The organism is Streptacidiphilus sp. PAMC 29251 (assembly GCF_054208735.2).
Genome location: NZ_CM135725.2, coordinates 54727 through 111157 on the forward strand (window position 1 = coordinate 54727; position 56431 = coordinate 111157).

Sequence of the window (56431 nt, forward strand, 5' to 3'; positions counted from 1 at the left end):
TGGGCGATCTTGACGTCGGCGTCGCTGAGCGGTGCGGGGTCGGTCTGGAACAGGCCCATCACCCCGATGATCCGCCCGCGCAGCCGCATCGGGAGGGCGCTTGCGGCCACGAAGCCCGTTGCCTGGGCGGCCTGGGCGAACTTGGGCCAGTGGGCCGTGGCCACCGGGTCGTGCAGGTCGATGTTGGTGGCGGGGGCGCCGCTGCGGTAGGAGTCCACGCAGGGGCCCTGGTCGTGCTGCAGGGCGAAGAGCTCCAGGACCCGGGTGTGCTCATCGGATGCGGCCAGGACCTGCAGGTGCTCGTGCTGGTCGGCCAGCAGGACCCCGACGGCGGCCACGTCCAGGAGCTCCATGCAGCGCACGGACAGCTGCTGGAGGAAGTCGATGAGGTCGAAGTCGTCGATCAGGGAGTCGGCGACCTCCACGAAGATCTCGGTGAGCTGCTGTTCGCGGGTCATGGCGAATCAGTCCTTGTCCGCGAGGGGCAGCGGTGTGCCCCGCCGTTGCCGGGGTGGTCCAGGCGAAGCCGCCTGTCCACGACGTCCTTGGAAATGCTGGTGATGGTGCGTCCGCTGCTGTAAGCATGCGCGCGCAGCCGCAGGAGAGCGGTGGGCAGGGGCACGGAGAGTTGGATGCTGAGCATCCCGGTGGCCTGGTGGACCACCGCGTCCTGCAGGTCGCACAGCGGATCCATCAGGGCGCCAGCGTCCGGTTCCTCGCTGTTCAGGCATCGGGCGGTCAGCGCGGCTGCCAGGACCAGGGCGTCGTCGGCCTGCCTATGGGTGAGCGGGCCCGGGGTGTCGCGGACCGCGGTCAGGACCCCGACCTTGATCGCGCCGATCGCCATCGGGAAGCAGAACACCGCCCGCGCCGTAAGGCCCGGGGCCTCCAGGGCGAGCGCGGGCCAGCGCCGGGCACTGATCTGGGTCAGGTCCGGCACCCAGACCATGGCGCCGGTCCGCACCGCCTCGGGCCCGGGGCCCTCCCCGAGGGTGAGTTGCAGGTCCTGGAACTGGCGGGCGGCGCCCTCGGCGCACCACAGGAGTTCGGTGAGGTCGCCGCTGGTGACCAGGGATACCGCCAGGCCGTCCACACCCAGCGCGCCGCCCGCGGCGGCGGTGGTGTCGGCCAGCGCCCCACGATGGTCCTTTGCCTGCAGCCGGCCCAGGACTTTGGCCATGGCGTCGCTGATCACCCGCTCACCCTGACCGTTGGGCACCGGGTAGGAGCAGCCCGTTGATGCTGTCGTCGACCACGGTGGTGAGCAGGGGCCAGGTGCCGGTCCGGGTAAGCAGGCGCACGAGCACGGGACACAGGTTCTCCAGGCGTAAGCGTCCTGCGGCGGCGGCGGTGAGCCAGTTCGCGTCCAGGAGGGCGTGCAGGCCTGCGACATCGCAGAAGGTGAGGTTGGCCAGGTCCAGGTCGATGGTGCGGTGGGCCGCGCCCAGGCACTGCCGCACGGCCAGGTCCAGCAGCGGGGCAGTGGCCAGGTCGAGCTCACCGGCCAGCGTCAGAGTTGTCCCGAACCTGCGGTCGCGCCGGCGGATACCCAAGCCCTGGACCACGTGATGCTGGACTGCACGTTGCGCGTGCGGCGCCACTGCTGGGGCCTGCTGTGTGAGGGACACGTGGACTCCCTGGACCTCTCGTGCGCGACGCGGCCGGGGTCCGGGGCAGCAGGAACAGACACCGCCGAAGCGGTCACTCGGTCCTCCGCGCGATGCCGGGGTCACGATCGCCCCGGCACCCGATCAGATCCCGGCCACCGGCATGACGTCTGGTGGGCGGAGCTGAAAAAGGAGTCCTCTGTCCTGCACACAGTAGCGCTGAATGACACCGTCGGCGACGATCGCCGGATATGCGCAGAAGAAGCACTCACCCGTTCGACCCAGGCATTGGGCCCGCCCCCCGCGCGGCCCGGGTCAGTGGTGCGCCGCGCCGTTGGGGCGTTGCCAGGCGTGGTGTTCGCGGCGGGCGAATTGGAGCAGGTCGATCGGCTCGCGGCCAAGGACGCCCTGGACGTCGGTGGTGACCGCCGAGGCAAGGCCCAGGCGGCAGGCGCTGTAGAGGGCGAACATCACCGCCGCCTGCCCCCCGGGCAGGCCGGAGGCACGGGTGTGCTGCCAGTAGGCCCACGGCTCCAACGCGCGGTACCGGATGGGCCGCCCCAGGACGGCGGACAGCACACAGGCCACGTCGTCGTAGCTCAGCGCCAGGGCACCGGTGGGGGTCAGCGCCTGCCCCGCCAGGGTCTCACCGGTCAGGGCCCGGGCGCAGATCGCGGCCACGTCCACGATGTCGACGAACGAGGTGCTCCCGTGCCCGGCGGGCAGGCTGAGCGTGTCCGTCTCGCGGATCTCGGCGTGGGTGGTGGACAGGTTCTGCATGAAGAACCCGGAGCGCACGAACGTCCACTGCAGGCCCGAGGCGCGCAGCCACCGCTCCAGGCGGTAGTGCGGCACCAGCGGGTTGCGCTGCGCGCCCTGCACGGACAACACCATGCGGCGCACCCCGGCCCCCTTGGCCGCCTCCAGCGCCGGCAGCATGTCACGGGCCACGTTCGCGATCTGCGGGGGCCGCATCACGAACATGGCCTCCACACCCTCGAACGCCCCGGTCCAGGTCTTGGGGTCGGCGAAGGAGAACACCACCGCCTCCTGCCACGGCTCCCCTTCCCCCCGCTCCTCGCGGACGGCGGCGCGCACCGTGTGCCCGCCCGCGACCAGGTCCCTGGCCACCGCGCCCCCCACCCTGCCGGTAGCACCCGTCACCAGGATCGGCGTCATCCGATCCCCCCGTCACCAGCGGGGCTCGGCTGCGGCAGCCAGGTCCGGGTGGCCACCAGGTCCTGGCAGGGCTCGAACAGCAGGCGCAGTTCATGGAGCAGACGCAACGTCAGGTCTTCCTCGGGCACCGGCGGCCCCGCGGACACAGTGTCCGCGCTGTGGTCGCCCAGCAGGACCATGGCCAGGTGCACCCGGTCCACGCCACTGATCGAGGGCGGGCACCGGGTCCCGGCACCGGTCTCCAGGTCCTGGTCCTGCGGCAGGGGCTCGCGGGCCCGGGAATAGGTGCCAACGTCCACATCGTGTCCCACGACCGCGCCCAGGCGAACCACGGCGAACAGGTGACAGTCGCACCACAGCATCGCGGTCGGCCGCAGCACCAGCACCGCACGGCCACCCGCGGAAGGTGCACCCTTGAACTGCCGCACCAAGGGGTCCTGTAACGAGCCCGGTCGTGCTGGCAACTCGGGGTCTGAGACCTGCGGCCGGATGGTCGCGTCCACTGGAGCCTCCCTGTCTGCGCTCGACAGCGGCACAAGGCCGCACAGGCAGCCACATCGGGTCCAGGATGCAGAACCACCAGCGTAGCCCCGCCCGACCCCGCCCCGACAGGCCAAAAGCAGCCGTGCCCCACCCCGCCGACCGCCCGCGATTGGCCAGATGCGACGACGGATGCGGACGGTCGAGCCTCTGCGATTCAGATCTGAATCGGCGCTCATGGGTGCCCTGACCTGGTCAGTAGCCGACGCTTGTGACCGGTTCGCCGTGATGGACCTCGCCGCTGGCCTCGCCGGTGCGCGGGTCCGGCGAGGCCGTAGAGGGTGACCGCCTACGGCCACATCGCTTCCACGGGTCCGGGCACGCGAGCGATCGTCATGCGTTGATGCGCAGGTTCGGGGTCTCGCGGGCGAGGCTGCCGACGGCGAACAGCGCGTCGGCCCGGGTGTCGCCCACGCAGACCGGGGCGGTGACGGCGGTGACGGTGACGTCGGCGGCCGGGCTGCCGGCGGCGTCCAGGTATCTGACGGCCGCTGCGGTCTCGGTGATGGTGCGCACCAGGTCCTGGCCCATTGCGGGCGGCCCCTGGATCCGTGCCGGCAGCACGTCGGATGCGGCCTGGGTGAGTGCAGGCAGCGCCTGCCCCCGCGCACCACGTCGGCGGAGCAGGCCTGCACGAACCGGACGGCACCCGCCAAAGTGTCACGGTCCGTGAGCGCCAATGACCCCATCCCGCGTTCGGCCGCGCGCTGCACGGCTGCGGGCAGGGCTGCGCCATAGCGGGCGGAGTACCCGGAGGCGACCTGCTGTTCTCGTCTCCGATCCACTGTAACCTTTAATCGAACACATGCTCGAACAGATGGCAGACGGAGGCTAGCAGCGCCCCCGGCGAAAGCACAGAAGGCCGCCCGATCCGCCGCCGGTCCCCACCGGCCCACCGGCTCCCCCGGTCACGCCAAGTCACAAGCCCTGCCAGAGGGCTGACGCCCGGCACCCGCCGTGCGCGCCGCGGCGGCCGGGCGCACATTGGGTCCCATGGACCACCTCACCTCGCCGCGCGTCGTCGTGTTTCCGATGGAGTCCGGGCCGCAGGGCCCCGGGCGCCCCGTGCAGATCGGCAGCGAAGACGTCGGCATCGCCGAATCGTGGGAGGACCTGGACCGGCTGCTGCAGCAGCACGGGGTCTCCCCCGAAGCGCCGGTGGTGTGGCGCGGCGGTGGCGCCGATACCTGGGAGTAGCCCAGGCTGCGGCTACCGCAACGCCTTCGAGACCGAATCGTGCACAGGTAGCTGCTCCCCGCGCCTGGCCGACCCCGAGGTGGCTTCACCCAGCGAATCGGGTTGTGTGGGCGCGGCCCGCAGGCCCGTCTTCGGGCGCGGTGTCGGCAGCGCGCAGGACGGCCGGGTCCTGCGCTGGCCCAACGGGGTGAACTGGTCGCGTGGCGCCCGTCGCGGGCCCTACTGGGGGCGAATCATCGGCAGGACGACACCCGCGGCCGGCTCTGCTCGCACGCGGACCGCCCGGTGTTCCACCCTCTCGAAGGAGATCCATGATCAACCGCTCGATCCGCACCGCCGCTGTCCTCACCGGTGCCGCCGGCGCCCTGGTCCTGGCCGCGGCCGGAACCTCCAGCGCCGACAGCAACGCCTACGGCCTGGCCTACGGCTCCCCGGGCGTCCTGTCCGGCAACCTCATCCAGATCCCCGTCGACGTACCCGTCAACGTCTGCGGCAACTCCCTGAACCTCGTCGGCGCGCTCAACCCCGCCTTCGGCAACCACTGCAGCAACGGCGACAGCCAGGACGGCTACCAGGACGGCGGCTACCAGCAGCACAACACCGGCGGCTGGCACGCCACCGGCTGGCAGCACACCTGGCAGCACGGCGACACCATGAAGAGCGACAACCCCTGCGACACGCAGGACTGAGAAACCCTCAGCACAGCTGTCCCGGCGCCGGACCGCGCCGGGAGCACACCGCGGCGGGCAGGCACCTCAGACGCGCTGCCCGCCGCGGGCCGGCAGCCGTGACTGCGCCACGTGGCATGGACCGAGATCATCGCACCGCTGCCTGACGGCCGGGACTTCCCTCATCGAAGCGCAGCAGAAGTAGCTGCGGCCAGGACCACATCGGTACCCGTCGCGGACAGCTGCCCCAACAGGTGGCTCACCCCGCCTGCACAAGCCGGTCGCCGACGCTCGCTGAACGGGTGAATGTCGCCAACGCACGGCGAGTCCCGCCTACCGCATCACATGACGATCCTATGGTCAGGTTGTTGCCCGGTGGAGTGGCCGAGTGGTCAGGCAGCGGCCCGCAAGGCCGTACAGATGGGTTCGATTCCTATCTCCACCTCAATGACAGACGAGGCACCCGCCCAGGTCCCGACCGCCCCACGGAGCCTCCTTGCGGCAGGTTGACGGCACGGCGCTGGTATTCATTGGCTGGTGGTCCCGCAGTGGATCACAACGGGGATGACTGCCTACTCCCCCAGTGAGCCACGCAACCCCTTCCAGACGGGGTGCCTGAGCAGGTGGCTGTTCTCCGTGTACTCGAGATACTCCACCTCGCCCCGGACCAACGGCTTCACCCACCGCACAGGCTGCCTGCGATCGGGAGCCGGACCGGACGTCAGTGGCGAGACCGGTGCGGCCAAGCGCTCCAGCAGTGCGGCCAAGGCCCAAAGCCGCGAAGTTTGCTGATCTGCGGTGCTGTCCAGGCGGGTTCTGGGCAGGTGGGTGGCCTGAACGTACGACGGGACCCCTGGTAGAACTCGGTGATCTGCCAAGATCGGTCCGAGTTCGGGGTCCCGTTGCGCCTTCAGTCTGCCATCACCACGTTCACGCGTTCCATCACGGTCGCCGCAGGGGTCTTCGCCCCGGGCCATCTGGGCGAGTTGACCCGGTATCTTCCGTTCGAGTTGGTCGACGCGGTACTGGAGGAGACCGGGACGGTGCAGCGGCGGCTGCGCTGTCTGCCCTCGCGGGCCGGCGTGTACTTCCTGTTCGCGCTGGCCCTGTTCCCGCAGTTGGGCTATGCGGGGGTGTGGGGCAAACTGGTTGCCGGCCTGAGCGGCCTGCCGCTGCCGGCTCCCTCCGAGACAGCCCTGCGTCACTTGCGCCGACGCCTGGGCGCGGCACCGATGAAAGCCCTGTTCGAGGTGGTCGCAGGGCCTCTGGCCCAGCCGCACACCCCGGGCGTGCGCTACCGCCACTACCGAACCGTCGCGTTCGACGGCTGCAGTTCGATCAAGGTCCCCGACTCGGAGCGCAATCGAGGCTGGCTGGGGAAGGTCAAGTACCGCCTGGCGTGGGCCGGTTACCCCACGGTGATGCTCATGGCCCTGGTCGAGACCGGAACCCGGGGCCTGCTCGGCGCGACCTTCGGCCCCTCCGCCGGTCCGGACACCGGCGAAAGGGCCTACGCGACACGGCTGCTGCCGCTCCTGAACCGGGACATGCTGCTGCTGGCCGACCGCGGCTTCGACGGCAACGACTTCCTGACCGCTGCCGCCAAGACGGGGGCCCGACTCCTGGTCCGCGCCAGATCCACCCGCCGCCCACCGATGCTCACCCCCTTGCCGGACGGCTCCTTCCTGTCGCGGATCGCCGGACTGCGGGTGCGGATCATCGACGCCGACATCGTCCTGACCATCGCCGACGGCACCGTGCACACCAATCGCTACCGGCTGGTCACCACCCTGCTCGACCACCGCACCGACCCCGCAGGGCAGTTGATCCGCCTCTACCACGAGAGGTGGGAGGTCGAGTCGGCGTTCTACTCCCTGCGCCACACGATGCTCACCGGCCACATCCTGCGCTCAGGCGACCAGTTCGGCATCGAACAGGAACTGTGGGCCCAGCTCACCGTCTACCAGGTCCTGCGCACCGCGATGGTCGCCGCCGCAGAGTCCCGTCCGGGCACCGACCCCGACCGGACGGGCTTCACCACCGCATTGGAGAGCGCTCGCGAGGAGCTGACGCTCGCCCGCGGCATCGTCGAGACCGGTGAGGTAGACCTGGTCGGCGCCATCGGTCGCGCTGTCCTGGCCAACCTCCTCGACGAGCGCCGCCCCCGATTCAACGCCCGCAAGGTCAAGTCCCCGGTATCCCGCTACCACGCCCGCCCCAAAGCCGATGATCGGCCGCTGACCAGCATCGACATCACCCAGATCAGTGTCCTCGTCCACGCGGGGACCTCCACCCCGCCTCCCGCCTGCGCGGCCGATGCCGACCCGATCGCGAACGATGCGGCCAAGGAAGTGGAACCGCCCCGCATCCTGCCCGCGCATTCACAGGGCACGCCACCGCAGGGCAGCCGTAAGGAACGCGTCCTCGCCCTCCTCCTCACCGATCCGCAACGGGCCTGGCGAGGCCGGGAAGTCGCACATGCGCTGGGCGTCACCAACCTCAACAGCTTTTGCGTTCAATTGTCCCAATGGGCGCACCGTGGACTACTCAACAAGACCGGCCCCGCCACCTACACGCTCGCCGCCTGATACCCCCTTGCAACTGCCTCCGATCAGCAAACTTCGCGGCTTTGGGCCAAGGCCCGGCGCTCAGCGTCGGAGAAGCCGGTGCCGACGGCGCCGACGTACCGCAGCCCGCCGCCGTCCGGCACACCCAGCAATAGGGCCTTGACGGTGCTGCCGGTCGGCACCCATCCACAGACCACCACATCAAGGGAGCGGACGTGCTTCAGTTTCCGCCAGTCCGCGGACCTGCCGCTGGTGTAGGTGGAGGACAGGCGCTTGGCGATACAGCCCTCCAGTCCCTGGGCGCGGGTCCACTCCAGGGCCTGGTCCGCGGCTGTGCCCGGCCAGGCCGGCGGGACCACGACCCGGGCCCCGCCCAGCGGCAGGGACTCCAGCAGCTCCCTGCGCCCCCGGTAGGTCAGCCCCGTGGTGGAGCGGGTGTCCAACCAGAGGCAGTCGAACAGCATCAGCGTCACCGGCACCCTGGCCACGCCGGTGCGGATCACGGCGGGGCGGGTCAGCATCATCCGCTGCTGCAGCCGCGAGAACGGGGGCCGCCCGGCCGCGTCGGTCGCGATGACCTCACCGTCCAGGATCGCCGCCCGCCCGCCCGCCCAGCAGCTCCTTCAGCTCGTCCAGCTCCGGGTACCGGGCGGTGACGTCGTTCCCGTTGCGGGTCAGCAGCCGCAGCCCGGACCCGTCCAGGTAGGACACGATCCGGCTGCCGTCGTACTTGATCTCATACGCCCACTGCTCCGGCCGGTCCGGCGGATTCCCGGCGCTGGCCAGCATCGGCTGCACCAGGGGAGGCGAATCGCGGTGTCACGGGCCATAGGACCATCGTCGGCGGCGCCGGGCGGTCGGGCATGTCGGGCGGTGCCTGCGCGTGCCGGGCGACCAAGCGGACCTAGCCGCTGCACCGTGAGCCCCGATACGTCCGCGCAGGCCCCGCCCCTCCACGCTACGAGCAGCCCGCCACCGGCGCATCTTCACCAGCCGCTTCCCGTGGCGCAGCAGCGGGCGCCCTCCATGGGGGCGTGCACGACCCGTCGCGCGCCGCTGATCTACCGGGAACTGGGCCAAGTCCCTCCCGCCGCCGACCGGTGAGGTCCACGATGGTCCTCCCCTTGTACTGGGAGGCTGCCGTGGTCACCGTTGTCACCTTCGTGGTCCTGGGCGTGCTCTGCGCCGCGGCCGGGGAGCTGGTGCTGATGCATTCCTCCCGCAGCCTGGTGGAGAGGTACCGCCAGCAGAGCGATGAGTACCGCAGGCGGGCGACGGAGGCTGACGCGTTCGTCACCGACATGCAGCAGAGCTACACCGCGCACCGCGCCTCCTATGGGCGAGGAGCCCGCGCTTCGCGCTGAGTACGGACGGCCCTCGGGGGCGAGCGAACAGCGCGTGCCCCTGAGGTGGCGTTCACACATCGCGTCGGCGTACGACGACCAGCGCGAGGAGGATGGCAACCAGTGGCCAGAGCGCGAGCACGATCCAGGATCCGGGGACCGTGGCCGTGTATCCCAGGCTGTCGTGCCCCGGCTGCCAGTATTCGAGCAGGCGCTTCCAGGCGGTGACGACCATCGTGTGGTTGACGTCGGCCGACCAGCGCTGGGAGTCCGAGAACATCGGTTGCAGCATGACCAGGGTGAAGGCGGTGATGATCATGGTGGCCGCGCCGTGTCGGACCAGGACACCCAGGCCCACGCCGATCAGTGCGCAGACCGGGGCCAGCAGCGCCGACACCACCACGGCCCGCAGCACCCCGGGGTGGCTGGACGAGACTGCGGCGTGACGCCCGTTCAGGATCACCTGGGAGACCGTGAACGAGCTGATCGAGATGACCGTGCCCACCACCGTCCAGACCGCGGCAACGACGGCCGCCTTGGCCAGCACCACCGAACCGCGGGCGGGCACGGCGATCGTGGTGGTGCGGATCAGCCCGCTGCTGTACTCGCTGACGACAGCGAGCGCGCCGATACTGCCGGCGACGAGCATCAGGGTCAGGTAGCCGGCGGGCGGGTACGCGTCGAACACCAGGAATCCCTGGTCGGCTCCCGGACTGGCGTTCCCCAGATTGTTGTACTCCGCCAGCGCCGCCGCCGCGGAGGAGCCGATGACGAAAAGGGTGATGAGGGCCAGCGTCCACGGCGTGGAGCGCAGCGACCGCAGTTTGATCCACTCGGCGGCGAGCAGGTCGCCGAAGCGGCCCGGCGGTTCGGCGGGGGGCCCGTGCGAGGTGAGGGGGGGAATGGTGTGGAGCGTGGTCATCGGGGCCGTCCTGCGAGGTATTCGATGCTGTCGGCGGTCAGTTCCATGAAGGCCTCCTCCAAGGAGTTGCTGCGGGTGGTCAGTTCGTGCAGCATGATTCGGTGTTCGAAGGCGAGCGCCCCGATCCGGTCGGCCGACAGGCCGGTCACCGCGAGCCGCTCGGCTTCTGCCGATCCCTCTGGCTGGACCGAGCCGCCGGCCGCGAGCAGGACCGCGGTCAGCTCGGCGGCCTGCGGGGTGACCGCCACGACGCTGAGCCGGGTGCTGCGAGCCGCGAAGCCGCGCACCGACTCGGCGGCGATCAGACGGCCCTGGCCGATGACCACGAGCTGGTCGGCGGTCTGCTCCATTTCCGACATCAGGTGGCTGGAGAGGAAGACAGTGCGGCCCTCGGCGGCGAGGCTGCGGAACAGGTGGCGCACCCAGAGCACGCCTTCGGGGTCCATGCCGTTGATCGGCTCGTCGAACATCAACACCGGCGGATCGCCTAGGAGCGCCGTCGCGATCCCGAGCCGTTGTTTCATGCCGAGCGAGAAGCCGCCGATCCGGCGCCGTGCCGCCTGGGCGAGCCCGACCTCGTGGAGCACCTTGTTTACCCTGGTCAGCGGGATGCCGTTGCTGCGTGCCAGCGCCGACAGATGGGCGGCGGCGGTCCGTCCACCGTGCACGTGCCCGGCGTCGAGCAGTGCGCCGACGTGGCGCAGCCCGCGCTGGTGACTGCGGAACTGGATCCCGCTGACGGTGGCGGTACCGCTGGTGGGTGTGTCCAGGCCGAGGATCATCCGCAGTGTGGTGGTCTTGCCCGCGCCGTTGGGTCCAAGGAACCCTGTGACCTGCCCGGGCCGGACGGTGAAGGAGAGGTGGTCGACGGCGGTCTTGCCGCCGTAGGTCTTGGTGAGTTCGTTGACTTCGATCACGAGGGCAATTCTGCCGGGGAGGACCTGCTAGGGATATTGAGCCGTGGGCGGCAATCGAGCGGTCGGGTTAGCCCGCGGGCGTACGTCCCGGGGCTGATGCCGCGCGGGCAGTGGCTGGCTAGGGTGTCAGCATGGATGCCACATGGACCAGCTCGTTGCCTGCGCGCGTTGTGCATCGCCTCCTCCTACTCGGAATTGCACACCGCTGATGACGAGAACGACGGGCACAGCCTGGGTGGGGGGTGTCCTCTACCTGTTCATGGTGGGTCTGCTGGTGGGGGGTGCTTGGGGCACGGTCAGCGCTGTCGGGTCGCTGCTGGCTTTGAGCCTGCTCGTCGGTGTGCTGCGACGGGTGCCGCTGCTGGCTCTGGCCTTGGCGCTCTTCGGGTCCACTGCCGTGGTGGTGGGCACCCCGAGCTCCGTCCATACGCGGCTGTCGGTGTCGTACCAGACTCCGTTTCTGTCGTATCTGGCGGTGGACCTCGTCCTGGGCTTCATAGTCGCCACCTGCACACGGCGGGCCTCGATCATCGCGGTGGCCGGATCTTTCGCCGTGCAACTTCCGGTTGTCGGCGCCTTCGCGCACGGGGACAGCTTGACCGTCAACGTCGTGATCGCCCTCTTGGCGATGGCGGCATCCTGCACGGTCGGTCTGCTGAGCCGTGAGCGCCGCGAGCACGCGGTGGCGCTGCGTTCGCGGGAGGTGGCTGAGGCGGTAACGGCCGAACGCCTGCTGATCGCCCGTGAGCTGCACGACATGGTCGCGCACAGCATCGGCATCATCGCCATCCAGGCTGGGATGGGCAGCCGCGTCATAGAGACGCAACCGGTCGAGGCCCGCGAGGCGCTGCGGGCTATCGAGGCCACCAGCCGGGAGACCCTGTCAGGCCTTCGGCGCACGCTGGTGGCACTTCGTCAGGCTGATCCGCACGCCGGCTCGGCGCTGGCACCGCTCACCCCCGCGCCGGGCCTCGCGGACATCGAGCGGCTGGCGACGGCGACTGCGGACGCCGGCGTCAGGGTCGAGGTGCGCTGGGTCGGCCAGCGGCGTCAGCTACCGGCCGACATCGACCTGTCGGCCTACCGTATCGTCCAGGAGGCGGTGACCAACGTGGTCCGCCACGCGGGCACCGGGCACTGCCGGGTGACCATCGACTACGGGGTGGAGGAGCTGTCCGTGGAGGTCCTCGACGACGGGCCCGGGATACCGGGCGCGGCGGGACCCGGTTTCGGCATCACCGGCATGCGGGAGCGCGTCAGCCTGCTGCACGGCCGGTTCAGCGCCGGGCCGCACCCCAAGGGCGGCTTCCGGGTAGCGGCCCGGCTGCCGCTGCCCGAGCCCGCCCGGGCCCGGGCGGACGTCCGATGAGCATCCGCGTCGTCCTCGTTGACGACCAGCCGCTCGTCCGGTCCGGCCTGCGCGTGATCATGGCCGACCATCCCGACCTTGACGTCGTCGGCGAGGCCGCATCAGGGGCTGAGGCCGTCCGACTGGCCCGGGAGGTGAGCCCCGACGTGGTGGTGATGGACATCCGGATGCCCGGCATGGACGGCATCGAGGCCACCCGCCTGATCACCGCCTCCCCCGGCACCACCCGTGTCCTGGTCCTGACCACCTTCGACGAGGACGACCACGTCTACGGCGCACTGCGCGCCGGCGCGAGCGGATTCGTCGTCAAGGACATGGCGGTGGACGACATCCTCACAGCGATCCGCGTGGTCGCCGCCGGAGACGCCCTGATCGCCCCAGGCGTCACCCGCCGACTGATCGCCACCTTCCTCGACCGCCCCGAACCCCCCACAGAGCGCTCCCCCCAAACGATCGAGGGCATCACCGAGCGCGAACGGCAGGTCCTCACCCTGATCGGCCGGGGCCGCTCAAACACCGAGATCGCCGACGAACTCGTCATCTCGGTAGCCACCGCCAAATCCCACGTGGCCCGGCTGCTCTCCAAGCTCAACGCCCGCGACCGAGTCCAACTCGTGATCACCGCCTACGAGAGGGGCCTGACCACACCACTGCGGTGACCCGGTGACGGGGGGATGTCCCTGAAAGACCCCTGATCAGGTCCTGAGCCGCGATCCGGCACGAGAACAACAGCCCGCACCGCTGAGCGGCCGTCTCGCGTGGCTGCCCGGGAAGGCTCTTGGATGCTCAGGTGGCGTGGCGCCGGATCCAGGCGGCTGCACTGATCGCGATGATGACGGCCAGGATGAGGTAGCTGCTGGTTTCGAGGATCTGCAGTTGCCAGAAGCGGGAAGCCGGCTGGTAGGTGGCCCACTGGGTGTAGTGGTGTGTGCCGAGCCATGCGGTGAAGTCGTCGCCGGTAGTCACGCCGTGGCCGTGGGCCTGCTGGAAGAGGGTGATGAATTCCTGGCTCTTGTTGCCGAAGGTGCGGCCGTCGGGTGCTCGGACCCAGGTGTCGACGACCCAGCCTTGGGAGGTGAGCTGTGGCGAGTCAACGGGCAGGGTTTGGAGGCTGGCCAGGTGCTGGCGGATCTGGGTCATGAAGGCCCAGGACAGGGCGAGCCATACCGCTGCGGTGGCGGCCATGGCTGGGACGGTCCGGCGTAGCAGTGCGCCGGCCAGGGCGCCGAGGGCGAACGCCAGGAGCGTGCGGGCGGTGAAGACGGTGCCGGTCACTTCGTAGGCCTGGCCGATGCTCATGCGTCCGATGAGGCTCACCTGCTCCCGCCCCACCTGCCCCGAGCAGCGCTTCCCCCAGGGCGCGGGCGCCGGGCGCCAGGCCGCGGTAAGCCACGTCAAGGAGCACCTGTCCCGGATCCGCGCAAGCGGCGGCCCCAACGGCGAGGCGTGGTGCGCGTGCCGCGCCGCCGGCTGCTCCTGGCACACCCCGGACCCCACCGCCCGCGCGGGAAGGCCTGCAGCGGCAACATCGGCCGGCAAGTGCGGGGGCGCGGTCGTGCTGACCGTGCACGCGGACCGGGCGGGCCGGCTGTGGCGGATCGCGGAAACGTGCGCGCGCTGCGCGGCCGCCACCGCCGACTGCCAAGTCCTGGACACCGCACCGCCCCCGCCGCGCCCCAACCCCGCCAGCACCGAGCCGGCGCCGGTGCCGGTGGAGATGTCAGAGCACGCGGGTGGATCGGCCCGGGCAGCGGCCTTCTCCGACCACGCCACCAGCGCCAGCCAGGCCACCGCCGCACCGGCCCCCGTCCCGCAGCCGCGCACTGCGTCCCGCAGGGTGGGGCACCGGCAGTGGGGGAAGATCGGGCAGTGGACCGTTCCGGCCGACCTGCAGCCCACGGTCCTGCGCGACGAGCTGATCGACCTCGGGGACGCGTTCCGCGCCTACCAGGCCGGCCGTCCCGACCTCGCGGTCCTCGCAGACCTCCATGAGCGCAAGGCCCGCGCGTTCGACTCCTGGGCCGACATGGCCGGTGACGACAGCCTGCGCCGGGAAGCACGTCGCGCGGAATCGGCAGCCCACGCCACGCACCACCAGCGCACCGGCCAACCCGCCCCTGTGACCGGTACCGCCGACGCGGCCGGTGCCGTCCTTAAGGACGGGCCGGTGGTGGAGCACCTGCTGACCGCGGGCCAGGGCGCCCACGCCCGCGAGGTCCTGGACTACGCCGCCGCCCACGCCCCCGACCCGAGGGCCGAGGTGCGCCTGGCGGTCCTCATGCTCGCGCTGCGCGCGGCCCGCGCCGGCACCGGGAACATCACCGGCCAGGACCTGACCGGCTGGCTCGGCGACGACGCCGAACAGGTCCTGGAGCACCTGGTCGACGCCGGTTGGCTACGGCTGGCCGGTACCGCGGCTGAGGCAATGGCCTCGAGCTCGGAGGATCCGACCGCGTTCACCGTCCCCTCCCTGCTGCCCGACCAGCCCCGGCTGCTCGACTTCGGCAAGACCACACGCTCCAGGATCTCCGGCTGGGCCCAGAAGGTGATCGGCGACCGGAAGCTGCGCAAGAAGAAGGCCACCGCGCCCACCAGACTCCTCGCCCTCTACACCGCCGCCCACACCCGCCCGAGCGGACACCTCGGACACCCCAGGGACGCAGGAATCGACCTCGCCCGGGCCGCCGCGTTCTGCTCCCTGACCCTCGACCAGGTCCCCGAACACCTCGACGTGCTGGTCGCCGCCGACTGGCTCACCGACACCGCCGTCAGCGAGGGCCGACTGTCCGGACAGTTGGCCGAACGCGTCCAACCGCTGGGCGGCCTGCTGTAACCGCACCGGCGCGCCAACCGGTCACACCACCGGCGAACACCCGCCGGCCTGGGCCTGGAGGCCCAGGCCGGCTGTCCGGGGTCCCGGCAGACGACGTCCTGGACCTCACCCCCACCACCCCCGGCACACCCGACTGAGACTCGACCGCGGCGTACCGCACCGCACCGGTGGATATGGCAAGAGTGCCGGTGTCAGCTGGTACACGCGGGACCAGTCTGGCAAGGCCGCAGCATCGGACACTCCTGGTTCTTTAATGGTCACTCTGCGGCGTTCGGGTGCTGCGTTGTCCAGGCGCGATCACGGTGGGCGTCTGACGACATGAGAGGAGCGCGTGCGTGGTCGCGATCAACGACCGACGGCTGAACAACGCGACCGGGAACGAGGTCTGTTCCGGCTCTACGCCCATGGGTCAGCGCTCTGTCTCTGGCTCCTGGCCTGCGGCCTGTCTGCGCGGCTGCCTTGCCAGGCGGCGCGCGGAACACCCTGGATCCCGGCCCTGTTCTCGCATGGGATGCCCCATACCGAAGCGCCCCGCACCCTGATCCGCGGTGACCCCCGTGCGGGCCGTCTGCCGGGGAATCGGCAATCCCAGCCGCTTGTGGGGCTCAGTCGTTCGTCAGAGGCGGCCTTGTGCCGCAAGGAAGGCAGGGGACAGTGTTGAGGAGTCCACGTCACGGTAAGCAAGGGTTCATCGGGGTAGTCGTGGTGAGTTGGCTCAGCTCTGCAGCCGAGGCGCGTCTGGAACAGGTCTCGCGGGACACGTCCAGCATGCGGGACGAAATGGTCGGAGCAGTCCAGGGAGGGCTCGAAAAACTTCGGGAGACCGACACCGTCCTGCGGCAGGAACTCCGTGCCGGGCTGGGTGAGTTACGCGAGGAACTGCGCGCGCTGCACGCCGAGCTGCGCGCTCTGCATAGCGATTTGAACGATGCCAGTCGGGACGTCGCCGATTCCCATCGTCAGATGGAGGCCCTGCGGCTGGCGCTCAAGAGCAGCGGGTCGCGGGTGCCCCAGGGTGGTGTGTCCGGGTCCGAAGAAGCAGCGGCCGTGCCAGCCCAGCGCGCTGCTCCAACCTCAGGGGGGCCCTTACTCCCTTCTTCCGGCACCGCGAGCCCGGAGCCCGAGGTCCTGCCATCTGCGGCCTCGCACCAGGCACGGCTGGAGAAGGTGGCCGGTATCAGTGCTGCCGACCTGGTCTGCCATCGCGACACCTGGGCATTCCTGGTCGAACAGGCGGCGCATGACGTCCATTTCCGGGTTCCTGGCGAAGTCAGTGCCGGGGAGGACGGTGGGGTGCGTGTCACCTTGTCCGGCCGCAGCCTCATCGCGGTCCTTACCGCCCTGCACGCCGCTTCCCATCCCGCTCCCGGCGGTGACCTGGGGGACTGGGCCTTGTCGAAGCGTTTCTACCAGCGCATCGCTGACGCCGTCGACACGGTCAGCCCGAACTTCAGCAGGCCCGTGCTGCCCACGTCCCAGCCTCACGGGACGGCACCCGCACGCACGCTGATCGTCATCGATGACCGCCCCGCATCACCGTCCACGCACGAAGGGCCGTCCACGCCGGGAATCGGCAGTGATGACATCGAGGGGGAATCCCATGAGTGACGAGGCCACCGAGCTCTCCGAGGCGATCAAGGCAGTTCGGGCCGGCCTGCTGGCCGCCCAGCGGGAAGGCGCCGATTCTTCGGTCCGGTTCATTGAGCTGTCGCCAACTTGAAGTTGCTGGTCAGAGTGCTGGCGTGATGTCTCCTTGGGGTGCTCGGGCTGGTGGTGGGCGGTTGTCTGTCGTGTAGATCGTTTGTCAGCGGTTCACTTCGAGGTTGGTCAGGACGAGCAGGGCGCGTAGGAGGCCGGTGGCCTTGGCGAGGTCGGTTCGGAGTTTGGTGAGCACGCGCCAGTTCTTCAGGTGGGCGAAGCCGTGTTCGACGGGGGCGCGTCCGGCCGCCAGGACCCGGTTGGCGGTCTTCTGGCCTGGGGTGAGCTTGCGGTAGCGGGTGGCTTTGTAGCCGGTGACGATCACTTGGTCGTCGGGGTCTTTCGGTTTGTCGACGCCGATGAAGCCCAGGTCGCCCAGTGCGCCGAGCCCGGCGGCCTTCAGGTGCTCGACGATCTTGTCGTGGCGGGTGGCGGTGGCGTCGTGGGTGCGGCCGGGCCGGGCGGCGGAGATCCAGACCAGCCGTCCCTTCTCGTCGGTCAGGGCGAGGAAGTGCAGGCCGTGGCGGTGGTGCTTGCCCGAGTAGTTGGCCTTGTTGTCCTTGCCGGTGCGGCGCCTGGTGGGCACGAGGGTGCCGTCGATCAGGACGAGTTCCCCGCCGCGCTTCACGATCTTCTTCAGGGTGCGGTCCAGGCGCGGGGCCTGCCCGGCCAGCAGGAGGACCATCTCGTCGCGCCAGCGGCGCACGGTGGATTCGGCGATGCCGTTGCCGCCGGCCATGTCGGCCAGGCGCTGGTCGTGGCGCAGGACGGCGAGCACGATCAGTGCGATCCGGCGCGGCGGGAGCGAGCGCCAACGCGAGCCTATGGCTTTGAGGTGGCGTATCAGCAGGTCAGCGAGGTGCTCGATGGTGCTCTTGGACAGCGGCAGGCGACACTGGTAGACAAGGGAGTCGGTGCCCTCGGAACGCTCTTTGTTTTTCTTCACACAAATCCAACGAGCCCCGGGGGCACCTCAGTTACGGCCTCGCGGTGATGATGCTGGTCACAGGCCCGTGCTGTACCGGCCGTCGGGCAGCTTGCGCAGCCAGCCGCGTTCGGCGAGCTTGGTCAGCTTCCCCCGCAGCGGCTCCAGCTTCCCGCGTACCGCGGTGTCCAGGCCGAGTGTCTCTGCGACCTGCCGCATCATCACCGGACCTGCGGCTTTGCGCATGGCGGCCATGATCCGCTGGTACTCCGGCGGCAGCGCCGACTCGGCAACCCCCGCCGTGCGGTATGGAACCTGCAGCACCGCAGCCCCGGCGACCTGCACCGATACCGGCGCGGCAACGGCGCGCTCGGTAGCGAACTGCTCACGCATCCGGGCCCAGACCCGCTCGGCCGCGGCGAGGTCGCCCCGCTCGGCCCGCAACTCCTCCAACTGCTTGACCAGTTGTTCCTCCAATACGTCCAGCTCCGCGCGGCGCGCGGCTATCCGCTCTGCAATCTCGGTGTCCGACATGCCCGGAGCGTAGAAGCGGTGCTGGTCGCAGCGGACAGGAAGCGGTGAACCGGCCCTGCCGGACGATCTACGTGCCAGACTCCCGCTCACCACCAGCACGAGTTCCCGCACGGACCATCACGCAACCATCCTGACCAGCAACTTCAAGATGGCTGATCTTCAGTGATCCGCTTGCCGTTCAGTGTGATGCCTGGTACTTCTCCACAATTTCTGAGGGCACCCGGCCCCGCGCGCTGACCTCAAGCCCCTGCGCCAAAGCCCAGGCCCGCACAAGAGAGGGATCAGGGCGGTCTCCGGTGACAGGGGCAGTGCGCTTGAGCACCGTACCCCGCTTGGCGCTCTGCTTGCGGCCCGCCTCCACGAAAGGCTGGAGGGCATTGCGGAACTTGCCGGCGTTCTTCTCGCTCAAATCGATTTCGTAGCTCTGCCCATTCAGAGCAAAGACGATAGTCTCGACAGCTTCGGAGCCGTCAATATCGTCCTCAAGCGTAACGGATACCTTCTGTGCCATGACCATGCCTCTCACGAGTCCACTACCTACCAAAAGCACAATGGCAGATCAAGTGACTCTTGGCAAAGAAAAACACAGAGAAGGCCTGTCGATTCTCGATGAGCACTCGCCGACCTCCCCGTTCTCTCTTTTGCCCGGGTTCAGCTGTCTGCCGACAAGACGCCGGAGAACTCGGGCCCTACGTCTTCGGCGCACGGCATACACACAGCGGATGCGACTGAACACCAGACGGATGCCGAGCAGGGAGGCGCCGCGCACCTTCACACAGCGTGGTCCCAAGGGCAGGACAACCCTCCAGTTGGCAGGTCAGTTCGTCCGTGCCGGCGGCAGACACCAGACCTCCAGCCCCCGCTGCAAGTGCAGGTGCAGGAGAACTTCACGACATAAGACGCACAGCACTGCATTGGCCGGCAAAGCCCAAATCAACTGGTGAATCGGGACAGAACGGCAGTCGCGACGCTGAGGAGCGTTGATCCAATAACGGCCAGCGAAATCCTCAGTGCAAGAGAGGAGCCACTACCGAGAATGGCGGGCGTCGCCACGAGGAACGCGCCGATACCGCTCACCGCGACACGCACTGCGAGACGAAGCCGGGAATGCTTCACGATGATGGGGAGCTGAGCCAAAACGGCAGGCGGCCCCGCCGGATCCAATGGCCCTTCCTTTGGGATCTGATGCCTGATCAGCGGGCCGCTGTGGCCTGAGGTCTACCGATACGATCTCGCTCTGTGAGTGAGGACGCGGGTGGGGAGCAGGAGCCTGACAAGGGCTCGATCGGGTTGCTGGCGCAGGTGTTCCCGCGCGAGGTCGTCGACTCGGCGATCAGCCGCGCGGGCGTCAAAGAGCTGCGGGACCGGGCGCTGCCTGCCCGGCTGATGGTCTACTTTGTGATCGGGATGTGGCTGTGGTCCTCGAAGGGCTATGTCCGGGTGCTGCGGAAGGTGACCGCGGGTCTGCGCTGGGGGGCTGACGACGCCGATCGTCATCCGCTGCCCTATGACGGATCGATCGCCAAGGCGCGGGTGCGGTTGGGCGAGCCGGTACTCGCCGACTTGTTCGCCGGGTGCGCCGGGCCGGTCGGGCGTGCGAGCGAGCCGGGGGTGTTCTTCGCCGGGCTGCGGGTGGCGTCGCTGGACGGCACCGTGTTCGATGCCAAGCCCACGGCCGAGAATCTCGCCGCGTTCGCCGTGCCCGCGGGCGGGGTCCTGCCGCAGGTGCGGCTGCTCGCGTTCGCCGAGTGCGGCACGATGGCACTGCTGGGCGCCGCGTTCGACAGCATCGCTGTCGGCGAGCGGGAACTGGTGATCCGGCTGCTGGGCCGGTTCGCCCCCGGGATGCTCGTGCTGGCCGACCGGGGCTTTCCCTCGTTCGAGCTGTGGCGCGACGCCGCGGCGACCGGCGCGGATCTGGCGTGGCGGGTGTCGGCGTCGTTCAAGCTGCCGCCGATCGAGCGCCTGGACGACGGCACGTATCTGTCGGAAATGCGCGGGCGCAAGAAGAAAGACCGCGTCACGGTGCGGGTCGTGGAGTTCTCCGTGAAGGACGCCGACACCGGGATCAGCGAGGTCTTCGCCCTGATCACCACACTGCTCGACCCGGCCGGGTACCCCGCTGTGGACCTCGCCCGGCTGTATGCCGCGAGATGGCAGGTGGAGCTCCTCTTCAAGATCTTGAAGGTGGAGGTCCGCGAATCGGGCGCGGTGCTGCGCTCGAAGACCGCGCCGATGGTCCGCCAGGAGCTGTGGGGCCTGCTCTGCTGCTACCAGGCCGTCCGCCTGGTCACAGCGCACGTCGCGGCCCGCGCGGACGTCGAGGTCCGCCGGGTGAAGTCCCCTGAGCTGTTCGACGCCGTGTGCGACTCCGTCGCCACGGCGATTTCCCCCCTGCACGCTTGACCGCGCCCAGCGGCATCTGGTCGCCGACCTTCCCAGGATGCTGATCCGCGGCCGGCCACCGCGTTCGACTCCACGCGTGCTGCAACGCCCCGGGCGCGGCTGGCCGACCCGCAAACCCGACACGCCGCGCACCCGCGTCGTCGACCGAGAACTCATCGTGCACCGCCTCCCCGCTCCGGCGAAGACCACTGCGCCGCCGCGTCCCGTCCAGGAACGTCCGACAGACCCCGGCCGGCGGCCACCCCGCCGGACCGACTCGCCAGGACCACACCGACCTGCGGCATCGACCAAACCGAACCGCGACGCCACCACCACCTCCCGACCCTGAACCACCGTCAGATCAGTAAGGAAGGGCCATTGCCGCCGGATCAGACCCTCCAAGACGGATCGTCGCGTGCGTCAGCGAGTCATACGAGGCCGCATTCGGCTGTAGCCAGAACTCCACCGAGTCATAGCGGGTCATCAAAGTTGATGGGTCGTCAGCTTTCCGCGTGCCCTTCGGGTGGTTGCGCAGTGTGATCGCAGGCGTTGGCTCCGGCGGTTTCGGAAGCCGTAGGCCTTGCGGGCTTCGAGCTTGATCACGCGGTTGTTGCCTTCGGATGCGGCGTTCGTTATGCCGGTTTTGATGTAGTTCTCGATGCCGTGCCACCACTGGTCGACGGTTTCGGCGAGGGTGACCAGTTCGACCAGGTAGGGGCGGTCGGCACAGAAGGCCTGGAAGCGGTAGCGGGCGGCGGAGACCGCGGAGCGGTCGGGAAGGACGTGGGCGTGCTTGGCGGTGAGCCGCAGCAGGTCGCGCAGGAGCTCCTTGGCACGCCAGCCGTCGAGGATCTGCTTGCCGTAGGTACCCATATCGGTCAACTCGTCGGCAAGCGTGGCCAGTTCTGTGGTGGTGAGGTCTTCCTTGTTGCGGCGCAGGAGCTTGCGGACGCTCCAGACGGGGTCGCCCTTGCGGGCGCGGCGGCCGTGGTGCCTCCAGGTGAGGCGGCGGCGCAGGTCGGCCAGGTGGCGCTGGGCGAGCTGGACGACGTGGAAGCAGTCCACGACGATTCGGGCGTGGGGCAGGGCGGTGCGCACGGCGGCGCGGAAGGTGGCGCACAGGTCGATGGCCACGTACCTGACCCGCTGTTTCCAGGTCTCGGGCTGGAGGGTGAGCCAGGCGGCGACGGAGGCGGCGTTGCGGCCCTCGACCTGCCCGAGCAGGCCCTGGCCGCCGACCGCGTCGACGAAGCCGATATGCCAGGCGTCGGCGACCAGTTCCCATGTGCCCGTTTCGGGGTTCTCCCGCCAGACCGGCTTGCCCCTGCGGGTCTCGTCGATGCCGACGGCCTCGGTCACGGGCGGCTGATCAGGCAGGACGAGCTCGGCGTACTGTTCGAAGGCAGCTTGGGCAGTGGGCCAGGAGATGCCCAGGTCACGGCCGGCCTGTACGACCGTGCGGCCGTCGTCGGCCACCACGCGTCCGGCCTCGCGCCGCAGCGCGCGGGTCAGCCGGGCCCCCGCTGGCACCTCGCGGACCTGCTCGGTGAACGAGCCGCGCGGGCACAGCGGTTCCGCGCAGAACCAACGGGACTTGTGCCAGTGCAGATCCACACGTCGTCCACCGTAACGGCGCGGTGTACGAATAACGATCGTGGTATTGCCCGGACATGAAGCAGGCCGTGCGGTGGAGTGGTGTTGTGACGCATCACCCGGGCCGCACGGCCTTGTCCAAGCGTATCTTCACCGGCCTCCAGCCGCGGCGACTCGGCAAAACTCGTCGCCGAACTCGCCGGCGTCTGGACTGCTGCCGAGGAATCCCGGCTGCGTGAACGCCGAGGCCACGAGCGGTTGCGTGCGGCCGGGGCCGGCCCCGACCACGATCTGGTGTTCGTGGACCGGATCATCGTGACCCTGGTGGCGCTGCGCTTCCAGCTCCCGCACGCGGCCCTGGCCGAGCTGTACCGAGTGGACCGCTCCACGGTCACCCGCGCGATCCGTGAGATCAGACCGCTGCTGGCCGCACGCGGATTCGCCGTCAAGGACCATCCCGAGCTGCGGCTTCGCACCCTGGCCGACGTCTTCGCCTACGCGGCGGCCGAGGGCGTCGAGCTGCGATTCGACGGGACCGAGGTCCAGGTCCGCCGCCCGCGCGCCAACAAGCCCGGCCGACGTGCGTTCGTCTCGGGCAAAAAGAAGATGAACACCAAGAAGGCCACCGTCGTCACCGACGGCCAGGGCCGGACTCTGTGGGCCGGGGCGTTCCGCCCCGGGCGGATGCACGACCAGACGGCGGTGCGCACCGAGGGAATCGCCGACCTGTTCAGGCAGTTCCCACAGGTCAAAGCCAAGGTCGACGCCGGATACCGGGGCCTGGCGAAGGAGTTTCCCGACCAGGTCCAGGCTCCGCCGCTCAAACCGAAGAAGGACGCGACACCCCAGGAACTCGCGGCCTGGAACGCGGAACGCCACCAGCAGTCGTCGGAGCGCATCTGCGTGGAGCACGCCAACGCCGAGCACAAGCAATGGCGCACCCTGCAACGCTTCCTCGGCCGCCGCGAAGACTTCGACGAGACCTACACAGCCGTAGCCGGCCTGGTCTCCGACCGCGCTGCCGAGAGGTGATCACCCATCAGACAACCCGCCAGGCCGACACGCCCTGACCTCAATCGCACACAGCGCCGTAAGGAAGTTGGCGGGGGCGGGTGAGACGTGGGCCCTTCCTCGTCGTGGAGAGCACTCCGCACTCCGGGCATGCCCGCGCACCCTCGTCCACCGTCGCCACGTGCACGACGAGAGCCGGCCCGACCTCCTCCACCTTGATCACCCCCAGCCCCTCCAGGCCCAGCAGCAGTGTCGCGTCCGTATCGGCACAGGTATCGTTGATGTTCGAGCCCGCAGGTGTTCGTGATCGGTTTCTCTAGACAAGAACCATGATCACCAATCCCTGCGGGCTCCTTGCATCCGGGGCACACCACACCCGGCATCGTCACCCAACGTGACAGTCAATTGGCTCAAGCCGCTGACGGCCCATCAAGTTTGAAGACCCGTCATAGCGCAGGGCGACCTCATGCCGATCATCCGAGGACACCCGAAGGAACCTCCCATCGGTCGTGCAGGACAGCACCACCTGTGCCGCCTCAGCATACTGACCCGAGTAGAAACTAACCGGGACCCTCGCCAACTTACGGTCATTCAGAGACAGACGACCATCGACGTCGAATTGAAACTTTCGCTTCCGATTCGGACCTATCGGCTGATCGATCCGCATAAAATAAGCGGCCTGGAAAGTAGGGTGCAGCGCCAGCCTGCGCACCACCCCCCGCCAGCGCTGCGCACTGTCTCCCTCGTCGCCAATCCTCAGATCGGGGAATTTAAGGACAGCCGGGAAGTAACCAGGGTCTTCAAACTTGATGGGCCGTCAGCGGCTTGAGCCAATTGACTGTCACGTTGGGTGACGATGCCGGGTGTGGTGTGCCCCGGATGCAAGGAGCCCGCAGGGATTGGTGATCATGGTTCTTGTCTAGAGAAACCGATCACGAACACCTGCGGGCTCGAACATCAACGATACCTGTGCCGATACGGACGCGACACTGCTGCTGGGCCTGGAGGGGCTGGGGGTGATCAAGGTGGAGGAGGTCGGGCCGGCTCTCGTCGTGCACGTGGCGACGGTGGACGAGGGTGCGCGGGCATGCCCGGAGTGCGGAGTGCTCTCCACGACGAGGAAGGGCCCACGTCTCACCCGCCCCCGCCAACTTCCTTACGGTGGACGACGTGTGGATCTGCACTGGCACAAGTCCCGTTGGTTCTGCGCGGAACCGCTGTGCCCGCGCGGCTCGTTCACCGAGCAGGTCCGCGAGGTGCCAGCGGGGGCCCGGCTGACCCGCGCGCTGCGGCGCGAGGCCGGACGCGTGGTGGCCGACGACGGCCGCACGGTCGTACAGGCCGGCCGTGACCTGGGCATCTCCTGGCCCACTGCCCAAGCTGCCTTCGAACAGTACGCCGAGCTCGTCCTGCCTGATCAGCCGCCCGTGACCGAGGCCGTCGGCATCGACGAGACCCGCAGGGGCAAGCCGGTCTGGCGGGAGAACCCCGAAACGGGCACATGGGAACTGGTCGCCGACGCCTGGCATATCGGCTTCGTCGACGCGGTCGGCGGCCAGGGCCTGCTCGGGCAGGTCGAGGGCCGCAACGCCGCCTCCGTCGCCGCCTGGCTCACCCTCCAGCCCGAGACCTGGAAACAGCGGGTCAGGTACGTGGCCATCGACCTGTGCGCCACCTTCCGCGCCGCCGTGCGCACCGCCCTGCCCCACGCCCGAATCGTCGTGGACTGCTTCCACGTCGTCCAGCTCGCCCAGCGCCACCTGGCCGACCTGCGCCGCCGCCTCACCTGGAGGCACCACGGCCGCCGCGCCCGCAAGGGCGACCCCGTCTGGAGCGTCCGCAAGCTCCTGCGCCGCAACAAGGAAGACCTCACCACCACAGAACTGGCCACGCTTGCCGACGAGTTGACCGATATGGGTACCTACGGCAAGCAGATCCTCGACGGCTGGCGTGCCAAGGAGCTCCTGCGCGACCTGCTGCGGCTCACCGCCAAGCACGCCCACGTCCTTCCCGACCGCTCCGCGGTCTCCGCCGCCCGCTACCGCTTCCAGGCCTTCTGTGCCGACCGCCCCTACCTGGTCGAACTGGTCACCCTCGCCGAAACCGTCGACCAGTGGTGGCACGGCATCGAGAACTACATCAAAACCGGCATAACGAACGCCGCATCCGAAGGCAACAACCGCGTGATCAAGCTCGAAGCCCGCAAGGCCTACGGCTTCCGAAACCGCCGGAGCCAACGCCTGCGATCACACTGCGCAACCACCCGAAGGGCACGCGGAAAGCTGACGACCCATCAACTTTGATGACCCAGTAACCATGGTTGGCCTCTCTGATTTTATCAATATACCTTTTGCTCTCCTCGACGATCTCCGGCAGGGTCACGGGATAAGAATCAAGGTCGACGCGCTCGCGCACTTTGAGCTTGAAAACGAACACGTCTGCAATGCATTCAGCCGAGGCTACGACGGCATGGCGCACCGGAAGAATAAAGCAATCCGTCGGCGAATCCCGGTCGGCTATGAAGCCGAGAAGCACCGTTTGCCCGATGACAGATCCAGCCGCCACCTTTTCCCGCAGGGCCGGCTCGACATACTTGTCTTCATACCGAAACTGCAGGAGCGCATCGGGCGGGAGGGCAAGCGCCGTCAAAATATCCTCGGCGTAGCGTCGTCGCAAATTTGAGGACAAGAGTAGGATCTGCGGACGCTGCGCCATTAGTCCCCCGATATTTATTGCGTTAGCAAACCGCCATAATTACGCGTACGCGTCTGTGCACTCGTCCAGGGACATGTTCCCCCAGCTCCCCCGCATGGAATCGTCCAAATAGGTGAACCTCCTCCAGACGCGATCGTCGGGAAGCTCATCGACAGTCAGCCGGGCCTGGGGCTCATAGCTGATCCCCTGCTCCTTGAGCGTGGAGTAGGGCGCGCAGATGATCGGTTCCTCGAAACCGTCCGCCTGATCACACGTCAGGTCGATGACCTGGCGATCACCATCCTGTGGCGACCCGACCTCGATCCAGCAGTGGTGATCGACGGTCGAGACGGCCGGATCCTCGAACACCAACCTTCCATAGCAGTAGGTGGCCTCGATCTCCTTCATGCGCAGCAACTGCGCCAGCCACACCGAACTGACACCGCACTGCCCCTTGGACGATAGGGGCGCCTGCGCATAGCTGGGGTGAACGGTCTTCTCGGACCACGCTCCCTCGAGCCGCCGGCGGTACTCGGGAAGCTGTCGCACAAACTCGCTGGTGAGCGCGGCCCTGGCCGAACCGCCGGGTGCCGGGCTTGACTCATCGATATGTACCAGTGTCTTCACTTGCTTGAGCTCTTTTCGCGCTTTGCGGTCGACACCGAGCACTGCCAAGAGGTTCCGATAGATCGGCTGCGTCCGGTTCACGGGATGATCGGCACCGGAGTGGCGCCGTGTCACGTACCTGCCGAAATTATCATAGAAGTAGGCAATTGGCGCGTCGGCCAGGGGGGTGAAGTTTGTAGCCTGCAGCGTGCATCCGGAGAATCCGAGCATGGGATTGAAAGCCGTGACAATGTACCTGCATCCCATCTGACGGAGCGCATGCGCCGCCTGGCCCATGGTAAAACTCATGAGGTTGAAAGCTGTTCCTTTCAAGCCCATTGCACGGGTCAGCACCAGGGTATTCTGGCGTGACGCCGCTATCCCCTGGGCTCGCATGGCATCTACTATATAGCGGCGATCGCACGCCGAGAAAGCCATGTAGGTTATAGGATAGGATGCCCCCTGCAGGAAGCAACCCATTTCCGCAATCGTGTCTGCACGCGGACTGAGCATGTAGTGAAGCTTGGACTGGTAAAAGTCCCCGATTCGCGGCGAAACCATGCGAAACCCAACGCCTACAAACGAACCGTCAGGTCGGACGAGAGTCCCGCCCCTGTGCATCACTTCTTCCCCGAGTAAAAGTGACGCATTCGCCCGCGCGCAGGCATCCTCCATATAATTGGACATGCTGCTGCACCGCGCGATGAGCACCGGTCGTAGCTTCTCGTAAAGACCGCGAAGGTCCCCGTCGCACGGACCGCCGAGCATGTAAGGAATATGGAGCCTCAGCTGAATCTCAAAATCCTGAACACTCATACCGCATAACGCGGCATCAGCAGCCACAGCTTCCCTGCACCCGCTCGCAATCCTCTCGACCCCAAGGCCCCGGCGAAGTCGCGATACGTCCGTTATGTCATGCCGCCTGCGGCGGGACCTGCCGGCCAAAGTCCCAGCTCACATGCCCCGGCCAGTTCGCGGCCCGGTCGGACAACTCGGACATCTCGCGACTTTGCCGGGGCCTTGCTCTCGACCCCTGGGATCCGAAGCGATCCGGCCAGCTCACGCCACGCCCCGCGACCGTCCTGCAGGCCCACAGCCGCAGCGGCCTCGCTGATCATCTGCACTGGCAAGGGGCGATGCGTTTCTGAGACCCCCCAGCCCGTAAGGGCATCCTGGACACAACGCTGGCCACGATCAACCACCACCCTCCCCCTGGCTGCTCGGACAGGGAAGTCCATGCTAGACAGACACCGCGCAAGCTGACCAGAGCACGAGATCGCGCCCTGATCACCTGCAACTCCCCTACGCCCAGCAGCCCCTGACGATGTCAACGGTAGGGTCAGCAGTGGATGCCGCGCAGCGGTCTGAGATTATTTCCCCCTGCGAATCGCGCCGACAGTCCGAATCGGCACAGATCAAGTTCCTACACGAGACACATCTCTTCGCCCAGCACCTACGTACGAGCAAGCCTCCGTCGATGGTGGCCCCTCCGCCGCAATCACTGCGGGTACCAACCGGGCACGGGCGATCCACGATCCCACGGGCGTCCGGGGCCAACAGCAGCAGTTATGACGCCCCGTCGACGTCGTGCTGGAGGCGCCAACCAGCGCGGGCAGGAACGCGGCACGGTTCGGCGGCCAGCTGGTGGCGGCACTCGACGGCTTCGGTGATGGGGACCAACACACCTTTCCGGTCCCCAGCATCCGACTGCTCGCCGGCGCCGACGCGCTCACGCCAGCCGTCGAACGCGCCCAGCGGCCGCGGCGCCTCGGCGGCGACCTCGGTGATGTAACCGATCGTCTCACCTACGGCGCTAGGGACCAGGGGCTGCCCGGTACACGAGAAGATCGACCCGTCGATGGACACGACCTCCGAGACGCGCGTAACGGCCGTACACACCGAGCCGACCGTGATGGTGAGCAGCAGTTTCACGCTCAGGCCGTAGTGGAGCAGGCGGTCCAGGAAGCGAGCCAGCGCGGTGATCCCGCTGACGCTGGTAGAGCTACACCCAGCGCGCGGGGGGATGGTCCTCAAGTCAGGGGCTTGGCTGACCGCTCTCCCTACCGCTCCCTCCTGCCCAGTCAGTCGGCGTCCCCCTGCTAATGGGGCGCGGGGACGCCGAACCGGTTCACTGCGTAGGTGCGGCGCGGGGATGGGCTTCAGAGCGCGACGTTGGCGTAGAGCACGGTGACCGTCGCTGAATGCGCGGTGGGGCTGGTGGGGAGCGGGACGAAGACGACTGTGCCGCTGCCGGAGCAGGGCAGCAGCAGGGAGGTGGGGATCGCCGCCTTCACGGCCCAGTCGGTCAGCAGGACCGGGGTGGTGGCCGAGGCCGCGGTCCCGAAGCCGACCTGGATCCGGTTGGCGGCGCTGCCGGTGAAGCCGGCGGCGGTGCTGCTGCTGACCGTAGCGGGCAGGGCTGCGACGGTCTGGCCGGACAGGGGATGCCCGGTCTCGCCGGGGATCACCGGCCCGGGGCAGACGACCTTGATGACGGCTTGGGTGCTGACGTTGTTGACCAGCCCGGTGAAGTACTGGTTCGGTCCGATGGGGGCCGGGTCGACCACGCCGTCGGCTGCGGCGGGCGCGGCACTGAGCAGACCTGCGGCGAGAACGGTTGCGGTGACGGCGAGAGCGGAGCGGTGGAGCACGGACAGCATGGTTCCTCCTCGGTGAGCGCGCTCGGCGGCCGTGGCCGGCGGAGCGGGCTGGGGGAAGGGCAGTTGGGTGACCGTGTACACGAAAGCAAGCATGCGGATGCTACGGCCCGAGCCCACCCGGCAGCAACGCATCCGACGGGTCGGCCCACGGGATGGCCGGAGCACAAACAGCGCTCCGGCCCATCCCAGCCCCGGGGCGGCGACGGATCCCGGTACACCGGTGCTCGCCGTGGCCGCGATGCCGCGCGGATCGCCGCCCACCGGCACCGTCGCGGTGACGGTTCGACCAGGCCCTGGAGCACGGCGGCGAACCCGACCGGTTCCCGGCCGCACCGACCTGCCCGACACCACTCCGAGAAGGCGGTCGACTGCCACAGGACGCGCTGCGGGCCTACCCATCCCGTAGATGGATGGGACCCTTCTCACAGGACAAGAACGTTACGCCGCGAGCCGGTCCGGTGGATCACAATCCGGGCCTGTTCGAAGGTCAGCAGTTTTTCAGGACTGCGGTCAACGTGGCTTTCTCCGCAGTGTCCACGCTCAGGGCGTAGTAGTGCTTGACCTGCACCCATGCGCGGGCGTAGGTGCACTGGTAGGAGGAATGCCGCAACCACTCCGCCCGGTCGTCGTCGCCCTTGGACCGGTTGGAGCTCGCGGAGTCGGCCAGCAGCTGCGGGCGGGTGGTGTCGTTGGCGAACGCCTGCCGCTGCGCGGTGGTCCAGGCCCAGGCGCCCGAGTCCCATGCTTCCGACAGCGGCACCAGGTGGTCGATGTCGAAGGTCGATGCGTTAGTGGTGGTCGCATTCTCGTAGGGGCTGGTCCAGTGGCCCGAGGTGGCGGTGCAGGCCGAGTTGGTGACCACACTGCTGCCGTCGCGCTTGATCACGTACTCGCGGGTGTCGCAGGTGCCGCTGATGGTGATTCAGGTCGGGAACGGTTGGCCAGGTCAGTCGGCGGGCCCGGAGGCGTCGCCCGGGTCGGGCTTGAGACCCAGGCGCTGCTCGGCACTCTCCCAGTCGGTGGCGAGGGCCTGCTGGGCGGCGGCCAGGGTGACCTGCTTCTTGCAGATCGCGGTATGCAGCCGGGTCTCCACCGCGTCCTTCGGGTTATTCGGCCCAGCGCCCACCTTGTGGCCAGGTGACGGCGGCTCGACCCACAGGTTCCTGGGGTCGTTGGGGTCCCCGCCCAGCTGAAGGCTGATCAGATGGTCGTACTCCGCGTCGTGCAGGGAACCGGTGTAGCCGTACGACTTGGCGTTCGCGGCCTTCTCCTTGTTCGTCACCCCCACCGGCGGACGGATCGTGCCGGTGTACCCGCCCGACCGACAGATCGTCGTTGCCAGCGTCGCCTGCGTCACGGCCGGCGACAGGGCCCCCGGTGTGCACCGGGGATCCGGCAGCGGCTGCCCGTGGTCGCTCCCGAAGTGGCAGGTCCCGGCGGCGGGCTGGGCCTGGACGGTGTACTTCGCCTGCGGCCCGGGCCCGTATGCCAGCACCGCCACGGCATGGTCCGCGGATCCGGCGCTGGACGCCGCGCCGGTGGGCCTGGCCGCGTCGCTCGACGTACCGACACTGTGGGAGCAGCCGGTCAGTACCGCCATAGCAAGCGCCGCGACCAGGACCGGAAGACGGGAAACAGAGGACACTGCGGCTCCTTTGCACATGGGCAGCTCAACGGGTAACCCCGGGACGGGGCGAACGTCACCGTAGCGATATTGCGGTGCGCGCCGGCCCGCTTCGCGAGGGCTTCACCCCAAGGGGGTCTATGTGTGGCTTCGATGAGGAAGGTCGCGTCGAGAGCTGGCTGCGGGCGTCGGCACGGGCCGGATGGACCCTGGGCGCCACCGCGACCGGCGGTTTCGCCGTCCTCCTATTTCTCGCGGCCCTGGACGTCCTCTAGGACAGTTGTGCGTTGGTGCGGGGCCGCCCTGGTACAGGGTCGAACTCACGGTCACCGTTCCGTAACACGCGCTTGCGACCTGGCGCTGCCTGGAACGATCCCGGCATGACGCGTCGGCGCCTCACGCCGAACCAGCACTTGGTGTTGTGGGTCATCGTCGTACCCCTGGTCGTCGTCGGCCTGATCATCCTGCTCGCTGTTCTCAGCGGCCCCGGAGGACCAGCCGGCCAAGGCGGAGGAGGTGGTGGCGGAGGCTGATCACCGAACCGAAATGCCGCACCCGCCCAACGGGGCCAGACTGGACACAGCGGCCCCGCCATCTCGCCGCACCACCAAGGGAACCCTCATGCTCACCCGACTCCGCGTCCGTACCGCCGGCACGATCCTCGCCCTGACGGCCGCGTTCATCGCCCCCACCACCCTGGTCAGCGCCGCACCCGCCGTCGCAGCAACAGCGCACTGCGCCCACCACACCGTCGGCGTCTGCAAAGCCAGCTCCCCCCACTCGCGCGGCGCGATGGCGAAGTGCAAGGACGGCACCTACTCCTACAGCGCGCACTTCTCCGGCACGTGCTCCCACCACAAGGGCGTCCGGTACTGGTACAAGTAGATCCGGACGTGATCGGCCCCGTTCCGGTGCGGCCGGGCGGGGCCGCAGTGCATCCTGGGCGCCGCCCCGCACGTGCCGGTGGACCGACGGATCTCTGCCACTGCTACCCATTGACCCGGTCATCCGCGAGGACGGCGCCCAACCATCCTCACGCCGGGTGGGGCTGGGTGCATCCCGGGAGCGCCCCGGGCTGCTGACGGTGGCTCCCGCTACGGTGGCCTGTGGGGCTCGGAAAGTCATCGCTGCAGGTCATGGCACCTTTGGTGGGGTGGATGGCAGGATGTTCGAGTGATCGTTTCGATGCTGTACCGTGCTGCTCGCACCCTGCTGTCGATACCCGGAGCGCTACTGCGCCGGGACACCGCCAAGGATGCTGAGCTGCTGGTGCTGCTGCGGCATGAGAACGCGGTGCTGCGGCGTCAGCTCAAGGGGCCGGTGCGCTACGAGCCGGTGGACCGGTTCTGGCTGTCGGCGTTGTCCTCGTTGATCCCGCGTCGCCGGTGGGCAGAGGTCTTCCCGGTCGCACCGGGGACGCTGTTGGCCTGGCACCGCCGGTTGATCGCGAAGAAGTGGGACTACTCCGCCCGCCGTCGCCGTACAGGCCGACCGTCCACCGCTGCCGCGCTGAAGAAGCTGGTGCTGCGCCTGGCGCGGGAGAATCCGCAGTGGGGTCACCGCCGGATCCAAGGCGAGCTCAGCCGGCTGGGGCATCCGATCGCGTCGTCCACGGTCTGGGAGATCCTGCACGCGGCTGGCGTTGATCCGGCTCCGCGTCGGTCGGGACCGAGTTGGCGGGACTTCCTTGCCGCTCAGGCCGAGGGGATCATCGCCGCGGACTTCTTCCACGTGGACACGGCCCTCGGCACGCGCCTGTACGCGATGGCGTTCCTCGAGCACAGCACCCGGAAGCTGCACATCACGGGTGTCACCAGGCATCCGACCGGTCAGTGGGCGACCCAGCAGGCCCGCAACCTTGCCGCCGACCTCGGGGCGAGGACGGAGTCGCTGCGCTTCGTGCTGCGCGATCGCGACACGAAGTACACGGCGCCCTTCGACGCCGTATTCGAGTCCGAGGAGATGGACATCCTGCTCAGCGCTCCGCGAGCGCCCCGGATGAACGCGCACTGCGAGCGGGTGATCGGTACCGTCCGCCGAGAGGTGCTGGACCACGTCCTGGTCCTCGACGAGGCGCACGCCCGACGAGTACTGGCCGAGTACCAGGATCACTACAACGGGCACCGGCCACACCGCGCCAGGCACCAGCAGCCACCTGACGCCGGTCAGCTACCCGCCCCCATCCACGACCCCGACGGCCGCAGACTCCTGCGCACCCGCGTCCTCGGCGGCGTCATCAACGAGTACAGCTACGCTGCTTGACCTGCAGCGATGACTTTTCGAGCCCCACAGCTTCCGCTCGGTCGGCTCAGCCCAACGGTTCCTGGCCGCGTTCAGCGGCATCTCACCCCACTTCCGACCCCGCAGACACCTCCTGACCGCCCACCAGAACCGCCTCGAAATGACCATCCGCTTCACCGTCTGGAACCACATCACCGGGGCCACCGCCCTGCCCACAACGGCCTGACCCACCGCCACCACCGCGGCCCACCACGCCCCGACACACCAGCAGAGACGTGAACCCCCGACAACGTGACAACACCATCCGGACGCACCCGGAACTTGATCAAGCCCTGTGGCAGGCGGCGGCCGGGCGGGCACCTACAACCTCACAGTCACGTTGGTGGTCATGTTGGGGCGTTGTGGTATTGGAGGAGGTCGGAGGTGTCGAGGTCGAACGCGAACGGGGCGGGGATATGGATCTGCTCGCCGAACTTGCGGTCGGTGCGCGTGTGATAACGGTCCCCCTCAGGCTCGGAGAACAAGGTGATGGTGGCCTCGCGTGCGTCGATGATCAGGTATAGCGGGATGCGCATCACCGGGTAGTCGCGAACCTTGCCCGTCCAGTCGTTCTCCGGGTTTGACGGCGAAACTAGTTCCACCGCGATGAGGGCTTCTTCAGCAGCGATGGCGTTGTCGGTGGTGGCCATGGCGTCGGCGGGCAGGTATGTCAGGTCGGGGTTGCGGCTCTTGCCGATGGCCGGGCTCTGGAGGTCACTGTTTCCACTGGGTAGGTACCCGTCCGGGGCGTGCCGTTCGAATTGGCGCATGACCAGCGCGAGATTTCGTTGGTGGATGCCGGAGGGGCTGACCATCATGACAATGGTGTCGCCGGACAGTTCGGACTTGAAGCCGGGGGGCAGAGCCGCGCGGGCTTGTTCGAGGAGTTGGAAGTGGCGAGGGTCCATAATTCCGTACCTTTCTAACTGGGTTCCAGGTCATTCGCAAGATCAGGGCTTTCAGAGCACTGGATATGACTGACATAGTCGCGCGAGCCGGTCACTGTTCCCGGAGCAGGGCTGTCAGGACGACGGCCGGGTCAGCGTCGGGCGGTCCGGCTGGCCACCAGGTGCCCTGGTTCTTGGTGTACGGGTACCAGAGACCGTCCTGGCCCAGCCGCACCTGTGCCTCCGCGCCCTCGACGGTCCAGCGGTTGCGCCAGGAGCGGAGCCGGGGCGGCTTGCCCTCGGCCCAGTCGGCTCGCAGTGTCTCGCGGTCGCGCTCCAGACGGCCGGCGGGCGGCGTCCAGTCGTTCTCCAGCGCGTCCAGGGACGCGGCGGCGCCGTGGTGCCAGGCACGGACGGCGGCGGCGAGTTCGCTGTGGGTGCGACCGCAGTTCAAGGAGATCCGGGCGACGATCTTCCCGGTCGGGTGGGTCGCGGCGAGGCGGACGGCGTCCTGCCACTCGGTGAGGGCAACGGGCGGGGCGGTCTCGGCGTGCCGCGCGCCGAGGGCCGCGGCGAGCAGGTGCTGGGCGCGCATGGCGGCGTCGGCTGCGAGGAGTTCGAGTGCGGCTGGGTCGACCCCGGGTTCCGGGGCTGCCGAGTCCGCCAGCGCGGGGCCGCGGCCGGGCTGTTCGGGCAGCGGGGGCGGTGCGGGCAGGGGCGGGAGTTCGCCGCGTGAGGCGAAGGCGACCCGGGCGGAATCGCCGCCCCGGGCTTCCGGAACGGCCTGGGCCTCGTCGGTGGTTTCTGCCTGCGCCGCGGTCTCGAAGGCGGCGCGGGCGGTGTTGCGGCGGCCGAGTTCGTCCATCAGCCCGCGCTCACTGCGGCCTCGCAGGAGTAGCAGGACGAAGGGGTCGCGGTCCAGGAGTCGGGCGAGCTGGTAGCAGAGGGCTGCGGCGTGTTTGCAGGGGTAGCCCCAGTCGGGGCAGCTACATTCGGGGTCGAGGTCGCGAGGGCCGGGCAGCAGCGGGACGCCTGCGGCTGCTGCGTCGTCGGCGAGGCCTGCGGGCATCTCGCCGTCGAGCAGGGCCGCGATGTTGGCGGCCCGCTCGGCGATCATGTCGAGCAGTCGGTCCCACTGCCGGTCCGTCAGTTCCGCTACCTGGACCGTGGAGCGGTAGGGGGTGCGGAGGCTGCCCTGTACCGGGGCGGAGGCCGATCCGGGGGCGACGGTGATCTGGCCGACCGCGCCGCCGCGTGCGTAGGTGCGGCCGCGCTGCAGGCGGCCGGATTCCAGGGAGGACTCCTCCAGTGCGCGTAGCCATTCGCGGCCCCACCAGGACTCGGCGAAGGGCGCGCGGCTGCCCTTGGCCGACGGGAGTGCTTCGAAGGTGCGGGCTGCGTTCACGTGCGAGGGGGTGCCTCCGGTCATCGGCTCGTCCTTCGCAACGTGACCAGTTCGGCCAGTTCGGAGTCGCTGAGTTCACTGAACGCCGCCTCGCCGCCGCCCAGTACCGAATCGGCGAGTTCCCGCTTCTGTCGGAGCATCTCGGCCACCCGGTCCTCCACCGTCCCCTCGGCGATCAGTTTGTGCACCTGGACCGGCTGGGTCTGTCCGATCCGGTAGGCACGGTCGGTGGCCTGGTCCTCGACGGCCGGGTTCCACCAGCGGTCGTAGTGGATGACGTGTCCGGCCCGGGTGAGGTTCAGGCCGGTGCCGGCCGCCTTCAACGACAGCAGGAACACTCTCTTCTCGCCGGCCTGGAAGGCGTCGACCATTTCCTCGCGTCGTTTGACGGTGGTGCCTCCGTGCAGGAACAGGGTGTCCACGCCGCGGGAGGTCAAATGGCGTTCGATCAGCCTGCCCATGGCCACGTACTGGGTGAAGACCAGAGCGGAGCCGTCCTCGGCCAGGACGGTGTCCAGGAGTTCGTCCAGCAGTTCCAGTTTCCCCGAACGGCCCGGCAGCTTGGCATCCGCCGGTTCCTTCAGGAACTGCGCGGGGTGGTTGCAGACCTGCTTGAGTCCGGTGAGCAGCTTCATGACCAGGCCGCGTCGGGCGATGCCCTGCCTTTCCTCGATCTCGGCCATGAGCTCGCGTACCAGTGCTTCGTAGAGGGAGACCTGTTCCTTCGTCAGCGAGACCGGCCGGTCGGTCTCGGTCTTGGCCGGCAGTTCGGGTGCGATGCCGTGGTCGGACTTGCGCCGACGCAGCAGGAAGGGGCGCACCAGCGCGGCGAGGCGGGCGGCGGCCTGTTCGTCACGGTCGCCCTCGACGGCTTTGGCGTAGCGGTCGCGGAAGGAGGTAAGGGTGCCGAGCAGGCCGGGGGTGGTCCAGTCGAGCAGGGACCACAGTTCGGAGAGGTTGTTCTCGACCGGTGTCCCGGTCAGCGCGACCCGGCCGCCGGAGGGGATGGTGCGCAGCGCCTGGGCGGTGTGTGCGTGCGGGTTCTTGACGTGCTGGGCCTCGTCGGCGACCAGCAGCCCCCAGGGCTGCCGGCCGAGGCGTTCGGCGTCGCGGCGCATGGTTCCGTACGTGGTCAGGACGAAGCCGCCCTTCACCCCGGTGTCGAGGCCCTCCAGGTCGCGGCCGGGGCCGTGGAAGCGGCGCACCGGGGTATCGGGGGCGAAGCGCTGGATCTCACGTTCCCAGTTGCCGAGCAGTGAGGCGGGGCAGACCACCAGGGTCGGTCCTGCGGTGGCCTTTCGTTCCTGGCGGCGCAGGTGCAGGGCGATCAGCGTGACGGTCTTGCCCAGGCCCATGTCGTCGGCCAGGCAGCCGCCCAGGCCGAGCGAGGTCATCCGGTGCAGCCAGTTCAGCCCGCGCAGCTGGTAGTCGCGCAGGGTCGCGGCCAGCGCCTTCGGTGCCCCCTGGGGCCTGCGCGCGGCTACCGTCCCGGCGGTGGTGTCGGCCTCGGGGTCGGCGATCCGGGAGCGCAGTTCCTCCAGGACTCCGCCTGCGGTGACGGCCACCCGTTCGCCGTCCACCTCGACACTGCCGGTCAGCGCGGCGCCCAGGGCGTCGATCACGGTCAGCGAGGTGGTCCTTGGCTGCGCGGCCCGGCGCAGGCGGCGGACCAGTTCCGGGTCCACGACCACCCACTGGTCGCGCAGCCGCACGATCGGCCGGTGCGCCTGGACCAGGCGTTCCAGTTCCTCCTCGGTAAGTTCCTGGTCGCCGAGCGCGACCCGCCAGCGGAAGTCCAGCAGTCCGCCGGAGGACAGGAAGGACTCGGCCGAGGACTGCGTCCCCTTGCGGCGTGCCGCTTCCAGCACCCCGTCCGCGGTCAGTTCACGTACGAGTTCCTTGGGCCAGTGCACGGCGACCCCCGCCGCGGACAGGCTCTCGGCCGCCTCGCCGAGCGACGCCTGGGCCTCCTCGTCGGACAGGTCCAGGCCCGTCGGGGCAGCGGCCTCAAGCAGTCGGGCGGCCGGGGGCCAGGCGCGAGCGGCGCGGCGCAACGTCAGCAGCGTGTCCACCTGGGCCCGTGGGCCGAACAGTTCGGGCGCGGTGGCCCGCCCGGACCACAGGTCCGCGGCATCCGCGAGCACGGTCGGGTCGGCCAGGCTGCGCAGTTGGACCACGGCCCGCAGGGACTCCTCCCGGCCCAACTCCAGCCGCAGCGACACCGCCAGGCCTGCGTCGCGGCCGGCGGCGACCTCCGCCGCCCAGGCGCGCTGCTCCGGGACGGACTGCGGCGCGCGCACCGCGAACGCCGGTCCTTCGGCCACCTGCCGGGCGGCGGGAGGACGGGTGAGGGAGTCGGCCACCGCGTCCAGGAAGGCCCGCAACAGCGGCTCGGCCGCCGGGAGCGTGAGCGGGGACAGGTCGGGGATCGCGACGGCGCGGGCCTCGGGGGGCATGGCGGCGGCCAGGACGCCGAGCCGCTCGTGGTCCCCCGCGTCCAACGGGCCGACCCGCCAGGCGTCGAAGCCCTTCGGCGACACCCCGGGCAGCACCCGGCCACGGGCCAGCAGACCCAGAGCAAGCAGGGCCGCAGCACCCCAGAACGCCGGGCTGGTGGGGGCGGTGCCGACGGACGCCCGGCTGGCGTCGTTTGCACCGAGCGCCCGGCAGCGGGTCAGCAGCGGCAGCGCCTGCTCCACCGGAAGCAGCACCGCGACCACCCTAGCCCGGCGCACGGACGAGCCGTGCGCGCGAACCACGGTCAGTTCCTGGGGCTCCACCCCGAGATCCGGCAGCTCACCGCCCGGCGTCCAGAACGCCACCCGTCCCAGTCGGGGCGGATCCGCAGGAAGGAACACCGCCTCACCGGTGGCGAGCGCCGGCAACCAGGGGGTCAGCCGCTCCCGGCCCGATTCCGCCGAGGCTACCGCAGCCGACCCGGAGGTGGCCGGCTCTTGGGATCGCGTCGCCTGGAAAGCAGCAGCCGGTGCTGCCGTCGGATGGACCTTCGCCACTGCACCCACTCCTACAGCTGTTCGAGACCGCGCAGAACCCTGCGCCCTCGCCAACCCAAGGCTATCCGGACGGGTGACCCAACGTGTCAAGGGCGGATACACCCGCTCGACGGAGTGCGACAGAATGGCAGACCGCAGGCGTCGTACCGGTGCCGGCATCCGTCTCCGCTCCAAGGGAACCTCTCGCCGTGACCACCGAGCCCGTGCCTGTCTACCAGCTGAAGATCGCCCTGCGGGACACCAGTCCGCCGATCTGGCGCCGGGTCACCCTGCCCGCCGACACCTCGCTCGGCAGCCTGCACGACATCGTCCAGACCTGCTTCGGCTGGCACGACTCGCACCTGCACGCGTTCACCGAACCCGGCTCCGGCCGCCAGTTCGTCGACTTCGACGCACCGCTGGACCGAGACCCCGGCCGCGACTTCGACGAGGAGTCGGTCTCCGTCGCGGAACTGCTGCCCTACGAGGGAGGCCGACTGGAGTACACCTACGACTTCGGCGACGACTGGCGGCACCAGATCACCCTGGAGAAGTCCCTCCCCGTGACCAGCGGCGAGCGGCACGTCCGCTGCACCGGCGGACGCCGTGCCATGCCCTGCGCGGAGGACACCGGCGGCCCCTGGGGACTGCAGGCGGTCCTCGACGCCGTCGCGGACCGCACCTCACCGGCCCCCGAGCCCTGGGCCCACCTTGTGGAGACCCTGCGGGAAGAAGGGTTCGACCCCACGGCCTTCGACCGCGAGACCCTGGACCGGGAACTGGCCGAACAGGACCCCCGTCCGCCGACTGCGGCCCCGGCGCCGAAGCGGGTGCCGAGGCACCCCACGGCCGCCCCCGGCGGACAGCTCTGCTCCTGCGGGGAGGTCCACGACGACGAGGACCTGCAGCTGGACTACCTCCCAGTACGCCCGGTCACCCTGGCACCCCGCACGGATCTCGCCGCCGCCGCGCGGCAGGTGCCACTGATCGCCGCCACCCTGCGCCTGGCCCAGTGGTGCCAGGACGGGCGTGCCGTCACCTCCCGCGGTGTACTCAAGCCCGCACAGGGCCGCCTGGCCGTCCAGGAGCTCGAACTCTGGTCCCTGGACCACGAGCTGAGCGCACTCCCGGCGGCGGAGCGCGACCAGCGACTGGCCCGTCTGCGCAGCTCCGGAGACCTGCCCTGCCTCGACAACCCCTGGCAGCTCGCCCGCTACGCAGACCTGGTGAAGATCAGCGCAGGCACCGCACGCCCCGGCACCGACCTGCCCGCCACGACCGGAGACGAGGGGGTGCTGAACCTCTGGAGCGAGGCGCTCGACGGTGAACTCGACGACCTAGACGGCTTGGGGACCCTCGGCCTGCCCCCGGTCCTGATGACCGCACTGGGCCTGCAGGACGAACTCGGCAACGGCCTGGCGGCCGTGGTGCTGCGGGCACTGTACGAGGTTCCCGACGGCGAATGGCTCGACACCGCACTGCTCACCGTCGCGCTCCGCGAGGGACTCCCCACCCGGGAGGCACGACTGATCGAACTGCTGCTCCTGCAGGTCCTCGACCAGGCATCCTTGGTCCTGACCGAATATCGGGCAGCCGAGGTCGAGACCAGCCCCGGGGCGGCCCGGGATCGCGACCACATCCTCCTTGACATCCTCGGCATCAGCGGCGCCTCCGACGGGAGCGACGGCACCCCCATCCCCGGGCACCGGCTCAGGCTCACCCCGCTGGGGCGCCACGGACTGCGCGAATACCTGCTGGCCGAAGGGGTGCCCGCGCCGCTGATCGGCGAACTGGCCGACGCCGACGCACCGACCCTGCTGGAGGGACTGCTCGACTACGACCAGGCGTCCGCCCATGCAGAGATCGCCGGCTGGATCAGCCACCGGGGCCAGGGCCCGGCCGCAGTCCAAATCATCGACGCCTGCGCCGGACTGGACGCCGACGCGGCTCTGCGCCGACTGAGCGCGGCACCGGTGCTGGCCGATCTCGACGAACCCAGGGCACTCGCCGTCCTGCGCAAAGCCGCGGCCTCCCAGGTACCGGGCTGCGCCCAGACCGCGGCGATCGCCTTGGCCGGCCGGGGCGAGCACCCCGAAGGACACGGCCCGGAACTCGAATCGTGGGGGCTCATCGACCACCTGTGGGGTCCGCTCGGCGTCGCCGACGAGGCGCTGGCCGAATTCCTGGACCAGGAAGGAGACGCGGTGCTGCCGCTCCTGGAGCAGGCCGCCGACGATCTGTGGCGCTGCGACCACCCCGCCACGGGAGCCGTCCTGGAAGCAGCCGGACGGCACCTGAAGACCCGGGACAAGGTACTGGCCAAGCGGCTGCGGAAGTCCGCGACCAAGGTCGGCTCCCAACGCCGACACTGAGCCCAGGCCGAGGCTGAGCCCAGGCCGAGGCTGAGGCTGAGGCTCAAGGAGCCTGCGCCTGCCGAAAACTACATCCATGTGTCGGCGGCCGTGGCAGAGTCCAGGTGTGCGGCCAGTTGAGTCCAGGCTGATGGCCACCGGAAATCCAGGTGGATGGCCTGTTGACCTGTGGTGTTCCTGATCGCTCCCTTTATCTGAAGAAGACCCCTCCGTCCGGTTTGCTGGTGTTTGCGAGCATCAGCTACCGGCCGGAGAGGTCCTATGACGAAGTCTGACAGAGAGATCATGGAAATCTTTGAGGCGTACGACCTGACGGAGACCGTCTGGTCGGCGGCGGCCCTGAGCGGGCACGACCCCAAGACCGTCAAGCGGTATGTCCAGGCCCGTGACCACGGGCTCAATCCCTTCGAGCACGCGCCGCGGCCGAAGATGATCGACGCCTACCTGGAGAAGATCGAGGAGTGGGTCGACCAGACCCACGCGGCGATCCGGGCGGACGTGGCCCACGACAAGCTCGTGCGGATGGGCTTCGCGGGCAGTGCGCGCTCGACCAGGCGGGCGGTGAACGCGGCGAAGGGCGCGTGGCGGTCCGGGCGGCGGCGCTCCTACCGGCCGTGGATCACCGAGCCGGGGATGTGGCTGCAGTTCGACTGGGGCGAGGGCCCGCGCATCGGCGGGCGGCGGACCTGGCTGTTCTGCGCGTGGCTGTCGTGGTCGCGGTTCCGGGTCGTTATCCCGGTCTGGGACTGCACGTTGGGCACCCTGGTGGCCTGCCTGGACACCACGTTGCGCAGGATCGGCGGAGCGCCGACCTACATCCTGACCGACAACGCGAAGACCGTCACCGTCGACCACATCGCGGGGATACCGGTGCGGCACCCGCAGATGGTCGCCGCCGGCCGGCACTACGGCTGCCAGATCGTCTCCTGCGTGCCCTACGACCCCGAGTCCAAGGGCGGCGCGGAGGCCACGGTCCGCATCGCGAAGGCCGACCTGGTGCCCACCACCGCGAACCTGCGGCCCTCCTACGACACCTTCGCCGAGCTGGCCGATGCCTGCCGCAGTTGGTGCCTGGAGGTCAACGCGCGGCGCCACCGCTCGACCGCGCAGATCCCTGACCTGCGGCTGGAGATCGAACGTGCGACCTTGCACGTCCTTCCCGCCGAGCCGTTGGCGTTGGCGCTGGGCGCTGAGAGGACGGTGGGCGCGGACCGGACTGTCAGTTTCAACGCGGTGCGCTACTCGACGCCGCCGGGCTATACCGGGCAGCGGGTGTGGTGCCGGGTGGTGGGTGAGGAACTGTCGATCACCGCGCGCACCGACACCGGCGACCTCGCCGAGATCTGGCGCCACCAGCTGTCGACCCCGGGGGTCCCGCAGATCATCGACGCGCACTACCCCGACCACCCCGAGGGCCGGAGCATCCTCGCGCCGCGGCTGGCACCGCGCTCGGAGGCGGAGATCGCGTTCGTGGGCATCGGCCCCGGGGCGGGGCGCTGGCTCAAGGAGGCCGGACCCGCCGGCGCGGTGCGCATCCGCGCGAAGATGGCCCGCGCGGTCGAGCTGGCCACCGTCATGGGCAGCGACAACGTCGACCGGGCCCTGGGGCTGGCAGCCACAGCCGGACGCTTCGCCGACGACGACCTGGTCTCCATCCTGGAACACCTCCAGGGCAGCACGCCCCTGGGCGAGGTCGTGCGCGCGGACGAGAGCCACTCCGCCCAGAGCGGCACCTCGGGCTGGCAAGCCCTGGGCCAGCAGAACAACCCACGCTGACCACACCCACCCTGACTATCCATCACCAGACGATCGGCACCGCCATGTCCTTCCCCAACCCGCCCGCCATCCCCGAGGAACTCGACAAGCTGATGCGCCGCATGCGCCTGCCCTACATGCGCAAGGCCGCCCCCGACGTCCTGGCCACCGCCCGCGCCCAACGCTGGGACCCCGCCGAGGTCCTACGGCTGCTGATCGCCGAGGAGGTCACCGGCCGCGACGCCGCCACCCGACGCCTTCGGCGTCACTCGGCGAACTTCCCCACCGGCAAGACCCTCGCGTCCTGGCGCACCGAGGATTCCACCATCCCCGAACCCACCCAGAACTCCCTGACGACCCTGGAATGGATCGGCCGAGCCGAGAACCTGGTCATCGCCGGTCCCTCGGGGACCGGGAAAAGCCACTTCACCGAGGGTCTGGCCCAGGCCGCGATCGAGAAGGACCTGAAGGTGGCCTGGTTCACCCTGGAGACCCTGACCGCCGCGATCGGCAAGTCGAAGGTCGACGGGTCCACCGCCCGCACCGTCGCCCGGATCTGCCGCGCTGATCTGATCGTTTTGGACGATATTGGCCTGCTGCCGGTCGGCGAGGACGCCGCCGAGGCGTTCTACCGCATCATCGACGCCGCCTACGAGCGCCGCTCCATCGCGGTGACCAGCAACATTCACCCCTCAGGCTTCGACACGATCATGCCCAAGACCCTCGCGGGTGCCAGCACCGACCGCCTCATGCACCACGCCCACCTCGTCACCACCACCGGCGACTCCCACCGCCTCGCCGAAGCCCTCGCCGGCAAGGGCGTGGTCCCTCTGAACTGACCTCCCCCACCCCAGGAGCACCACTGACCACAGGCCTGGGTTTCTGATGGCCACCAGCCTGGTGAACCCACGACCACCTACCTGGGGATCTCAATGACCGTTGACACCATGCAGTTCAGGCAGCGTGTTGGTACTCGTGGATCACGCCGCCGAGGCGGTCGTGTCGGCGTATGTTCAGGTGGGTGATTCGGTCCGGGTCGGTGATCGGTTCGGGGACTGCCCGTAGCGGCGCGGCTTGGGCCATGGCCTGGTGGGGTCGGTGCTTGTTGTGGTGGGTCTCGAACTCGCGCAGGGCGCGGCGTAGGTGGTTTTGGTTCCAGATCAGGGTGCGGTCCAGGAGTTCGTGGCGGCAGGTCTGCACCCAGCGTTCCATGATCGAGTTCATGCGGGGTACGCGGATACCGCTGAGGACGGTCTGGATGCCGGCGTCGGCGAGGATCTGGTCGAACAGGGCGGGGAACTTCGCGTCGTGGTCGCGGATCAGGTACTTGACCTTCGCGCCCGCGTCGTCCAGGTCCATGGCGAGGTTCCTCGCGGCTTGGGTGACCCAGGTAGCTGTCGGGTGGGCGGTGGTGCCGAGTACCCGGACGCGGCGGGTGCGGTGTTCGATGACGGCCAGGATGTACTGGCGCTGTCCCGTCAGGGTGACGGTCTCGATGAAGTCGCAGGCCAGTAGTGCATCTGCCTGTGATCGCAGGAAGTCTGCCCAGGTGGTGGCGCCACGGTCGGGGGCCGGGCCGATGCCCTCGGCCTTGAGGATCTCCCAGACGGTGGAGGCCGCGGTCTTGATGCCGAGGGTGGCGAGTTCGCCGTGGATTCTGCGGTACCCCCAGGAAGGGTTCTCCCGGACCAGGCGCAGGACCAGCAGCCGGATGGAGCGCACGGTGCGTGGTCGGCCAGGGCGTCTGGGCCGGGAGGCGTTTGTGTGTCGCTGCTTCACCAGGTCGCGGTGCCACCGAAGTACAGTGTCGGGTCGCACGATCAGTCGTAGCCGGCGCAGCACCTCGCGCGGCAGGGGCTGGAGGAGTGCGGCAAGGAAGGCGCGGTCCGCGCTCGTGAGCTTCGCCCTTTCGGGGCCGAGGTGCCGTTGCAGAATGGTGATCTGGTGGCGTAGGGACAGGATCTCGGCGTCCTTGTCCCGGTCGCTCATAGGGAGCAGGCGCAGCACGGCGAAGGCGTTGGTCACGGCCAGGTAGGCGAATCGCAGCAGCACAGTTGATCATCATGCCGTGCTGGTCGGCAGAGGCTGCAGGCCGGGTGACCTGCGCGGACGAGGTTCTCGGCAGGGGCAGGGCCAGCGCGATGGCGGCGTCGCCGTCCAGCGACCAGGCCTCGAACCCGTTCAACGGCTGACCGGTGATCTTCCGGACCCGGCTCTGGGCAGTGCTGCGCGGGGCCTCCATCGCCAGTGCGATGTCGGCGTAGCTCATGCCGAGCCCGTGGGCGATACGCACGGCGGCGTCGCCCAGGCCCTGGAGGTAGGGCAGCAGGTCGACGAACACGGTGTTGATGATCGTGTGCCAGTCCTTGGCCGACGCGACCTGGTGCGTCGATCAGCTGGGGGCGCCGCCGGTCCGAAGGACGGTCAGGGCCTCCAGCACGGTGTCGAAGTAGTTGGCCAGGTCCACGGCGTCGGGGCCGTCCGCGGATCCCCGCTCGATGGTCCCCAGGACCTGGGCCTGGGCCGGGGTCAGGGCGAAGGTGAGGGTCGCCGCGCCGGTGGCGGCGTCCTTGGCGAAGGTGAAGTCGGGCAACGGCTGACCCTCTCGGTGGTACGTCGCCGCAGGTCGGCGCGGGTGTGCGAAGTCTCGTACACCCCTCATGCCCGAACCTTCGTACACCTGAACCACGAACCTTCATACAGTCCGATCGCCTACGGGCCGCCCCTTCGCCCGCCGCTCTCAGGCCGGAGCGGACCCGCCGGCGCGTCGCGGTCCGCGACGTGCCCGGTGCTGCCGATCAGGCGGCCGCCGCCGCGTCCGTGCCCTGTCCGGTCGTTCAGTCCAGGCCCACTCCTGGGTCCACCGCCCACGCCTCGAACTTCGTCGGGGGCCGGCTGATGACCTTCTGGACCCGGCTCTGGGCGGTGCTGCGCGGAATCCCCACTGAACCACTTGCTGTTGCGGATGTTGCTTCCCATAATCGCGCCCTGCCGGACCGCACCGGCGGGGCGCGACCGCGTCACACCACCTTGGGGAGCCCCCATGCGCAGCACCACCTCCGCCCTCGTCTCACTACTCGCCGTAGCGGCACTGATCCCCACCGTCAGCGCCTCGGCCTCCACCCCGCCGTCGCAGCCCCAGGCCGCACCGCAGCAGGCCGACCACACCCAGGGCACCCGCAAGGTGATCCTCGACTCCGACATGGGCGAGCTCAACGACGACGCCGTGGCGATGTTCATGCTGGCCAAGTCCCCCTCTGTGGACTTCCTCGGCGTGACCACCGTCAGCGGCAACACCTGGGCCGAGGAGGGCACCGCCGACGCGCTCAGCCAGCTCCAACTGATCGGCCGAAGTGACATCCCGGTCGTCCAGGGCTCGACCCAGCCGCTGCTGCCAGGACGTCAGGACCGGCTCGCCGCCGAGAACGCGCTCTACGGGAAGGCCCCCTGGACCGGGGCCTTCGAGAGCCCGGAGCCCGCCGCCTACAACAAGTTGCCGCAGGCGCCCTACGGCGGCTACGCCAAGGCCAGGCCGCTGGACACCGCCGCCGTCGACTTCATCGTCGACCAGGTCAAGCGCAGTCCGCACCAGATCACCTTCTTCGAGGTCGGCCCCGCCACCAACCTCGCCCTGGCCGTCCGCACCCACCCCGAGATCGTGCCGCTGATCAAGCAGGTCATCTACATGGGCGGCTCCTTCGACCGTCCCGGCAACATCACCCCGGCCGCCGAGTTCAACTTCTGGTTCGACCCCGACTCGGCCAGGATCGCGCTGCGCACCCCCTTCGCCCAGCAGACCATCGTCACCGACGACGTCTCCGAGAAGGTGCTCTACACCAAGGCCCAGTACGACGCGATCACCGCTGGGAAGTCCACCCCGATCAAGAAGGAGTTCAAGGCGCTGCAGGGCCCCCAGTTCGCCTCGGACCCCAACTACAGCTCGCCGATCTGGGACGCCATCACCGCCGCGATCTTCCTGGACCCGGGCATCGTCAAGACCTCCGAGCAGCGCTACGTCGATGTGGACTCCACCTTCGGCCCCGACTACGGGCGGGCTCTCGGATACAACCTCGGCGAGTTCGACAAGCCGGCCAACCCGGCAGGAACGCAGCTGGCCACGCTGGTGATGGACCTGAATCTGCCGCGCTTCTGGAACCTGTACACCGGGCTGCTGAGCAAGCCGTAGACCGATTTCTTTCGGGGGCTCGGGGGTCGTCGCCCGGCGTGTCGCAGTACGTGCTACTTAAATCTCACAGCTGACCCCTTGCGGTTGCGCGGGTTGCTTCACATAATCCTGCAACCCGGACGCAACACGAGTTGCCAATACGAGTTGCCAACGCGTGTTGCGTCCGGACCGACGATCAACGAAGACCTTCGGGGGCACAGCATGGCAACACGGCAGGACGTGGCAGGACTGGCGGGCACCTCGCCCTCGGTCGTCAGCTACGTGCTCAACAACGGGCCCAGGACGGTCGCCCCCGCAACCCGGGAGCGTGTACTGGCCGCCGTGCAGCAGCTCGGCTACCGCCCCAACGCGGTGGCCCGCTCGCTGCGGCTGAGCCACACCATGACCCTGGGCCTGGTGGTCCCGGACGCGGCCAACCCGTTCTTCGCGGAACTGGCCCGCACCCTGGAGGACCACGCCTGGTCGGCCGGCTACACCCTGCTGGTCGGCAATACGGTGGACGACCCGGGCCGCGAGGCCGGCTACATCAGGACCTTCATCGACCGTCAGGTCGACGGCCTGGTGCTGATCCCGGCCCAGGGCGACCAGCCCTGGCGGACCGAACTGGCCCGCTCCGGCGTGCCCAGCCTAATCTTCGACCGCGAGCTCGAGGGCGTCGAGATCTCCCAGGTGCTGGTCGACAATGTGCGCGGGGCCCAGCTCGCCACCGAGCACCTGCTCGCCCACGGCCGCCGCCGGGTCGGCTGCATCGCAGGACCGCTGGGCATCCACCCCACCGTGGACCGCGTGGTCGGCTGGCGGCTCGCCCTGGAACAGGCCGGACGCAAGGCGGGCTCGGGGTCCGGCGGCCGCACCGGCTGGGAGGCCTGCCCCGAGGCGGCCCCCCTGCTGCACGGCTCCTTCGGACGCCTCGACGGCTACCGCTCGGGACGGGCCCTGCTCTCGCGGGACCGCTCGGTCGACGCCCTGTTCGTCACCTCCGACGAGCAGGCCGCGGGCGTACTGCGGGCAGCGACCGAACTCGGCATCAGGGTCCCCGAGGACCTCGCCCTGGTCTCCTTCGACGGCATCGCCGCAGGCGCCTACACCACCCCGGCCCTGTCGACGATGCGTCAGCCCGTCGACGACCTGGGCCGCACCGCCATCGCCCGGCTGCTGGACCGGATGAAGGACCCTGACCTGCCGCCCAGCCGGGACGTGCTGCCGGTGACCCTGCTCGCCAGGGGCTCCTGCGGCTGCCCCGACCCAGCCGGCGGGGAGCACCCCGCCGATCGGCGGACCGGCAGTGAAAGCACCAACCCTCACGAAGAGAACAGCGGAGCACTGATAAATGACTGAGCGACTCGTCGTGGTCGGCAGCCTCAACATGGACCTGTCGGTCACTGTCCCCCGGCTCCCCGAACCGGGGGAGACCGTGTCAGGGGCCGACGTGGTCCGCGGAGCCGGCGGCAAGGGCGCCAACCAGGCCGTCGCCGCCGCCAGACTCGGGGCCAGCGTCCGGATGGTCGGACTGCTGGGCGACGACGCCTTCGGCAGCGAGCTGCGCACCTGCCTCGCCGACGAGGGCGTGGACGACCGCGCCGTCGCCGAGCTGCCGGGTGCCGCCTCCGGACTGGCCCTGATCGTGGTCCAGCACGACGGCGAGAACACCATCACCCTCTCGCCCGGCGCCAACCACCACTTGGACGAGAAGGCCCTGCGGTCACTCACCGACGGACTGCTCGCCGCCCCCACCGACACCGTGCTGCTGCAACTGGAGGTGCCACTGCCCACCGTCCTGGCCGCCGCCCGCACCGGGCGCGCGGCAGGAGCCCTCACCGTCCTCAACGCCGCGCCCCGGCCCGAGCCGCAGCCGCTGCTGGCCGAACTGCTGCGGGAGATCGACGTACTGGTGGTCAACGAGACCGAGGCCGCCGGACTGCTGGGAATCGACCACCACGACGACGTCCTGGACTGGACCGTGCACGCCGACCGGCTGCGCGGGCTGGGCCCGGAGACCGTGGTGATCACCCTCGGCGCGGCCGGGGCGGTGGCCGTCGGCCCGCTGCACCGGCACCACCAGCCGGGCTTCCCGGTGCACGCGGTGGACGCCGTCGGCGCGGGCGACGCCTTCTGCGCCCAGCTCTCCATCGCGCTGGGAGCCGGCACCCCGCTGCCGGAGGCGGTCCGCCGGGCCTGCGCGGCCGGGGCACTGGCGGCGACCAGGGCCGGGGCCCAGTCCTCGCTGCCCACCCGGGCCGAGGTGGACGCACTGCTGGCCGCGGTGCTGGTCGCCGACGTCCCGGCCCCGGCGGAGGCGCACCATGCGCACTGACGGACTGTGGCACCCCCGGCTGCTGCAGCTGATCACCGCCCTGGGCCACGGCGACCTGCTGGTCGTCGCCGACCCCGGACTCCCGGTCCCGGCGGGCGTGGAGACCGTCGACCTGGTCTGGCGGCGCGGCGACCCGCCGTTCCTGCCGGTGCTGGCCGCCGTCCTCGGCGAGCTGGTGGCCGAACGGATCACCGTGGCGGCGGAGGCCGCCGACCCCGAGCTGCTCACGGGCCTGGCCGAACTGGCCGACCGGCACGCACTCGCCACCGAACGGGTCCCGCACGAGCAGCTGAAGCAGCTCACCCGCGGTGCCCGGGCCCTCGTCAGGACCGGCGAGGCAACCCCCTACGCCAACGCGGTCATCCGCGCCGGCGTGCCCTTCTGACCTTCCCCCAGCACCACGGCGCCACCTCTCGCGGTACCGGTTTGCCCAAAACCGAACGAAACAGCCCTTCCCACTCGAAAGGCAGTCCCCATGAAGCTCAGGTTCGCCCTCACCGCCACCACCGCCCTGGTCGTCGCCACCGCACTGGCCGGCTGCGGCCAGGAAGGCAGCAGCAACAGCGCCAAGTCCACCGCCTCCGCGTCCGGCGGCAAGCCCACCATCTGCCTGGTGATGAAGTCCCTCGGCAATGACTACTTCCAGACCATGGAGAAGGGCGCCGAGGACCACGCCAGACAGCGCGGCGACCTGACCCTCGAGGCCAGCGGCATCCAGAACGAGACCGACATCGACGGCCAGGTCGCCGACATCAACAAGTGCATCACCGACAAGGTCGGCGCCATCGTCATCGCCCCCGCCGACTCCCGGGCCCTGGTCGCCCCGCTCGGCCGGGCCGCCAAGGCGGGCATCAAGCTGGTCAACATCGACGTCCAGCTGGACCCGGCCGCGCTGAAGTCCGCCAGTCTCGACATCCCCTTCGCCGGCCCCGACAACACCCTGGGCGCCCAGGAGTCCGGCGCGGTGCTCGCCAAGGCACTCGGCAAGGGCGGCAAGGTGGTCATCCTGGAGGGCATCTCCGGCGCGGCCAACGCCCAGCAGCGCAAGGCGGGCTTCGAGGCGGCGGCCACCGCCGGCGGCCTCGACGTGATCGCCTCGCAGTCCGCCAACTGGGAGACCGACCAGGCCTACACCGTCACCACCAACCTGATCACCGCCCACCCCGACATCACCGGCATCCTCTCCTCCAACGACGACATGTCGCTGGGTGCGGTCAAGGCCATCGCCGCCGCGAAGAAGACCGGCCAGATCAAGGTCGCCTCCTTCGACAACATCGATGCCCTGCACCCCTACATCCTCAACGGCACGGTCGTCTCCACCGTCGACCAGTTCGCGGGCAAGCAGGCCGGCGACGGCATCGACATCGCCATGGACCTGATCGCCGGCAAGACCGAGACCGGCTGGATCAAGACCGACATCAAGGTCGTCACCAAGTCCGACCTCGGCTGACAGGCACTCCCATGACAACCACCGACACGCCCGTCCTCGAGGCCGTGGGGATCAGCAAGCGCTTCCCCGGGGTCCGCGCCCTGGACGGAGTCCAACTGCAGCTCCTCCCCGGCGAGGTGCACGCCCTGCTGGGGGAGAACGGCGCGGGCAAGTCCACCCTGGTCAAGATCCTCGCGGGGATCCAGCCGGCCGACGAGGGCAGCATGACCCTGGGCGGCGAGCCCTACGCCCCCACCGACGCCGCCGCCGCCATCAGGGCGGGCGTGCAGGTGGTGCACCAGGAGCTCAATCTGCTCCCCAACCTCACCGTCGCCGAGAACCTGCTGTTCCAGCGGCTGCCCAAGCGCTTCGGCCTGGTCGACCGCAAGGAACTCGACCGCAGGGCCGCCGAACTGCTGGCCGAGGTCGGACTCGACGTCAGCCAGCGCACCAGGGTCGAACGGCTCGGCATCGCCCAGATGCAGCTGCTGGAGATCGCCAGGACGCTCTGGCAGGACTGCCGGGTCCTGGTGATGGACGAACCCACCGCGACGCTGACACCGCGTGAGAGCGAGCGGCTGTTCACGCTGCTGCGCAGGATCACCGCACGCGGCACCGCCGTCCTCTACATCTCGCACCACCTGGACGAGGTGTTCGAGATCGGCGACCGGATGACGGTCTTTCGCAACGGACGCTTCGTCACCACCCGCGACCTGGCCGACACCAACACCGCCGAAGTGATCCGGCTGATGGTGGGCCGCGACCTGGAGCAGGAGTACCCGCCGCACCTGGAGCGGGAACCGGGCCAGGAGCTGCTGCGGGCAGAGAACCTGGTCCCGCCGGGCGGACACCCCGTCAGCTTCACCCTGCACGCCGGCGAGGTGGTCGGTGTGGCTGGGCTGGTCGGCTCGGGCCGCACCGAGACGGTGCGGGCGCTCTTCGGCGCCGACCGGGCCACCGGCGGAGAGGTACTGGTCAAGGGCCGCAAGGCCAGAATCAGGACGCCTCGCGACGCAGTCAGGCTCGGCATCGGGCTGCTGACGGAGGACCGCAAGAGCCAGGGCCTGGTCCTGGACATGCCGGTGGCCGCCAACATCACCCTCGCCGCCACCCACAAGGTCTCCAGATGCGGGTTGCTGCGCAGAGCCGAGGAGACGCGACTCGCCCAAGCCGCCGTCGACGGCCTCGGGATCCGCGCGCCCGGCGTGCGGACCGCGGTGCGCACCCTCTCTGGCGGCAACCAGCAGAAGGTCGTGCTGGGCCGTTGGCTGCTGGCCGACACCGACGTCCTGGTCGTGGACGAGCCCACCCGGGGCATCGACGTCGGCGCCCGCTACGAGATCCACCAACAGCTGGTGGACCTCGCGGCGCAGGGCAAGGGCCTGCTGGTGGTCTCCTCCGACCTGCCCGAACTCATGGGCATCTGCGACCGCATCCTCGTCTTCTCACGCGGACGCCTGGCCGGCGAGGTACCCCGCGCGGAGTTCGACAGCTCCCACATCCTCACCCTGGCCTACTCCGCCTTCACCACCGAAGCCGCTGCCCCCACGAACGGTGACACCCCATGAGCACCACTGACACAGCCGCTCCCGCGCGCAAGCCGCGCAACGCCGCCGCCCTGGCCCGCCAGGTCCTGGGCGAGGCCGGCACCGGCATTGCCCTGCTCGGGCTGGCAGTCATCTTCACGGTGGCCGCGCCCAAGTTCCTGACCTCGGACAACCTCACCAACATCGCCACCGAGATCACCCTCAACACCATGCTCGCGGTCGGGATGACCTTCGTCATCCTGGTCGGCGGCATCGACCTCTCGGTCGGCTCGGTGATGGCGCTCTCCGCAGTGGTCTCCGGACCGATCCTCACCGCCCAGGGACTGCCCACCCCGGTCGCCGTGCTGCTCACCGTACTGGTGTCTGCCCTGGTCGGGATGGCCTGCGGATTCGTCAACGGCCTGGTCTCCGAGCGCTGGCGGGTGCCCTCGTTCATCATCACCCTGGGCATGCTCAACGTGGCGCGCGGCGCGGCGCTCCAGTACACCAACGCCAAGACCATCTACGACTTCCCGCCGGGCTTCAGCACCTTCGGCACCTCCACCGTGCTGGGCGTGCCCAGCCTGTTCTGGATCGCCCTGGCCATGGTCGCGGTCGGCCACTTCGTGCTCACCCGCACGGTCTTCGGCCGACTGGTCTTCGCCATCGGCAGCAACGAGGAGGCGGTCCGGCTGTCCGGGCACCGCACCTCGATCGTCAAGGTCGCTGTGTTCGTCATCAGCGGCCTGACCGTCGGCATCGCCGCCGTCACCTACATGGCCCGGCTCAACATCGCCAGCCCGATCCTCGGCGACGGCTACGAGCTCAACGCCATCGCGGCCGTCGTCATCGGCGGCGCCTCGCTGGCCGGCGGCAAGGGCTCCATGATCGGCACCCTGCTCGGCGCCTGCCTGCTGGGCGTCCTCACCAACGGCCTGCTGCTGATGGGGGTCTCCGACTTCCAGCGCCAGATGATCACCGGCCTGGTCATCATGGTCGCCGTGGTCGTCGACTACTACCGCGGCCGGCTCGCCTCCAGACTGCCCGCCGAGAGCCTCGGCTGAGGCGGGGCAGAGAACCATGGCCCGGCACCCCTCCCCGGGGTGCCGGGCCATGCTCGTTCGCAGGTCCAGAGGTACCCATGCGCAAAACGCGCCCTGCTGGAGCCTCATAATCCATAGGCGCACAATATTCGTCATTACCTGGAGTTGTATGTGCATCGCGGGGTGGCCATTCTGCAATCATCGGTCAGGCATGGTATCCGCGCAGCGGGAAAATGTCATGGCCATGGCTTTGTTGGGTGCGCATGTGAACGCGACCCTGTGCGTGTCGCCCCCGTCCGACTCGCCGGTCGGGGACTGATGCCTGCAGAGGCATGGAATGGCAGGGCAGGTCGGCGGCCACTCCGCGCACACCCAGCCGAAGTGCCCGAGGGCCGCTGAACGATCGCGGCGAGAGCCGGCCTGTGGGTCCAGGGGGGGCACGGCGGACCCGGGAGTACAGTCCCACGCGCTGAGATACGCGCATAATGCCCGACTTTGCCGTGCCGTCATGATTTCGTAAGAAGTAGGGGGCTGGGAGTTTCCGTCCTCGTCCGCCTAGCCTGCGGGTGGAAATCGTCCGCCCATTTCGGCGCCTGCCGTTGTGCGACGGTAAAGCCGCGCACGATCGTCCGACCGGAATCCGCTGATGCCACACGAATCATCCACTATTTATGGAGGAGTCGTTTTGCGTAAGTATTTAGTTGAATTCATCGGGTCATTCTTCCTCGTCCTGACGGTTGGCACTTCGGTCCTGTCGGGATCCCCGCTGGCGCCCCTGGCCATAGGCGCGGTGCTCATGGTCATGGTCTACGCCGGAGGGCATGTCTCCGGTGCCCACTACAACCCCGCGGTCACCCTCGCGGTCCTGGTCCGCGGCCGGATCCCTGCACCGCGGGCAGTGGGGTACATCGCGGCACAGCTTGCTGCCGCCGCAGTGGCGGCACCGCTCGCGCGGTGGGTGGCCAACCCGAAATCGGTGACGGCCCTGTCCCTGTCCGGGCGGCATCTTGCCTCCGCGCTGGTGGTCGAGGCGCTGTTCGCCTTCGCCCTGGCCTACGTGGTCCTCAACGTCGCCACGGTCGCAAGCCATCAGGACAACTCCTTCTACGGCCTCGCCATCGGCTTCACGGTTCTGGCCGGCGCGGCCTCTGTGGGCGGCATCTCCGGGGGCGCCTTCAACCCCGCGGTCGCTCTGGGGGGTGCTGTGATGGGACTGTTCGGCTGGTCGGACCTGTGGGTGTACCTGGTGGCCGACCTCGCCGGCGGCACATTGGCCGGCGTCGCCTTCCTCTTCCTCAACCCGCACGAGCACGAGACCGTGGCGGAACCCGAAGCAAGCACCCTCAGCCCCGCCGCACAGTCCTGACAGATGAGTGCCGGCGACGATACAGAGACCCGAACCACGGCCGCCCAGGCAGTGCCGAATCCCACCGGGCCGCATCCCGGCCCGCCTTCCGCGGTGGTGGTGGCCGCTGAGGAAGTAGCGGAGGCGTGCTGGCGACTGGCGAACGCCGTGGCTGCCACCAGGATGCCGCCCGAGGACACCCATCAGGTGGCGGGCCGCCTGCTCGGGGCAGCCGACGCCCTGGGCGTCCTCGCGCGCGTCACCGCCGACGACACGGCAAGCAGCGAAGTGGCAGCACCGGGTACTACGCCGCCTCCCTGGAGAGCCGTCGACCTGGGGCTGGCGGCCGTGTTCCACCACCTCTACCTGTCCATCCCCGCCGATCACCCGGCAAGGCAGTGGTTCATCCGGTACGCGCAGGCAGACTGATCCACCGATCACGGTGCGGTGGCACTGGAGGCGGAACGGAAGCACATCCCCGCGCCGTCTACCCCAGTGCCACCTCCACCACGATCCGGGCCCTTCGATCAGTGCGCCCACACCCTGGGACACCGAGACCCCTTCTACCGGTGACGCTCCAGGTGTGCCCCGGGTGCCGGCGGTATCTGGGGCCGTCTGGAGGTGGTGAGGGTCAGATGCCCTCGGCGAGCGGCGGGCGGGGTAGGGGTGTTGTCTGAAGTCCTCATGCAGGGTGGGGAGTTCGTGCTGTACTGGGCGCGACAATCCATTGCTGTAGGTGACGTCTCCCGGTCTGGCGGCCAGTTCGCCGGCCTGCTGCGAGGCGACGCTTTGGCCTGATACCCACCCGCCGGCATGACCGCCCTCCCGCGACTGGGGGCACCCGCCTGCCCCGTGTGGGGGGACCTGGCGTATCACCTATGCGGCTACGTATTCGGCGTAGCCGTTTTCGGCGGTGCCCAGGGATTGCCGCACGGGTTCTTCAATGACCGCAAGCGTGAGCGTGGAGGCGTCTGGATCATGCAGGACAAGAATCTTGTGAAGGTCTACAGCGACAGGGTCTATACCTCGACCACGATGGTGCGTCACCAGGGGATGGTGGTGGCGTTCGGGTTCGGTGCCGACCGTGGGGTCTACTACAGCGTGCTCAGCCTGGACCAGGCCGACCGGGTGCGTGGGCCGCTGGACGCGGCGTACTGGAGCAGTGGAGGCCGACCGATTTCGAAGACAGTCTTTTATGCTGCTAGTGCTGCGCTTAGTGTGGACCCACTCTCGTATTCATAGGGAGATAGGTAGCCGAGCTCACGTTGAATCCTGTGTCGATTGTAGTAAGACTCGGTGTATTCAAATATTGCACTCCCGACCTGCTTTATTGTTGTCCACACGTGCAGGTGGATCAATTCCTTTTTCAGGGTTGCGTTGAACGACTCTGCTGCGGCGTTGTCGAAGCAGATCCCCGTCTTTCCTACCGAAGGCAGGATTCCGCTGTCAAGACATTGGTCGCGAAATTTACTACCGGTGTACTGACTGCCACGGTCTGTATGCATGACGACTTCACCCTGTGCCGGCTGGCGATTTCGGATCGCCATGTCTAGCGCCTGGATCACCATGTCTTCGCGCATGTGGTCAGCGACCGACCAGCCGATGAGCTTCCGCGAATACCCGTCGATGACTGTCGCCATATAGGCCCAGCCTTCTGCGGTGTGAATGTAAGTGATGTCACCGTACCATATCTGGTCTTTCTTTTCCGGGACGAAATTCCGCTCGACGAGGTCCACCAGGCCGCGCCTGTTCGCCGGATCCTGGACGGTGGTGGCCTTGTAGGGCCGTGGATGGATGCACGCCAGCCCAGCGGCCCTGGCCAGGCGTCGGACGCGCTTGGGTGACACGCGCTCGCCCTGGCGGGCCAGCTGCGCGTGTATCCGGTCGATCCCGTAGCGACCCCTGTTGACTTTGTCGATAGCGATGATGAGTCGGGTAAGTTCGACATCGCGTCGTGCGTGTGCGGACTCCTCACGGCGGATCCACGAGTAGAATCCGGTACGCGATACGTCCAGCATCTTGCA

53 protein-coding genes, 1 tRNA gene and 2 pseudogenes (2 of these 56 running past the window's edge) are annotated in these 56431 nt (G+C 69.1%); 29 read left to right on the forward strand and 27 right to left on the reverse strand.

Annotated features, from left to right (window positions below):
• From ACXKR8_RS00345 to ACXKR8_RS00370, 6 genes are all read right to left on the reverse strand, one after another.
• Positions 1-458, reverse strand: the 5' portion of a protein-coding gene (locus ACXKR8_RS00345) for a GAF domain-containing protein (protein WP_458270908.1). Its footprint begins 268 nt before the window's first position; only the first 458 of its 726 coding nucleotides appear in the window; it begins with the start codon at positions 456-458; its stop codon lies beyond the left edge, outside the window.
• Positions 455-1195: an ANTAR domain-containing protein gene (locus tag ACXKR8_RS00350; RefSeq protein WP_462100201.1), complete on the reverse strand. Its 741-nt coding sequence runs from the start codon at positions 1193-1195 to the stop codon at positions 455-457. The genes ACXKR8_RS00345 and ACXKR8_RS00350 overlap by 4 nt, the downstream gene beginning before the upstream one ends.
• A gap of 4 nt (positions 1196-1199) precedes the next feature.
• Positions 1200-1628, reverse strand: coding sequence for an STAS domain-containing protein (locus ACXKR8_RS00355; protein ID WP_458270910.1), 429 nt, complete (start codon positions 1626-1628; stop codon positions 1200-1202).
• A 294-nt stretch (positions 1629-1922) separates the two neighbouring features.
• The gene (locus ACXKR8_RS00360; RefSeq protein ID WP_458270911.1) at positions 1923-2786 is read right to left on the reverse strand and encodes an NmrA family NAD(P)-binding protein; all 864 of its coding nucleotides are present in this window, start codon (positions 2784-2786) and stop codon (positions 1923-1925) included.
• Positions 2783-3214, reverse strand: coding sequence for a hypothetical protein (locus tag ACXKR8_RS00365; protein ID WP_458270912.1), 432 nt, complete (start codon positions 3212-3214; stop codon positions 2783-2785). The genes ACXKR8_RS00360 and ACXKR8_RS00365 overlap by 4 nt, the downstream gene beginning before the upstream one ends.
• A gap of 445 nt (positions 3215-3659) precedes the next feature.
• On the reverse strand, positions 3660-3857 hold the full coding sequence (locus tag ACXKR8_RS00370; protein ID WP_458270913.1) for a hypothetical protein: 198 nt from the start codon (positions 3855-3857) through the stop codon (positions 3660-3662).
• A 462-nt stretch (positions 3858-4319) separates the two neighbouring features.
• Here ACXKR8_RS00370 and ACXKR8_RS00375 point away from each other — a divergent pair, with 462 nt between their 5' ends.
• The 3 genes from ACXKR8_RS00375 (at position 4320) to ACXKR8_RS00385 (ending at position 5636) form a co-directional block, all read left to right on the forward strand.
• Entirely contained in the window at positions 4320-4523 is a 204-nt protein-coding gene (locus ACXKR8_RS00375; protein WP_458270914.1) for a hypothetical protein, read from the forward strand.
• A 311-nt stretch (positions 4524-4834) separates the two neighbouring features.
• Positions 4835-5212 (forward strand): chaplin, encoded by a 378-nt coding sequence (locus tag ACXKR8_RS00380; protein ID WP_458270915.1) that lies wholly within the window; start codon positions 4835-4837, stop codon positions 5210-5212.
• Positions 5213-5565: 353 nt separating this feature from the next.
• Positions 5566-5636 (forward strand) — tRNA-Cys (locus ACXKR8_RS00385).
• Positions 5637-5763: 127 nt separating this feature from the next.
• Here the strand turns inward: ACXKR8_RS00385 and ACXKR8_RS00390 are convergent.
• On the reverse strand, positions 5764-6168 hold the full coding sequence (locus ACXKR8_RS00390; RefSeq protein WP_458270916.1) for an ATP dependent DNA ligase: 405 nt from the start codon (positions 6166-6168) through the stop codon (positions 5764-5766).
• Between ACXKR8_RS00390 and ACXKR8_RS00395 the strand changes: the two genes are divergently transcribed.
• Positions 6094-7779: an IS4 family transposase gene (locus ACXKR8_RS00395; protein ID WP_458270917.1), complete on the forward strand. Its 1686-nt coding sequence runs from the start codon at positions 6094-6096 to the stop codon at positions 7777-7779. The two genes, ACXKR8_RS00390 and ACXKR8_RS00395, sit on opposite strands and share 75 nt — an antisense overlap.
• 23 nt (positions 7780-7802) lie before the next feature.
• Here ACXKR8_RS00395 and ACXKR8_RS00400 read toward each other — a convergent pair whose 3' ends face one another.
• Together ACXKR8_RS00400 and ACXKR8_RS00405 are read right to left on the reverse strand one after the other, a co-directional pair.
• Complete coding sequence (locus ACXKR8_RS00400) at positions 7803-8351, reverse strand: ATP-dependent DNA ligase (RefSeq protein WP_458275268.1); 549 nt, start codon at positions 8349-8351, stop codon at positions 7803-7805.
• Complete coding sequence (locus ACXKR8_RS00405; RefSeq protein WP_458275269.1) at positions 8338-8547, reverse strand: ATP-dependent DNA ligase; 210 nt, start codon at positions 8545-8547, stop codon at positions 8338-8340. The genes ACXKR8_RS00400 and ACXKR8_RS00405 overlap by 14 nt, the downstream gene beginning before the upstream one ends.
• 353 nt (positions 8548-8900) lie before the next feature.
• On the opposite strand from ACXKR8_RS00405, the gene ACXKR8_RS00410 reads away from it, so the two are divergent.
• Positions 8901-9122 carry a hypothetical protein gene (locus ACXKR8_RS00410; RefSeq protein WP_458270918.1) on the forward strand — a complete coding sequence of 74 codons (222 nt, stop codon included), beginning with the start codon at positions 8901-8903 and terminating at the stop codon, positions 9120-9122.
• Positions 9123-9174: 52 nt separating this feature from the next.
• On the opposite strand, the gene ACXKR8_RS00415 is transcribed toward ACXKR8_RS00410, so the two are convergent.
• Together ACXKR8_RS00415 and ACXKR8_RS00420 are read right to left on the reverse strand one after the other, a co-directional pair.
• A complete protein-coding gene (locus ACXKR8_RS00415) occupies positions 9175-10023 on the reverse strand; it encodes an ABC transporter permease (protein WP_458270919.1) in 849 nt (282 codons plus the stop codon).
• Positions 10020-10940, reverse strand: coding sequence for an ABC transporter ATP-binding protein (locus tag ACXKR8_RS00420; protein ID WP_458270920.1), 921 nt, complete (start codon positions 10938-10940; stop codon positions 10020-10022). The genes ACXKR8_RS00415 and ACXKR8_RS00420 overlap by 4 nt, the downstream gene beginning before the upstream one ends.
• A 208-nt stretch (positions 10941-11148) precedes the next feature.
• On the opposite strand from ACXKR8_RS00420, the gene ACXKR8_RS00425 reads away from it, so the two are divergent.
• Both ACXKR8_RS00425 and ACXKR8_RS00430 read left to right on the forward strand, forming a co-directional pair.
• A complete protein-coding gene (locus ACXKR8_RS00425; RefSeq protein WP_462100202.1) occupies positions 11149-12309 on the forward strand; it encodes a sensor histidine kinase in 1161 nt (386 codons plus the stop codon).
• Complete coding sequence (locus ACXKR8_RS00430) at positions 12306-12968, forward strand: response regulator (RefSeq protein WP_458270922.1); 663 nt, start codon at positions 12306-12308, stop codon at positions 12966-12968. Before ACXKR8_RS00425 ends, ACXKR8_RS00430 begins: the two co-directional genes overlap by 4 nt.
• Positions 12969-13095: 127 nt before the next feature.
• Here the strand turns inward: ACXKR8_RS00430 and ACXKR8_RS00435 are convergent, their stop codons facing one another.
• Positions 13096-13608 carry a hypothetical protein gene (locus ACXKR8_RS00435; protein ID WP_458270923.1) on the reverse strand — a complete coding sequence of 171 codons (513 nt, stop codon included), beginning with the start codon at positions 13606-13608 and terminating at the stop codon, positions 13096-13098.
• A 7-nt stretch (positions 13609-13615) separates the two neighbouring features.
• On the opposite strand from ACXKR8_RS00435, the gene ACXKR8_RS00440 reads away from it, so the two are divergent.
• The 3 genes from ACXKR8_RS00440 (at position 13616) to ACXKR8_RS00450 (ending at position 16862) form a co-directional block, all read left to right on the forward strand.
• Positions 13616-15142: a hypothetical protein gene (locus ACXKR8_RS00440; protein ID WP_458270924.1), complete on the forward strand. Its 1527-nt coding sequence runs from the start codon at positions 13616-13618 to the stop codon at positions 15140-15142.
• A gap of 768 nt (positions 15143-15910) precedes the next feature.
• Positions 15911-16750: a hypothetical protein gene (locus ACXKR8_RS00445; RefSeq protein ID WP_458270925.1), complete on the forward strand. Its 840-nt coding sequence runs from the start codon at positions 15911-15913 to the stop codon at positions 16748-16750.
• The gene (locus ACXKR8_RS00450) at positions 16743-16862 is read left to right on the forward strand and encodes a trypco2 family protein (protein WP_458270926.1); all 120 of its coding nucleotides are present in this window, start codon (positions 16743-16745) and stop codon (positions 16860-16862) included. The genes ACXKR8_RS00445 and ACXKR8_RS00450 overlap by 8 nt, the downstream gene beginning before the upstream one ends.
• 84 nt (positions 16863-16946) lie before the next feature.
• On the opposite strand, the gene ACXKR8_RS00455 is transcribed toward ACXKR8_RS00450, so the two are convergent.
• The 3 genes from ACXKR8_RS00455 to ACXKR8_RS00465 all read right to left on the reverse strand — a co-directional run bounded on the left by ACXKR8_RS00455 (position 16947) and on the right by ACXKR8_RS00465 (position 18810).
• Complete coding sequence (locus ACXKR8_RS00455) at positions 16947-17786, reverse strand: transposase family protein (RefSeq protein ID WP_458270927.1); 840 nt, start codon at positions 17784-17786, stop codon at positions 16947-16949.
• Between the two features lie 57 nt (positions 17787-17843).
• Positions 17844-18299: a hypothetical protein gene (locus ACXKR8_RS00460; RefSeq protein WP_458270928.1), complete on the reverse strand. Its 456-nt coding sequence runs from the start codon at positions 18297-18299 to the stop codon at positions 17844-17846.
• A 178-nt stretch (positions 18300-18477) separates the two neighbouring features.
• Positions 18478-18810: a histone-like nucleoid-structuring protein Lsr2 gene (locus ACXKR8_RS00465; protein ID WP_458270929.1), complete on the reverse strand. Its 333-nt coding sequence runs from the start codon at positions 18808-18810 to the stop codon at positions 18478-18480.
• Positions 18811-19538: 728 nt separating this feature from the next.
• Here ACXKR8_RS00465 and ACXKR8_RS00470 point away from each other — a divergent pair.
• Entirely contained in the window at positions 19539-20705 is a 1167-nt protein-coding gene (locus tag ACXKR8_RS00470) for an IS4 family transposase (RefSeq protein ID WP_458270930.1), read from the forward strand.
• Positions 20706-21167: 462 nt separating this feature from the next.
• Here ACXKR8_RS00470 and ACXKR8_RS00475 read toward each other — a convergent pair whose 3' ends face one another.
• On the reverse strand, positions 21168-22337 hold the full coding sequence (locus tag ACXKR8_RS00475) for an ISL3 family transposase (protein ID WP_458275270.1): 1170 nt from the start codon (positions 22335-22337) through the stop codon (positions 21168-21170).
• Between the two features lie 198 nt (positions 22338-22535).
• Between ACXKR8_RS00475 and ACXKR8_RS00480 the strand changes: the two genes are divergently transcribed.
• From ACXKR8_RS00480 to ACXKR8_RS00490, 3 genes are all read left to right on the forward strand, one after another.
• Positions 22536-23309 (forward strand): transposase, encoded by a 774-nt coding sequence (locus ACXKR8_RS00480; RefSeq protein ID WP_462100203.1) that lies wholly within the window; start codon positions 22536-22538, stop codon positions 23307-23309.
• Between the two features lie 1046 nt (positions 23310-24355).
• Positions 24356-25591 carry an ISL3 family transposase gene (locus ACXKR8_RS00485; protein WP_458274984.1) on the forward strand — a complete coding sequence of 412 codons (1236 nt, stop codon included), beginning with the start codon at positions 24356-24358 and terminating at the stop codon, positions 25589-25591.
• A 13-nt stretch (positions 25592-25604) separates the two neighbouring features.
• Entirely contained in the window at positions 25605-25970 is a 366-nt protein-coding gene (locus ACXKR8_RS00490; protein ID WP_458270931.1) for a hypothetical protein, read from the forward strand.
• Between the two features lie 72 nt (positions 25971-26042).
• On the opposite strand, the gene ACXKR8_RS00495 is transcribed toward ACXKR8_RS00490, so the two are convergent.
• The 5 genes and pseudogenes from ACXKR8_RS00495 to ACXKR8_RS00515 form a co-directional block, all read right to left on the reverse strand.
• Positions 26043-26942 carry a transglutaminase-like domain-containing protein gene (locus ACXKR8_RS00495; protein WP_462100204.1) on the reverse strand — a complete coding sequence of 300 codons (900 nt, stop codon included), beginning with the start codon at positions 26940-26942 and terminating at the stop codon, positions 26043-26045.
• 1212 nt (positions 26943-28154) lie between these two features.
• On the reverse strand, positions 28155-28520 hold the full coding sequence (locus ACXKR8_RS00500; RefSeq protein WP_458270933.1) for a hypothetical protein: 366 nt from the start codon (positions 28518-28520) through the stop codon (positions 28155-28157).
• 227 nt (positions 28521-28747) lie between these two features.
• The gene (locus tag ACXKR8_RS00505) at positions 28748-29248 is read right to left on the reverse strand and encodes a hypothetical protein (RefSeq protein ID WP_458270934.1); all 501 of its coding nucleotides are present in this window, start codon (positions 29246-29248) and stop codon (positions 28748-28750) included.
• 487 nt (positions 29249-29735) lie between these two features.
• A pseudogene (locus ACXKR8_RS00510) lies at positions 29736-30170 on the reverse strand (GmrSD restriction endonuclease domain-containing protein); the annotation flags it as partial.
• A 24-nt stretch (positions 30171-30194) separates the two neighbouring features.
• Complete coding sequence (locus ACXKR8_RS00515; protein ID WP_458270935.1) at positions 30195-30893, reverse strand: hypothetical protein; 699 nt, start codon at positions 30891-30893, stop codon at positions 30195-30197.
• Between the two features lie 600 nt (positions 30894-31493).
• Here ACXKR8_RS00515 and ACXKR8_RS00520 point away from each other — a divergent pair.
• From ACXKR8_RS00520 to ACXKR8_RS00530, 3 genes and pseudogenes are all read left to right on the forward strand, one after another.
• Positions 31494-31757 carry a DUF3761 domain-containing protein gene (locus ACXKR8_RS00520; RefSeq protein WP_458270936.1) on the forward strand — a complete coding sequence of 88 codons (264 nt, stop codon included), beginning with the start codon at positions 31494-31496 and terminating at the stop codon, positions 31755-31757.
• Positions 31758-32045: 288 nt separating this feature from the next.
• Complete coding sequence (locus ACXKR8_RS00525; RefSeq protein WP_462100205.1) at positions 32046-33134, forward strand: integrase core domain-containing protein; 1089 nt, start codon at positions 32046-32048, stop codon at positions 33132-33134.
• Between the two features lie 31 nt (positions 33135-33165).
• A pseudogene (locus tag ACXKR8_RS00530) lies at positions 33166-33339 on the forward strand (IS6 family transposase); the annotation flags it as partial.
• Positions 33340-33499: 160 nt separating this feature from the next.
• Here the strand turns inward: ACXKR8_RS00530 and ACXKR8_RS00535 are convergent.
• The 3 genes from ACXKR8_RS00535 to ACXKR8_RS00545 form a co-directional block, all read right to left on the reverse strand.
• On the reverse strand, positions 33500-34060 hold the full coding sequence (locus ACXKR8_RS00535; RefSeq protein ID WP_458270938.1) for a Uma2 family endonuclease: 561 nt from the start codon (positions 34058-34060) through the stop codon (positions 33500-33502).
• Between the two features lie 91 nt (positions 34061-34151).
• A complete protein-coding gene (locus ACXKR8_RS00540; RefSeq protein ID WP_458270939.1) occupies positions 34152-35468 on the reverse strand; it encodes an SWIM zinc finger family protein in 1317 nt (438 codons plus the stop codon).
• Positions 35465-38302: a DEAD/DEAH box helicase gene (locus ACXKR8_RS00545; protein ID WP_458270940.1), complete on the reverse strand. Its 2838-nt coding sequence runs from the start codon at positions 38300-38302 to the stop codon at positions 35465-35467. The genes ACXKR8_RS00540 and ACXKR8_RS00545 overlap by 4 nt, the downstream gene beginning before the upstream one ends.
• Before the next feature lie 344 nt (positions 38303-38646).
• On the opposite strand from ACXKR8_RS00545, the gene ACXKR8_RS00550 reads away from it, so the two are divergent.
• From ACXKR8_RS00550 to istB, 3 genes are all read left to right on the forward strand, one after another.
• A complete protein-coding gene (locus ACXKR8_RS00550; protein WP_458270941.1) occupies positions 38647-40809 on the forward strand; it encodes an IS1096 element passenger TnpR family protein in 2163 nt (720 codons plus the stop codon).
• A gap of 261 nt (positions 40810-41070) precedes the next feature.
• Entirely contained in the window at positions 41071-42585 is a 1515-nt protein-coding gene (gene istA, locus ACXKR8_RS00555; RefSeq protein ID WP_458267424.1) for an IS21 family transposase, read from the forward strand.
• 44 nt (positions 42586-42629) lie between these two features.
• Positions 42630-43403 (forward strand): IS21-like element helper ATPase IstB, encoded by a 774-nt coding sequence (gene istB, locus ACXKR8_RS00560; protein ID WP_458267423.1) that lies wholly within the window; start codon positions 42630-42632, stop codon positions 43401-43403.
• Between the two features lie 115 nt (positions 43404-43518).
• On the opposite strand, the gene ACXKR8_RS00565 is transcribed toward istB, so the two are convergent.
• Both ACXKR8_RS00565 and ACXKR8_RS00570 read right to left on the reverse strand, forming a co-directional pair.
• On the reverse strand, positions 43519-44616 hold the full coding sequence (locus ACXKR8_RS00565; RefSeq protein WP_458270942.1) for an integrase core domain-containing protein: 1098 nt from the start codon (positions 44614-44616) through the stop codon (positions 43519-43521).
• 340 nt (positions 44617-44956) lie between these two features.
• Positions 44957-45157, reverse strand: a complete 201-nt coding sequence (locus tag ACXKR8_RS00570) for a hypothetical protein (RefSeq protein WP_458270943.1) — start codon at positions 45155-45157, stop codon at positions 44957-44959.
• Between the two features lie 450 nt (positions 45158-45607).
• On the opposite strand from ACXKR8_RS00570, the gene ACXKR8_RS00575 reads away from it, so the two are divergent.
• From ACXKR8_RS00575 to ACXKR8_RS00615, 9 genes are all read left to right on the forward strand, one after another.
• Positions 45608-46750 carry a nucleoside hydrolase gene (locus tag ACXKR8_RS00575; RefSeq protein WP_458270944.1) on the forward strand — a complete coding sequence of 381 codons (1143 nt, stop codon included), beginning with the start codon at positions 45608-45610 and terminating at the stop codon, positions 46748-46750.
• 201 nt (positions 46751-46951) lie between these two features.
• The gene (locus ACXKR8_RS00580; RefSeq protein ID WP_458270945.1) at positions 46952-48088 is read left to right on the forward strand and encodes a LacI family DNA-binding transcriptional regulator; all 1137 of its coding nucleotides are present in this window, start codon (positions 46952-46954) and stop codon (positions 48086-48088) included.
• On the forward strand, positions 48081-49064 hold the full coding sequence (locus tag ACXKR8_RS00585; protein ID WP_458270946.1) for a ribokinase: 984 nt from the start codon (positions 48081-48083) through the stop codon (positions 49062-49064). Before ACXKR8_RS00580 ends, ACXKR8_RS00585 begins: the two co-directional genes overlap by 8 nt.
• Positions 49054-49449 (forward strand): D-ribose pyranase, encoded by a 396-nt coding sequence (gene rbsD / locus ACXKR8_RS00590; protein WP_458270947.1) that lies wholly within the window; start codon positions 49054-49056, stop codon positions 49447-49449. Before ACXKR8_RS00585 ends, rbsD begins: the two co-directional genes overlap by 11 nt.
• Before the next feature lie 90 nt (positions 49450-49539).
• A complete protein-coding gene (locus ACXKR8_RS00595) occupies positions 49540-50514 on the forward strand; it encodes a substrate-binding domain-containing protein (protein WP_458270948.1) in 975 nt (324 codons plus the stop codon).
• An 11-nt stretch (positions 50515-50525) separates the two neighbouring features.
• The gene (locus ACXKR8_RS00600; RefSeq protein ID WP_458270949.1) at positions 50526-52061 is read left to right on the forward strand and encodes a sugar ABC transporter ATP-binding protein; all 1536 of its coding nucleotides are present in this window, start codon (positions 50526-50528) and stop codon (positions 52059-52061) included.
• Positions 52058-53083, forward strand: coding sequence for an ABC transporter permease (locus tag ACXKR8_RS00605; protein ID WP_458270950.1), 1026 nt, complete (start codon positions 52058-52060; stop codon positions 53081-53083). The genes ACXKR8_RS00600 and ACXKR8_RS00605 overlap by 4 nt, the downstream gene beginning before the upstream one ends.
• Positions 53084-53708: 625 nt before the next feature.
• Positions 53709-54428, forward strand: a complete 720-nt coding sequence (locus ACXKR8_RS00610) for an MIP/aquaporin family protein (RefSeq protein ID WP_458270951.1) — start codon at positions 53709-53711, stop codon at positions 54426-54428.
• A gap of 3 nt (positions 54429-54431) precedes the next feature.
• On the forward strand, positions 54432-54836 hold the full coding sequence (locus tag ACXKR8_RS00615; RefSeq protein ID WP_458270952.1) for a hypothetical protein: 405 nt from the start codon (positions 54432-54434) through the stop codon (positions 54834-54836).
• A gap of 764 nt (positions 54837-55600) precedes the next feature.
• Here the strand turns inward: ACXKR8_RS00615 and ACXKR8_RS00620 are convergent.
• Positions 55601-56431: the 3' portion of an IS3 family transposase gene (locus tag ACXKR8_RS00620; protein WP_458266876.1), read on the reverse strand. It continues 102 nt past the right edge of the window; only the last 831 of its 933 coding nucleotides appear in the window; its start codon lies beyond the right edge, outside the window; it ends in the stop codon at positions 55601-55603.

Excerpts from the sequence above, each read along its gene's own strand:
- ACXKR8_RS00360 (WP_458270911.1), bottom strand. The coding sequence starts at position 2,786 with ATGACGCCGATCCTGGTGACGGGTGCTACCGGCAGGGTGGGGGGCGCG.
- ACXKR8_RS00370 (WP_458270913.1), bottom strand. The coding sequence starts at position 3,857 with ATGGGCCAGGACCTGGTGCGCACCATCACCGAGACCGCAGCGGCCGTC.
- ACXKR8_RS00375 (WP_458270914.1), top strand. The coding sequence starts at position 4,320 with ATGGACCACCTCACCTCGCCGCGCGTCGTCGTGTTTCCGATGGAGTCC.
- ACXKR8_RS00380 (WP_458270915.1), top strand. The coding sequence starts at position 4,835 with ATGATCAACCGCTCGATCCGCACCGCCGCTGTCCTCACCGGTGCCGCC.
- ACXKR8_RS00390 (WP_458270916.1), bottom strand. The coding sequence starts at position 6,168 with ATGGCCCGGGGCGAAGACCCCTGCGGCGACCGTGATGGAACGCGTGAA.
- ACXKR8_RS00405 (WP_458275269.1), bottom strand. The coding sequence starts at position 8,547 with ATGCTGGCCAGCGCCGGGAATCCGCCGGACCGGCCGGAGCAGTGGGCG.
- ACXKR8_RS00415 (WP_458270919.1), bottom strand. The coding sequence starts at position 10,023 with ATGACCACGCTCCACACCATTCCCCCCCTCACCTCGCACGGGCCCCCC.
- ACXKR8_RS00425 (WP_462100202.1), top strand. The coding sequence starts at position 11,149 with ATGACGAGAACGACGGGCACAGCCTGGGTGGGGGGTGTCCTCTACCTG.
- ACXKR8_RS00430 (WP_458270922.1), top strand. The coding sequence starts at position 12,306 with ATGAGCATCCGCGTCGTCCTCGTTGACGACCAGCCGCTCGTCCGGTCC.
- ACXKR8_RS00435 (WP_458270923.1), bottom strand. The coding sequence starts at position 13,608 with ATGAGCATCGGCCAGGCCTACGAAGTGACCGGCACCGTCTTCACCGCC.
- ACXKR8_RS00440 (WP_458270924.1), top strand. The coding sequence starts at position 13,616 with ATGAGGCTCACCTGCTCCCGCCCCACCTGCCCCGAGCAGCGCTTCCCC.
- ACXKR8_RS00445 (WP_458270925.1), top strand. The coding sequence starts at position 15,911 with ATGCGGGACGAAATGGTCGGAGCAGTCCAGGGAGGGCTCGAAAAACTT.
- ACXKR8_RS00450 (WP_458270926.1), top strand. The coding sequence starts at position 16,743 with ATGAGTGACGAGGCCACCGAGCTCTCCGAGGCGATCAAGGCAGTTCGG.
- ACXKR8_RS00460 (WP_458270928.1), bottom strand. The coding sequence starts at position 18,299 with ATGTCGGACACCGAGATTGCAGAGCGGATAGCCGCGCGCCGCGCGGAG.
- ACXKR8_RS00465 (WP_458270929.1), bottom strand. The coding sequence starts at position 18,810 with ATGGCACAGAAGGTATCCGTTACGCTTGAGGACGATATTGACGGCTCC.
- ACXKR8_RS00490 (WP_458270931.1), top strand. The coding sequence starts at position 25,605 with ATGGTTGGCCTCTCTGATTTTATCAATATACCTTTTGCTCTCCTCGAC.
- ACXKR8_RS00505 (WP_458270934.1), bottom strand. The coding sequence starts at position 29,248 with ATGCTGTCCGTGCTCCACCGCTCCGCTCTCGCCGTCACCGCAACCGTT.
- ACXKR8_RS00520 (WP_458270936.1), top strand. The coding sequence starts at position 31,494 with ATGCTCACCCGACTCCGCGTCCGTACCGCCGGCACGATCCTCGCCCTG.
- ACXKR8_RS00535 (WP_458270938.1), bottom strand. The coding sequence starts at position 34,060 with ATGGACCCTCGCCACTTCCAACTCCTCGAACAAGCCCGCGCGGCTCTG.
- ACXKR8_RS00540 (WP_458270939.1), bottom strand. The coding sequence starts at position 35,468 with ATGACCGGAGGCACCCCCTCGCACGTGAACGCAGCCCGCACCTTCGAA.
- istA (WP_458267424.1), top strand. The coding sequence starts at position 41,071 with ATGACGAAGTCTGACAGAGAGATCATGGAAATCTTTGAGGCGTACGAC.
- istB (WP_458267423.1), top strand. The coding sequence starts at position 42,630 with ATGTCCTTCCCCAACCCGCCCGCCATCCCCGAGGAACTCGACAAGCTG.
- ACXKR8_RS00575 (WP_458270944.1), top strand. The coding sequence starts at position 45,608 with ATGCGCAGCACCACCTCCGCCCTCGTCTCACTACTCGCCGTAGCGGCA.
- ACXKR8_RS00580 (WP_458270945.1), top strand. The coding sequence starts at position 46,952 with ATGGCAACACGGCAGGACGTGGCAGGACTGGCGGGCACCTCGCCCTCG.
- ACXKR8_RS00585 (WP_458270946.1), top strand. The coding sequence starts at position 48,081 with ATGACTGAGCGACTCGTCGTGGTCGGCAGCCTCAACATGGACCTGTCG.
- rbsD (WP_458270947.1), top strand. The coding sequence starts at position 49,054 with ATGCGCACTGACGGACTGTGGCACCCCCGGCTGCTGCAGCTGATCACC.
- ACXKR8_RS00595 (WP_458270948.1), top strand. The coding sequence starts at position 49,540 with ATGAAGCTCAGGTTCGCCCTCACCGCCACCACCGCCCTGGTCGTCGCC.
- ACXKR8_RS00600 (WP_458270949.1), top strand. The coding sequence starts at position 50,526 with ATGACAACCACCGACACGCCCGTCCTCGAGGCCGTGGGGATCAGCAAG.
- ACXKR8_RS00605 (WP_458270950.1), top strand. The coding sequence starts at position 52,058 with ATGAGCACCACTGACACAGCCGCTCCCGCGCGCAAGCCGCGCAACGCC.
- ACXKR8_RS00610 (WP_458270951.1), top strand. The coding sequence starts at position 53,709 with ATGCCACACGAATCATCCACTATTTATGGAGGAGTCGTTTTGCGTAAG.
- ACXKR8_RS00615 (WP_458270952.1), top strand. The coding sequence starts at position 54,432 with ATGAGTGCCGGCGACGATACAGAGACCCGAACCACGGCCGCCCAGGCA.